The organism is Streptomyces specialis (assembly GCF_001493375.1).
Taxonomy (GTDB): domain Bacteria; phylum Actinomycetota; class Actinomycetes; order Streptomycetales; family Streptomycetaceae; genus Streptomyces; species Streptomyces specialis.
Genome location: NZ_LN929897.1, coordinates 166,524 through 222,739, shown reverse-complemented (window position 1 = coordinate 222,739; position 56,216 = coordinate 166,524). Strand labels below are relative to the sequence as shown.

Annotated in this window: 50 protein-coding genes and 3 pseudogenes (1 of these 53 only partly in view); 17 read left to right on the top strand and 36 right to left on the bottom strand. The window is 72.2% G+C overall.

Features of this window, described 5'->3' with window-relative positions:
• From mgtE to BN2279_RS23630, 15 genes are all read right to left on the bottom strand, one after another.
• Positions 1 to 1,218: the 5' portion of a magnesium transporter gene (gene mgtE, locus BN2279_RS23700; protein ID WP_059013058.1), read on the bottom strand. The gene continues 108 nt to the left of window position 1, outside the view; only the first 1,218 of its 1,326 coding nucleotides appear in the window; its start codon is at positions 1,216 to 1,218; its stop codon lies beyond the left edge, outside the window.
• 289 nt (positions 1,219 to 1,507) lie between these two features.
• Entirely contained in the window at positions 1,508 to 2,785 is a 1,278-nt protein-coding gene (locus BN2279_RS23695; protein ID WP_059013056.1) for a thymidine phosphorylase, read from the bottom strand.
• Positions 2,786 to 2,801: 16 nt separating this feature from the next.
• A complete protein-coding gene (locus BN2279_RS23690; protein WP_059013054.1) occupies positions 2,802 to 3,185 on the bottom strand; it encodes a cytidine deaminase in 384 nt (127 codons plus the stop codon).
• Positions 3,182 to 4,471, bottom strand: a complete 1,290-nt coding sequence (locus tag BN2279_RS23685) for an ABC transporter permease (protein WP_059013052.1) — start codon at positions 4,469 to 4,471, stop codon at positions 3,182 to 3,184. The genes BN2279_RS23690 and BN2279_RS23685 overlap by 4 nt, the downstream gene beginning before the upstream one ends.
• On the bottom strand, positions 4,468 to 5,586 hold the full coding sequence (locus BN2279_RS23680) for an ABC transporter permease (protein WP_059013050.1): 1,119 nt from the start codon (positions 5,584 to 5,586) through the stop codon (positions 4,468 to 4,470). The genes BN2279_RS23685 and BN2279_RS23680 overlap by 4 nt, the downstream gene beginning before the upstream one ends.
• On the bottom strand, positions 5,586 to 7,175 hold the full coding sequence (locus BN2279_RS23675) for an ABC transporter ATP-binding protein (protein WP_079032450.1): 1,590 nt from the start codon (positions 7,173 to 7,175) through the stop codon (positions 5,586 to 5,588). Before BN2279_RS23675 ends, BN2279_RS23680 begins: the two co-directional genes overlap by 1 nt.
• Positions 7,176 to 7,434: 259 nt before the next feature.
• A complete protein-coding gene (locus BN2279_RS23670) occupies positions 7,435 to 8,487 on the bottom strand; it encodes a BMP family lipoprotein (RefSeq protein ID WP_059013047.1) in 1,053 nt (350 codons plus the stop codon).
• 197 nt (positions 8,488 to 8,684) lie between these two features.
• The gene (locus BN2279_RS23665) at positions 8,685 to 9,890 is read right to left on the bottom strand and encodes an amidohydrolase (protein ID WP_059013044.1); all 1,206 of its coding nucleotides are present in this window, start codon (positions 9,888 to 9,890) and stop codon (positions 8,685 to 8,687) included.
• Positions 9,891 to 10,032: 142 nt separating this feature from the next.
• Entirely contained in the window at positions 10,033 to 11,082 is a 1,050-nt protein-coding gene (locus tag BN2279_RS23660) for a hypothetical protein (RefSeq protein ID WP_059013043.1), read from the bottom strand.
• A gap of 81 nt (positions 11,083 to 11,163) precedes the next feature.
• Positions 11,164 to 12,099 carry an N-acetylneuraminate synthase family protein gene (locus tag BN2279_RS23655; RefSeq protein WP_059013041.1) on the bottom strand — a complete coding sequence of 312 codons (936 nt, stop codon included), beginning with the start codon at positions 12,097 to 12,099 and terminating at the stop codon, positions 11,164 to 11,166.
• Positions 12,096 to 13,301: an N-acylneuraminate cytidylyltransferase gene (locus BN2279_RS23650; RefSeq protein WP_059013624.1), complete on the bottom strand. Its 1,206-nt coding sequence runs from the start codon at positions 13,299 to 13,301 to the stop codon at positions 12,096 to 12,098. The genes BN2279_RS23655 and BN2279_RS23650 overlap by 4 nt, the downstream gene beginning before the upstream one ends.
• 85 nt (positions 13,302 to 13,386) lie before the next feature.
• Complete coding sequence (locus BN2279_RS23645) at positions 13,387 to 14,745, bottom strand: DUF6716 putative glycosyltransferase (RefSeq protein ID WP_059013039.1); 1,359 nt, start codon at positions 14,743 to 14,745, stop codon at positions 13,387 to 13,389.
• 224 nt (positions 14,746 to 14,969) lie between these two features.
• Entirely contained in the window at positions 14,970 to 16,553 is a 1,584-nt protein-coding gene (locus tag BN2279_RS23640) for an acyl-CoA mutase large subunit family protein (protein ID WP_059013036.1), read from the bottom strand.
• 283 nt (positions 16,554 to 16,836) lie between these two features.
• The gene (locus tag BN2279_RS23635; protein ID WP_079032449.1) at positions 16,837 to 17,406 is read right to left on the bottom strand and encodes an RNA polymerase sigma factor; all 570 of its coding nucleotides are present in this window, start codon (positions 17,404 to 17,406) and stop codon (positions 16,837 to 16,839) included.
• Positions 17,407 to 17,678: 272 nt separating this feature from the next.
• Complete coding sequence (locus tag BN2279_RS23630) at positions 17,679 to 19,331, bottom strand: family 20 glycosylhydrolase (RefSeq protein ID WP_059013034.1); 1,653 nt, start codon at positions 19,329 to 19,331, stop codon at positions 17,679 to 17,681.
• Between the two features lie 244 nt (positions 19,332 to 19,575).
• Here BN2279_RS23630 and sdhC point away from each other — a divergent pair, with 244 nt between their 5' ends.
• From sdhC to BN2279_RS23605, 5 genes are all read left to right on the top strand, one after another.
• A complete protein-coding gene (gene sdhC, locus BN2279_RS23625; protein WP_079032538.1) occupies positions 19,576 to 19,956 on the top strand; it encodes a succinate dehydrogenase, cytochrome b556 subunit in 381 nt (126 codons plus the stop codon).
• Between the two features lie 6 nt (positions 19,957 to 19,962).
• Positions 19,963 to 20,430 (top strand): succinate dehydrogenase hydrophobic membrane anchor subunit, encoded by a 468-nt coding sequence (locus BN2279_RS23620; protein WP_059013030.1) that lies wholly within the window; start codon positions 19,963 to 19,965, stop codon positions 20,428 to 20,430.
• Positions 20,431 to 20,454: 24 nt separating this feature from the next.
• On the top strand, positions 20,455 to 22,209 hold the full coding sequence (gene sdhA, locus BN2279_RS23615) for a succinate dehydrogenase flavoprotein subunit (RefSeq protein ID WP_059013028.1): 1,755 nt from the start codon (positions 20,455 to 20,457) through the stop codon (positions 22,207 to 22,209).
• Positions 22,209 to 22,991 (top strand): succinate dehydrogenase iron-sulfur subunit, encoded by a 783-nt coding sequence (locus BN2279_RS23610; protein WP_059013025.1) that lies wholly within the window; start codon positions 22,209 to 22,211, stop codon positions 22,989 to 22,991. Before sdhA ends, BN2279_RS23610 begins: the two co-directional genes overlap by 1 nt.
• 86 nt (positions 22,992 to 23,077) lie before the next feature.
• Positions 23,078 to 24,445, top strand: coding sequence for an FAD-binding oxidoreductase (locus BN2279_RS23605; RefSeq protein WP_059013023.1), 1,368 nt, complete (start codon positions 23,078 to 23,080; stop codon positions 24,443 to 24,445).
• A gap of 46 nt (positions 24,446 to 24,491) precedes the next feature.
• On the opposite strand, the gene BN2279_RS23600 is transcribed toward BN2279_RS23605, so the two are convergent.
• From BN2279_RS23600 to BN2279_RS23585, 4 genes are all read right to left on the bottom strand, one after another.
• Positions 24,492 to 25,316 (bottom strand): hypothetical protein, encoded by an 825-nt coding sequence (locus tag BN2279_RS23600; RefSeq protein ID WP_059013021.1) that lies wholly within the window; start codon positions 25,314 to 25,316, stop codon positions 24,492 to 24,494.
• 22 nt (positions 25,317 to 25,338) lie between these two features.
• Positions 25,339 to 26,952 carry an ABC transporter substrate-binding protein gene (locus BN2279_RS23595; protein WP_059013019.1) on the bottom strand — a complete coding sequence of 538 codons (1,614 nt, stop codon included), beginning with the start codon at positions 26,950 to 26,952 and terminating at the stop codon, positions 25,339 to 25,341.
• A 133-nt stretch (positions 26,953 to 27,085) separates the two neighbouring features.
• Positions 27,086 to 27,385: a carboxypeptidase-like regulatory domain-containing protein gene (locus BN2279_RS23590; protein WP_059013018.1), complete on the bottom strand. Its 300-nt coding sequence runs from the start codon at positions 27,383 to 27,385 to the stop codon at positions 27,086 to 27,088.
• 158 nt (positions 27,386 to 27,543) lie between these two features.
• On the bottom strand, positions 27,544 to 28,833 hold the full coding sequence (locus BN2279_RS23585; protein WP_059013016.1) for a metallophosphoesterase: 1,290 nt from the start codon (positions 28,831 to 28,833) through the stop codon (positions 27,544 to 27,546).
• Between the two features lie 166 nt (positions 28,834 to 28,999).
• Between BN2279_RS23585 and BN2279_RS23580 the strand changes: the two genes are divergently transcribed.
• Positions 29,000 to 30,244, top strand: coding sequence for a D-alanyl-D-alanine carboxypeptidase family protein (locus BN2279_RS23580; protein ID WP_079032448.1), 1,245 nt, complete (start codon positions 29,000 to 29,002; stop codon positions 30,242 to 30,244).
• A 64-nt stretch (positions 30,245 to 30,308) separates the two neighbouring features.
• Here the strand turns inward: BN2279_RS23580 and BN2279_RS30830 are convergent.
• The 3 genes and pseudogenes from BN2279_RS30830 to trpS form a co-directional block, all read right to left on the bottom strand.
• Positions 30,309 to 31,067, bottom strand: a pseudogene (locus BN2279_RS30830) (YihY/virulence factor BrkB family protein); the annotation flags it as partial.
• A 96-nt stretch (positions 31,068 to 31,163) separates the two neighbouring features.
• On the bottom strand, positions 31,164 to 31,739 hold the full coding sequence (locus BN2279_RS23570) for a 2'-5' RNA ligase family protein (protein WP_059013622.1): 576 nt from the start codon (positions 31,737 to 31,739) through the stop codon (positions 31,164 to 31,166).
• 44 nt (positions 31,740 to 31,783) lie between these two features.
• Positions 31,784 to 32,800: a tryptophan--tRNA ligase gene (gene trpS, locus BN2279_RS23565; protein ID WP_059013014.1), complete on the bottom strand. Its 1,017-nt coding sequence runs from the start codon at positions 32,798 to 32,800 to the stop codon at positions 31,784 to 31,786.
• 127 nt (positions 32,801 to 32,927) lie between these two features.
• Here trpS and BN2279_RS23560 point away from each other — a divergent pair, with 127 nt between their 5' ends.
• The 3 genes from BN2279_RS23560 (at position 32,928) to BN2279_RS23550 (ending at position 36,358) form a co-directional block, all read left to right on the top strand.
• Positions 32,928 to 34,148 (top strand): NADP-dependent isocitrate dehydrogenase, encoded by a 1,221-nt coding sequence (locus BN2279_RS23560; RefSeq protein ID WP_059013012.1) that lies wholly within the window; start codon positions 32,928 to 32,930, stop codon positions 34,146 to 34,148.
• Between the two features lie 177 nt (positions 34,149 to 34,325).
• Complete coding sequence (locus tag BN2279_RS23555; RefSeq protein WP_059013009.1) at positions 34,326 to 35,318, top strand: malate dehydrogenase; 993 nt, start codon at positions 34,326 to 34,328, stop codon at positions 35,316 to 35,318.
• Positions 35,319 to 35,446: 128 nt separating this feature from the next.
• Complete coding sequence (locus tag BN2279_RS23550; RefSeq protein WP_059013007.1) at positions 35,447 to 36,358, top strand: glycine betaine ABC transporter substrate-binding protein; 912 nt, start codon at positions 35,447 to 35,449, stop codon at positions 36,356 to 36,358.
• Between the two features lie 39 nt (positions 36,359 to 36,397).
• Here the strand turns inward: BN2279_RS23550 and BN2279_RS23545 are convergent, their stop codons facing one another.
• Positions 36,398 to 36,871, bottom strand: a complete 474-nt coding sequence (locus BN2279_RS23545; protein ID WP_059013005.1) for a DUF3017 domain-containing protein — start codon at positions 36,869 to 36,871, stop codon at positions 36,398 to 36,400.
• A complete protein-coding gene (locus BN2279_RS23540; protein ID WP_059013004.1) occupies positions 36,868 to 37,725 on the bottom strand; it encodes a bifunctional methylenetetrahydrofolate dehydrogenase/methenyltetrahydrofolate cyclohydrolase in 858 nt (285 codons plus the stop codon). Before BN2279_RS23540 ends, BN2279_RS23545 begins: the two co-directional genes overlap by 4 nt.
• Positions 37,726 to 38,058: 333 nt before the next feature.
• Between BN2279_RS23540 and BN2279_RS28120 the strand changes: the two genes are divergently transcribed.
• A complete protein-coding gene (locus tag BN2279_RS28120) occupies positions 38,059 to 38,727 on the top strand; it encodes a DUF4234 domain-containing protein (protein WP_199827785.1) in 669 nt (222 codons plus the stop codon).
• 100 nt (positions 38,728 to 38,827) lie between these two features.
• A complete protein-coding gene (locus tag BN2279_RS23530; RefSeq protein WP_199827784.1) occupies positions 38,828 to 39,142 on the top strand; it encodes a hypothetical protein in 315 nt (104 codons plus the stop codon).
• Here BN2279_RS23530 and purH read toward each other — a convergent pair.
• Both purH and purN read right to left on the bottom strand, forming a co-directional pair.
• Positions 39,114 to 40,715: a bifunctional phosphoribosylaminoimidazolecarboxamide formyltransferase/IMP cyclohydrolase gene (gene purH / locus BN2279_RS23525; RefSeq protein WP_059013002.1), complete on the bottom strand. Its 1,602-nt coding sequence runs from the start codon at positions 40,713 to 40,715 to the stop codon at positions 39,114 to 39,116. The genes BN2279_RS23530 and purH overlap by 29 nt on opposite strands.
• Positions 40,712 to 41,350 carry a phosphoribosylglycinamide formyltransferase gene (gene purN, locus BN2279_RS23520; protein ID WP_407702314.1) on the bottom strand — a complete coding sequence of 213 codons (639 nt, stop codon included), beginning with the start codon at positions 41,348 to 41,350 and terminating at the stop codon, positions 40,712 to 40,714. The genes purH and purN overlap by 4 nt, the downstream gene beginning before the upstream one ends.
• A gap of 139 nt (positions 41,351 to 41,489) precedes the next feature.
• Between purN and BN2279_RS23515 the strand changes: the two genes are divergently transcribed.
• Together BN2279_RS23515 and BN2279_RS23510 are read left to right on the top strand one after the other, a co-directional pair.
• Positions 41,490 to 42,086: a hypothetical protein gene (locus tag BN2279_RS23515; protein ID WP_059012999.1), complete on the top strand. Its 597-nt coding sequence runs from the start codon at positions 41,490 to 41,492 to the stop codon at positions 42,084 to 42,086.
• Between the two features lie 164 nt (positions 42,087 to 42,250).
• Entirely contained in the window at positions 42,251 to 42,484 is a 234-nt protein-coding gene (locus BN2279_RS23510) for a hypothetical protein (protein ID WP_059012996.1), read from the top strand.
• Positions 42,485 to 42,496: 12 nt separating this feature from the next.
• Here the strand turns inward: BN2279_RS23510 and BN2279_RS23505 are convergent, their stop codons facing one another.
• From BN2279_RS23505 to BN2279_RS31620, 5 genes are all read right to left on the bottom strand, one after another.
• Positions 42,497 to 43,900: a cell division protein PerM gene (locus BN2279_RS23505; protein WP_059012994.1), complete on the bottom strand. Its 1,404-nt coding sequence runs from the start codon at positions 43,898 to 43,900 to the stop codon at positions 42,497 to 42,499.
• Between the two features lie 146 nt (positions 43,901 to 44,046).
• Positions 44,047 to 44,937: a succinate--CoA ligase subunit alpha gene (gene sucD / locus BN2279_RS23500; protein ID WP_059012993.1), complete on the bottom strand. Its 891-nt coding sequence runs from the start codon at positions 44,935 to 44,937 to the stop codon at positions 44,047 to 44,049.
• Positions 44,938 to 44,964: 27 nt separating this feature from the next.
• Positions 44,965 to 46,140, bottom strand: coding sequence for an ADP-forming succinate--CoA ligase subunit beta (gene sucC, locus BN2279_RS23495; RefSeq protein ID WP_059012991.1), 1,176 nt, complete (start codon positions 46,138 to 46,140; stop codon positions 44,965 to 44,967).
• Positions 46,141 to 46,394: 254 nt separating this feature from the next.
• Positions 46,395 to 46,796, bottom strand: coding sequence for a coenzyme B12-dependent isobutyryl CoA mutase small subunit (locus BN2279_RS23490; protein ID WP_059012988.1), 402 nt, complete (start codon positions 46,794 to 46,796; stop codon positions 46,395 to 46,397).
• A gap of 509 nt (positions 46,797 to 47,305) precedes the next feature.
• Entirely contained in the window at positions 47,306 to 47,989 is a 684-nt protein-coding gene (locus BN2279_RS31620; protein ID WP_059012987.1) for a hypothetical protein, read from the bottom strand.
• 39 nt (positions 47,990 to 48,028) lie between these two features.
• Between BN2279_RS31620 and BN2279_RS31615 the strand changes: the two genes are divergently transcribed.
• The gene (locus tag BN2279_RS31615) at positions 48,029 to 48,355 is read left to right on the top strand and encodes a M23 family metallopeptidase (RefSeq protein ID WP_059012985.1); all 327 of its coding nucleotides are present in this window, start codon (positions 48,029 to 48,031) and stop codon (positions 48,353 to 48,355) included.
• 87 nt (positions 48,356 to 48,442) lie between these two features.
• On the opposite strand, the gene BN2279_RS23475 is transcribed toward BN2279_RS31615, so the two are convergent.
• Positions 48,443 to 49,114 (bottom strand): hypothetical protein, encoded by a 672-nt coding sequence (locus BN2279_RS23475; RefSeq protein WP_059012983.1) that lies wholly within the window; start codon positions 49,112 to 49,114, stop codon positions 48,443 to 48,445.
• A gap of 158 nt (positions 49,115 to 49,272) precedes the next feature.
• On the bottom strand, positions 49,273 to 51,648 hold the full coding sequence (gene pcrA / locus BN2279_RS23470; protein ID WP_059012982.1) for a DNA helicase PcrA: 2,376 nt from the start codon (positions 51,646 to 51,648) through the stop codon (positions 49,273 to 49,275).
• 377 nt (positions 51,649 to 52,025) lie between these two features.
• On the opposite strand from pcrA, the gene BN2279_RS23465 reads away from it, so the two are divergent.
• Positions 52,026 to 53,207, top strand: coding sequence for a C40 family peptidase (locus tag BN2279_RS23465; protein WP_059012981.1), 1,182 nt, complete (start codon positions 52,026 to 52,028; stop codon positions 53,205 to 53,207).
• Between the two features lie 16 nt (positions 53,208 to 53,223).
• Here BN2279_RS23465 and BN2279_RS23460 read toward each other — a convergent pair whose 3' ends face one another.
• Positions 53,224 to 53,574, bottom strand: coding sequence for a hypothetical protein (locus BN2279_RS23460; protein WP_059012980.1), 351 nt, complete (start codon positions 53,572 to 53,574; stop codon positions 53,224 to 53,226).
• A gap of 72 nt (positions 53,575 to 53,646) precedes the next feature.
• On the opposite strand from BN2279_RS23460, the gene BN2279_RS23455 reads away from it, so the two are divergent.
• Both BN2279_RS23455 and BN2279_RS23450 read left to right on the top strand, forming a co-directional pair.
• On the top strand, positions 53,647 to 54,438 hold the full coding sequence (locus BN2279_RS23455; RefSeq protein WP_079032445.1) for a DsbA family protein: 792 nt from the start codon (positions 53,647 to 53,649) through the stop codon (positions 54,436 to 54,438).
• Positions 54,439 to 54,787: 349 nt separating this feature from the next.
• Positions 54,788 to 55,147: pseudogene (locus BN2279_RS23450) on the top strand (C40 family peptidase); the annotation flags it as partial.
• Here BN2279_RS23450 and BN2279_RS23445 read toward each other — a convergent pair.
• Together BN2279_RS23445 and BN2279_RS23440 are read right to left on the bottom strand one after the other, a co-directional pair.
• On the bottom strand, positions 55,073 to 55,411 hold the full coding sequence (locus tag BN2279_RS23445) for a hypothetical protein (RefSeq protein WP_059012979.1): 339 nt from the start codon (positions 55,409 to 55,411) through the stop codon (positions 55,073 to 55,075). The pseudogene BN2279_RS23450 and the gene BN2279_RS23445 overlap by 75 nt on opposite strands.
• Positions 55,408 to 56,216, bottom strand: a pseudogene (locus BN2279_RS23440) (LiaF domain-containing protein); the annotation flags it as partial. The pseudogene BN2279_RS23440 and the gene BN2279_RS23445, both read right to left, overlap by 4 nt.

The window sequence follows — 56,216 nt, the reverse complement described above, 5'->3', positions numbered from 1 at the left end:
CTTCTTCGCGAGCAGCGGCATCGTGCCGCCCACCGTCGAGGCCCAGGCGCAGATCACGATCAGGGTCAGGCCGACCACGGCCGCCACGTCGAGACCGACGAAGAACGCGCCGACGACGAAGCCGACGCCCGCCAGCATGCAGCCGAGCAGCAGACCGGTCCGGCACTCGCGCCAGATGACCCGGATCAGGTCGGAGGTCCGCACCTCGCCGACCGCCAGGGCCCGGACCGCCGCCGTGGCGGCCTGGGCGCCCGCGTTGCCGCCGGTGCCGATCAACAGGGGGACGAAGAGGGCCAGATCGGTGACCGCGTTCAGCTCGCCCTCGTACATCTGGGTGACGGACACGGTCAGCGTCGCGGCCACCAGCAGCAGCATCAGCCACATCATGCGGGTGCGGGACAACTGGAAGACGCTGGCCGACATGTAGTGCCGCTCCAGCGGCTCGGCGCCGGCCTGGCGGGCGACGTCCTCGGTGTCCGCCGCCTCGATGACCTCGAACGCGTCGTCGCTGGTCAGCAGTCCGACGAGCCGGTCCTCGCTGTCCACGACCGGCAGGTCGAGCACGTTCGTCTCGCGCATCAGCCGCGCCGCGTCCTCGGCGCGGGCGGTGGCCCTGGCCTTGGGCGGCTCGGTCACCACCAGGTCGGAGACCATGGCGTCCGGCTCGCTCAGCACCAGCTCGCGCAGTTCCACGATGCCGGTCAGCCGGCGCCCTCGGTCCACCACCGGAAGGGTGTAGATGGTCTCGGCGTGGGCGCCCCGGCGGCGGACCACCTCCAGCGCCTGACCCACGGTCAGGTCCTGCTGGAGCGCGACCGTCTCGGGGGTCATGAACCGGCCGACGGACCCCTCGGGGTATCCCAGCAGGGCGGCGGTCATCTGCCGCTCGTGCGCGCTCAGCCCGGCCAGCACCCGCTTGGCGACCTTGGCCGGGGCCTCCTTCAGCATCCGGGCCCGGTCGTCGGGGTCCATGTTCTCGACCAGGTCGCGGAACGCCTGGTCGCGCAGGCCCTCCAGGATCTGCTGCTGGTCGACGGGCTCCAGCTCCTCGAAGACCTCCAGCGCGCGGTCCTTGTCCAGCAGCCGGAAGGTGATGACGGACTCGACGGCGTCCATCCGGGCGATCTCGTCCGCGATGGCGTACGGTGGCTGCGTCTCCAGCCACTCCAGTGCCCCCGCGAGGTCGTGCTCTTCCAGCAGGGCGGGCAGGTGGGTCATGACGGAGGAACCCCCAGGAGACGGAAGGCGATCACGGGCATCCGGTGTGCGCGCACACGCCTGCCGCCCCAGGCCGCTCGACTACCTGGGCGGGATGACGCGGCGCGGGGGATGACTGGGAGGTTCACTGCGCATCGCAGTCTCACCTCCTGCCGTGTCGGTCCGCCGAAACCGTTCTTCAGGGTACAAGGCATCAGCAACGATCATGGCAAAAATTCCGACATTACGGACAGTCGGCTATGGGTTTGGCATGAACGTTGCGAGACCGTGAAAGGACCGGTCGGAAACGCTACGCGATACGACCCAGCACGATCGGAGTCGTTCGCGCTGTTGCCTCCTCCTCGATCCGGATCGCGTCCCCCGCCAGCTCGGCGAGGGCCGCGTCGAACCGCTCCGGGGTGTCCGTGTGCAGCGTCAGCAGCGGCGCCCCGGCCGTCACCCGGTCCCCCGGCTTGGCGTGCAGCTCCACACCCGCGCCCGCCTGCACCGGGTCCTCCTTGCGGGTACGGCCCGCCCCCAGGCGCCAGGCCGCCACGCCCACCGCGTACGCGTCCAGCCCGGTGAGGACCCCGGAGGCCGGCGCGGTCAGGACATGCGTCTCCCGCGCGGTCGGCAGCGGGGCGTCCGGGTCGCCGCCCTGGGCGGTGATCATGCGGCGCCAGCGGTCCATCGCCGACCCGTCCGCCAGTGCCCGCGCCGGGTCGGCGTCGGTCAGCCCGGCGGCGTCCAGCATCTCCCGGGCCAGCGCCAGCGTCAGCTCCACCACGTCCGCCGGCCCGCCGCCCGCCAGCACCTCGACCGACTCCCGCACCTCCAGCGCGTTGCCCGCCGTCAGACCCAGCGGCGTGCTCATGTCCGTCAGCAGGGCGACCGTCCGCACGCCGTGGTCGGTGCCGATCTCGACCATCGTCTCGGCGAGTTCGCGGGCGTCCTCGACCGTCTTCATGAACGCGCCCGAGCCCGCCTTCACGTCCAGCACCAGCGCGCCCGTGCCCTCCGCGATCTTCTTGGACATGATCGAGGAGGCGATGAGCGGGATCGACTCGACGGTCCCGGTCACGTCGCGCAGCGCGTACAGCTTCCGGTCCGCCGGGGCCAGCCCGGCACCCGCCGCGCACACCACGGCCCCGGCCTCGCGCAGCACGTCCAGCATCTCGTCGTTGTCCAGCGAGGCCCGCCAGCCGGGGATGGACTCCAGCTTGTCGAGCGTGCCGCCCGAGTGGCCGAGGCCCCGGCCCGACAACTGCGGAACGGCCGCGCCGCAGGCCGCCACCAGCGGGGCCAGCGGCAGCGTGATCTTGTCCCCGACACCGCCCGTCGAGTGCTTGTCGGTCGTCGGCAGCGGCAGGCGGGAGAAGTCCATCCGCTCGCCGGAGGCGATCATCGCCGCCGTCCAGCGGGCGATCTCCGGACGGGTCATGCCGTTGAGCAGGATGGCCATGGCCAGCGCCGCCATCTGCTCGTCGGCGACCTCGCCGGCGGTGTACGCGGCGATGATCCAGTCGATCTGCTCGGGGGTCAGGGCCCCGCCGTCGCGCTTGGCGCGGATGATGGTGATGGCGTCCATGGGGTACGGCTCTCCACTAGTCGAGGTGCCAGGCGTCGGGGAGCAGGTCGGACAGCGGCCGGATCCCGTCCGCCGTGTCCACCAGCAGCGTCGGGCCGCCGTGCTCCATCAGCAGTTGACGGCAGCGCCCGCACGGCGTGATCACGCCGCCCCGGCCGTCGCAGCAGGTGAAGTGGGTCAGCCGGCCGCCGCCCGAGGCGTGCAGGGCGGAGACCAGGCCGCACTCGGCGCACAGGCCCAGGCCGTAGGAGGCGTTCTCCACGTTGCAGCCGGTCACCGTCCGCCCGTCGTCCACCAGCGCGGCGGCGCCCACCGGGTAGGACGAGTAGGGGGCGTAGGCCCGGGACATCGCGTCCCGGGCCGCCGCGCGCAGGGCGTCCCAGTCGGGCGTCGCCGTCATGTGGCCTGCCCCCTGCGGTAGGGCCGGCCGTCCGCCTTCGGCATGCGCAGCCGCTGGGCGAAGAGGGTGAGGACCAGCAGCGTCGTCAGATACGGGCTGGCGGTGACCAGCTCCAGCGGCAGCGTGTCGGTCGTCGCGTACCAGAGCCACAGCAGACCGGCGGTCGCGGCCACGACCAGCGCCTGGACCCGCTTGCCCCGGTAGAACTGCCAGACCGCCAGGGCCAGCAGGCCCACGGCGAACAGCAGCAGCGTCGCGTGGACGACGGGCCGGTCACGGGTCTGGAGCACGTCCATGAAGCCGAACAGGCCGGCGCCCGCCGCGACGCCGCCCGGTCGCCAGTTGCCGAAGATCATGGTGGCCAGGCCCAGATAGCCGCGCCCACCGGTCTGGCCGTCCTGGTACATGCGGATCAGCACCGCCAGATACGCGCCGCCGAGCCCGGCCAGCGCGCCGGAGACGGCGAGCGCGGCGTACTTGTACAGGTAGACGTTCACCCCGAGGGACTCGGCGGCCTGCGGGTTCTCGCCGCAGGAGCGCAGCCGCAGCCCGAACGACGTCCTCCACAGCACCAGATACGTGCCGGTGAACAGCACCACCGCGAGCAGCGTCAGCCAGGAGACCTCGTGGACGGCCGCGCCCAGGATGCCCGCGAGGTCCGAGATCAGGAACCACTGCTTGTCCGCCAGGTCCCCCAGCCCGTCGGCGATCCCGGGCACGGTGAACGGCTCCATCCGCTCCATCGGCGGCGACTGCTTGTCGTTGCCGCCCAGGGCGGCGGCCTCGCTGCCCTCGGCCGCGAACCACAGCTTCGCCAGATACTGCACGACGCCCAGGGCGAGGATGTTGATGGCGACACCGGAGATGATGTGGTCGACGCCGAACGTGACCGTGGCCACGGCGTGCAGCAGACCGCCGAGCGCGCCGCCGACGACGCCCGCGAGGACGGCGGCCCACGGCCCGTGCTGCCAGCCCATCCAGCCGGCGCCGAACAGGCCGAGCATCATCATGCCCTCCAGACCGATGTTGACCACGCCGGCCCGCTCCGCCCACAGCCCGCCCAGACCGGCCAAACCGATCGGGACGGCGAACCCCAGGGCCGCGCCCCACTGGGCGGTGGAGGTCAGGCTCGACTGGTCGGTGACCGCCCGCACGACGGAGAGCAGCAGCAGGGCGCCGGCCACGATCAGCAGCACCACGGGGTAGCTCGGCCCGCGGCGGCCCGTCCCGGCCCGGCCGCCGCCCGGCGGGACCTGATCGGTGGCGGTGGACAGGGTGGTGGTCACGCGGGCACCTCCGCCGCTTCGTTCTTCCGGGACTGGGCGGCGAGCTGCTCGCCCACCTGGCGCTGCTGGCGCCTGATGCCCCAGCGGCGGACGATCTCGTAGGCGACGACGACGGAGAGCACGATGACGCCCTGCATCACGCCGACGATCTCCTGGTCGTAGCCCTCGAATTCGAGCTGGGTGCCGGTCCGCTCCAGGAAGCCCCACAGCAGGGCGGCCAGGCCCATGCCCACGGGGTGGTTGCGGCCCAGCAGCGCGATGGCGATGCCGGTGAACCCGATGCCCTCGGGGAAGTCGTTGCCGTAGTTGCCGGACTCGTTCAGCAGGGTCGGCATGCCGACCAGCCCGGCGACCGCGCCGGACAGCAGCATCGCGGTGACGACCGTGCGCCTGACGCTGACGCCGCTCGCCTCGGCGGCGGGCTCCGAACGCCCCACGGCCCGCAGGTCGAACCCGAACCGGGTGCGGCCCAGCACGAACCAGTACAGGACGCCGATCGCCACGGCGACCAGGATCGTGCCGTGGACCGGATCGGGGTTGGTCGGGAACTCGAAGAAGAAGCTGGATTCGGGGATGTCGGCGGTGTGGATGATGTTCTCGTCCCGCTCCGCCAGCCGGCCCTCCTGGAGGAAGTACGCGATCAGCGAGCCGCCGATGAAGTTCAGCATGATCGTGGTGATGACCTCGCTGACCCCGCGCGTCGCCTTCAGATAGCCGGCGATGCCCGCCCAGATCGCGCCGCAGGCCATCGCGACCAGCAGGATGACCGGGATCCGCACGATGCCCGGCACGCTCAGCGCGCCGCCCACCACGGCCGCGAAGAACGCGGCGACGCGGTACTGGCCGTCGACACCGATGTTGAACAGGTTCATCCGGAAGCCGATGGCGACGGCGACCGCCGACAGGTAGTACGGGATCGACTTGTTGATGATCCAGACCTGGCTGTCGCTCTTGCTGCCGTAGTCGAGCATCACCCCGAACGCGCGGAACGGGTTGTCCCCGGTGATGCCCATGACGGCGGAGGTGATGGCCAGCGCCGTCACGATCGACAGCAGTGGCGCGGCCAGGCCCAGGACCAGCTTCTCCCGGTCCAGCCGCATCGGCACGGCCCTCATCACTCGGCCTCCCCTTCTCGCGTCCCGGCGGCCCCCGGCGCGGAGGCGCCGGTCATGGCCGTCCCCAGCTCCTCGGGGGTGATGGTCGCCGGGTCGGCGTCCGCGACGAACCGGCCCCGGTACATCACCTTCAGGGTGTCCGACAGGCCGATCAGCTCGTCCAGGTCCGCCGAGATCAGCAGCACGGCCAGCCCCTCACGGCGGGCCTCCTTGATGTGGTCCCAGATCTGCGCCTGGGCGCCGACGTCGACGCCGCGCGTCGGGTGGGCGGCGATCAACACCTTCGGGCGGTGGCTCATCTCCCGGCCGACGATCAGCTTCTGCTGGTTGCCGCCGGACAGCGATCCGGCGGTGACGTCGATACCGGGGGTGCGCACGTCGTACTCGGTCACGATCCGCCGCGTGTCCGCCCGCGCCTCCCGCGCCGTCAGCAGCGGGCCGCGGCTGTTGGGCGGCTCGGTGACATGGCCCAGCATCCGGTTCTCCCACAGCGGCGCCTCCAGGAGCAGGCCGTGCCGGTGCCGGTCCTCCGGGACGTACCCGATGCCGCGCTCGCGGCGCGCGCGGGTGGAGGCGCGCGAGATGTCGTCGCCGTCCATGGTGATCACGCCGGAGTCGGGGTGGCGGATGCCCATGATGGCCTCGACCAGCTCGGCCTGGCCGTTGCCCTCCACGCCCGCGATGCCCAGCACCTCACCCTTGTGGATGGTGAGGTCGACGCCGGACAGGATCGCCCGCGACACCCCGTCCGCGTCCCGGCCCGACAGGTGCAGGCCGGTGACGGTCAGCACCGGCTCCCGGGTGACGGTCGACTCGCGGGTCTCGGGCGTGGGCAGTTCGCTGCCCACCATCAGCTCGGCGAGCTGCCGCGGGGTGGTCCCCGAGGGGGCGACCGTGCCGACGGTGGTGCCGCGCCGGATGACGGTGATGTCGTCGGCGACGGAGAGCACCTCGCCCAGCTTGTGCGAGATGAACAGGACGGTCAGGCCCTCGGCGGTCAGCTCCCGCAGGTTGCCGAAGAGCGCGTCGACCTCCTGCGGCACGAGAACGGCCGTCGGCTCGTCCAGGATCAGCGTCCGGGCACCCCGGTAGAGGACCTTCAGGATCTCCACGCGCTGCCGGTCCGCGACGCCGATCTCCTCGACCAGCACGTCGGGCCGGACGCCCAGCCCGTACGCGTCGGACAGCTCCACGATCCGGCGGCGGGCGCGGGCGCCGATGCCGTGGAGCTTCTCGGCGCCGAGGACCACGTTCTCCAGGACGGTCAGGTTGTCCGCGAGCATGAAGTGCTGGTGCACCATGCCGATGCCGCGCGCGATGGCGTCGGCCGGGCCGCGGAACGAGACCTGCTCGCCGTCGATGGTGATCGTGCCCTCGTCCGGCCGCTGCATGCCGTACAGGATCTTCATCAGGGTCGACTTGCCCGCGCCGTTCTCGCCGACGAGGGCGTGCACCGTGCCACGGGCGACCGTGATGTCGATGTCGTGGTTGGCGACGACGCCGGGGAACCGTTTGGTGATGCCGCGCAGGGCGACGGCGGGGACGCCGGGGTCCTCGCCGAGGCGCGCTCGGCTGCTGGGAGCTGGGATGACGCACTCTCCTTGAAGCCTGCGGAGTGTAGCCGGGCGTGGCGCGTGATCAGCCGAACGCTACCGCGCCGGGCGCCGGCCGGGTGGGCCCACCGGATCTTCTACTCGCGTAGAAACACCTGCCGGGCCGGGTGCCGCGCAGGCGGTGGACGCCGGCCGGAGCGACATGTCCCGGTGCGGCCGACCGCCCGCCCGCCGGCGCCCACCAGGGCGCCGGCGGTACGGGGTACCGCGGGTGGTCCGTCGGGGACCGGGCGGACTAGGGGGTGTCGGCGACGGTGATCTCGCCGTCCACGATCCGCCGGGTGGCCTCGTCGATCTCGGCCTGGATGTCGTCGATGAACCCGCCGGAGGTGGACAGCGAGACGCCGTCCTCGGCGAGCGTGTACTCGTGGACGCCGGACGGCGCCTCACCGCCGACGACCGACTCGATCAGGTCGTACACCGCCACGTCCACGCCCTTGACCACCGAGGTCAGGATCGAGTCCTGGAACTCGGCCAGCCCCGGCTGCGCGTACTGGTCGGAGTCCACGCCGATCGCCCAGGCGCCCTCGACGCCGGCGACCTCCTCGATCGAGCCCTGGCCGGAGGAGCCGGCCGCGGTGTAGATCACGTCCACGCCGCGCTCCAGCATGCCGTCGGCCTGCTCGGCCGCGCGGGCCGGGTCGCTGAAGCCCCGGTCGTCGTCGCGGTAGAGGTAGTTGACCTCGACCTCGATGTCCGGGTCGGTGTCCTCGACGCCCTGGACGAAGCCCGCCTCGAACTTCTGGATCAGCGGGTTCTGCACGCCGCCGATGAAGCCGACCTGGCCGGACTCGCTCTTCAGGGCCGCGGCGACCCCGGCGAGGTAGGAGCCCTCGTGCTCGGCGAAGACCATGCCATAGACGTTGTCGCCCTCGGGGGCCGAGTCCACGACGCCGAAGGTGGTGTCCGGGAAGTCCTGGGCGACCTCGGCGACCGCGTTGCCGTAGAGGAAGCCGACGCCGATCACCGGGTCGTAGCCCTCCTGGGCCAGGGAGGTCAGGCGTTGGACGCGGTCGGCGTCCGTCTCGCCGTTGCGGGCCGTCTGGTACTCGACGTGGACGCCGAGCTCCTCCTCGGCCCGGTCGCCGCCACGGGCGGCGGACTCGTTGAACGAGTGGTCGTTCCGACCGCCGACGTCGAAGGCGATGCCGACGCCGTGCGACGCGCCGCCGGTCTCGTTGCTGTCGTTCCCGTTCGATTCGGTGGAGCTCTCACCACAGGCGCTGGCGGTGAGCGCGAGGACCGCCGAGACGGCGACCGTTGCTGCAATCCTCGATACGCGGCGCAAGAGGGCTTTCCCTTCGGTCGAACGCGCCTCTTACGGCGCTGTTGCGCAGATCGTAACGCGCGTAGACCAGGAGCGAACCCCACAGTTCGTCCTGTTATCAGATCGGTGTTAACGCAACCTGTACGCAACATCAGCACCGCCCCCACACCTGTTCCCCCACCGGAACCGCGCCCCGGGGCGGCCTCACGGCGGCGGGGTCACCGGTCGAGGAGCGCCGCCTGGGTCAGCAGCTCCACGCCGACCCCGATCGCCCGCTCGTCCACGTCGAAGTCACCCTGATGGATGTCGCGCGGAGCCGCCGAGGGGTCGCCGGGCGGGCGGACGCCGAGCCGGGCCATCGCGCCCGGCACCTGCTGGAGGTACCACGAGAAGTCCTCGCCGCCGAGGCTCTGCTCGGTGCCGGTCACCGCGTCCGCGCCGAACCGGGAGGTCATCGCCTCGGCCAGCAGCGCGGTGGAGGCCGCGTCGTTGACCACGGGCGGCACGCCCCGCACGTACTGGATCTCGGGCTTGGCCCGGTACATCGTCGCCACCTCGTCCACGGCGGCGAGCACCAGATCGGGCGCGGCGTGCCAGGCGTCCAGGTCGAGGCAGCGCATCGTGCCGGACAGCTCCGCCACCTGGGGAATGACATTGGGCGCGTGCCCTGTGGTGAGCCGGCCCCAGGTGATGGCCATGCCCGCCCGGGTGTCCACACGGCGGGCGATCAGCGCCGGGACCTCGGTGGCCACCCTGGCCGCCGCCGTGACCAGGTCGGTCGTCAGGTGCGGGCGGGCGGTGTGGCCGCCGGGCCCCGCGAGTCTGACCTCGATGCGGTCGCAGGCGGAGGTGATGGCGCCGGTGCGCACGCCGATGCGGCCGGCCTCCAGCCGGGGGTCGCAGTGCAGGGCGAGGATGCGGGCCACGCCCTCCAGCACGCCGGACTCGATGGCGTCGGGCGCTCCGCCGGGCAGCACCTCCTCGGCGGGCTGGAAGATCAGCCGGACCGGGCGGAGCAGCAGACCGCTCGCGGCCAGCCGGGCCAGCAGCAGGCCCGCGCCGAGGACGACGGTGGCGTGCACGTCGTGGCCGCAGGCGTGGGCCCGGCCGGGAACGGTCGAGCGGTACGGCACGGTCTTGGTGTCCGGGATGGGGAGCGCGTCGATGTCGGCGCGCAGCGCGAGGATCGGGCCGTCCGCGCCCGGCGACCGTATGTCGCACATCAGGCCGGTGCCGCTGTCCAGGACGCGCGGCGCGAGACCGGCGCGCTCCAGGCGCTCCTTGATGACGGCGGTGGTGCGGACTTCCTGGTTGCCCAGCTCGGGATGCATGTGCAGATCCCGGCGGAACGCGACGAGCTCGGCCCGCAGCGCGTCGTCGAACGACGGGAACGCGGTGGGCTCCGGGGACAGCAGATCACTCACGTGATCGAGCGTAGCCCCGAACAGGGGTCAACAGGACGCTCGTCGTGGAAAGTTCACACTCCGAGACGTGGCCGCGCCCGCATGGGACCGACTGTGACTGGGTATGACTGCTTGATTCAGCCGCGCGTGTGGAATAGGTCACTCAGGGCGCGGCGGGCGGCGGCGCCGGGCTGTGCGCGGCACGCGCCGTGCTGGTGACGGTGGCGAGGAAGCCGCTGGCGCGCTCGGTCACCCGTTCCGTGAAGAGGGACTCGGCGACATCGCAGACCACGACCTCCACCCCGGTGTCCGCGAGCACGCGCGGCAGCGTGTGCACCACCGTGGAGGGGAAGCTGACGATCTTCGACCCGATCGGCCCGCGCCGCGCCACCAGCTCCAGCGGCAGATCGGGCCGGACTATCTCCACGCGCGCCGCGCGGCTCAGCCGCCGCAGCTTCTCGCCGCTCTCCTTGCGGTGCGCGAAGTACCGGGTTATGCCGTGCTCCTCGACGAGCGCGGCGACCGCGGCCGTATAGCCCTCCTCGTGCAGCACGCCGGTCTCCACCAGCGAGGTGCCGACCAGGTCGGCGCCGCCGGTGAGCCGGGGCGCGCCGAAGCGGGACCGGGTCCAGGAGAACGTGTTGGCCGTGACCTCGACGCCCGGCATGGCCTGCACGGGCATCGCGGTGAACACCTCGACGGACCGGTCGGCCGCCGGGGTGAGGCGCCGCACCGCGCGCCGGGCGACCGGCGTGAACAGCACGGCGCGCGGCCCCCTGGCCCGGGGGCGGTGCCAGCGCACCAGCCGCTCGCCGCGCGAGAGCTGCGCGGTGAACTCCATGGTCGCCGTCCCGTCGTCCACGACCACGATGTCCGGGCTGCCGACCATGGAGAGCAGGAGCTGGAGATAGTGGGAGAACGGGTCCCCGATGACCAGCCGCCCGGCCCTGCGCAGCGGCCCGGCCAGGGCGGCCAGGGCCCGCGACGGCGTCAGCGCGCCACCGCGGGCCTCGCGCCACAGCACGCGGCACCCGGAGTCCCGGGCGAGCTGCGCCATGCGGCGCAACTGCCCCCTGCTGGTGGGCTCCTGGGGCGGAAGGATGACGACGGTGAAGCCGCCCGGCCCGGTGGCGTGGGCCCACTCCAGCGTGTTCAGCAACTGGACCGGGCTCTCGGCGAACGCCAGTGTCCGCTCGCACGCGTCGTCGGTCATGCGGTCTCCCGTCTGTCCTTCCCTGCGAGCCCCAGGGAGCCCCGATGGGCTCCCTCGGGCCGGACTCGTCGTCCCGGCGGCTCAGACCGAGGCGGTCGCGGCCTCGGTGCTGTCCTCGCGGCCGGCGACCACGCCCTTGACGCGGCGCAGCTTCTTCATCGGGCCCAGCTCGCTGTCGTAGACGCGCTTGACGCCGTCACCGAGGGACTCCTCGATGATGCGGATGTCGCGCACCAGCCGGGTCAGGCCCTGCGGCTCGACGGAGGCGGCCTGGTCGGAGCCCCACATCGCGCGGTCGAGGGTGATGTGCCGCTCGACGAAGGTGGCGCCGAGGGCGACGGCGGCCAGCGTGGTCTGCAGGCCGGTCTCGTGGCCCGAGTAGCCGATGGGCACGTTCGGGTACTCGGCCTGGAGGGTGTGGATCACCCGCAGGTTCAGCTCCTCGGCCTTGGCCGGGTAGGTGCTGGTGGCGTGGCAGAGCAGGATGTTCTCGCTGCCGAGGACCTCCACCGCGTGCCGGATCTGCTGGGGCGTCGACATCCCGGTGGACAGGATGATCGTGCGGCCCGTGGCGCGCAGGGCGCGCAGCAGCTCGTCGTCGGTGAGCGATGCCGAGGCGACCTTGTGGGCCGGCAGGTCGAACCGCTCCAGGAACGCGACGGCCTCGGTGTCCCAGGGCGAGGCGAACCAGTGGATGCCGCGCTTCTTGCAGTACTCGTCGATGGCCCGGTACTCGTCCTCGCCGAACTCGACGCGGTGCCGGTAGTCGATGTAGGTCATCCGGCCCCACGGGGTGTCCCGCTCGATGTCCCACTGGTCGCGCGGAGTGCAGATCTCCGGCGTCCGCTTCTGGAACTTCACGGCGTCGCAGCCGGCTTCCACCGCGGCGTCGATCAGCGCGAGCGCGTTCTCCAGATCGCCGTTGTGGTTGATGCCGATCTCACCGGTGATGTACACCGGGCGGCCCGGTCCCACGACACGGTCGCCGAAGTCACGAAGGCGGTTGCCTGGGGTCATGATGTGGTCAGTTCCTTTCCGAGGATCCACGAGGCGATCTCGCGGATCGCGCCTGCGCCACCGGGCGCGGAGGTGACCGCGCGAGCGGCGCCGCGCACGACGTCATGGGCGCTGGCGACGGCGACCGGCCAGCCGACGAGGTCGAAGCACGGCAGGTCGTTGACGTCATTGCCCGCGTAGAGCACGCGCTCCGGCGCGATTCCCTGCTCCTCGCACCACTGCTTGAGGGCGAGGTCCTTCCGGTCGATGCCGTGGAGCACGGGGATGCGCAGCTTGCGCGCCCGTGCGGCGACGACCGGGTTCTCCTCCGTGGACAGGATCAGCAGGGGCAGACCGGCACGCCGCAGTGCGGCGATGCCGAGCCCGTCGCCGCGGTGCACGGCTACGAGCTCCCGTCCGTCGGAGTCGACGAGCACCCTGTCGTCCGTCTGGGTGCCGTCGAAGTCGAGCACGACCGCGTCGATGTCGGCGCGGGTCGGGAGGTAGTCGGGAAAGGGTCCGCTGGGAACGGACTCCTTGCCGCCGTCGAAGAGCGGCGCCAGGGCCCGGGCGCGGGCGAGATCGTGCGGATCGTCGATCTCCAGCACGCGCGCGGGGTCGGTGCGCACCAGCTCGGTCCGGCCGAAGAAGCGGTGCTTCTCCTCGCGGAACCCGTCGGCGCGCATCGCGTAGGCGGCGCCCGTCTCCAGCAGGTCCTGCGGCCGGTCCTGGCGGCGGGGCCGGTACGCCTTGTCGTGGTTGACGCCGTGGGCGCCGGCGTCGGGGGCGTCGCGCCACAGGAAGCCGTGGAACGGGGCGACCGTGAGGGCGGTGTCGGCGCCGTCGAGGACGGCGGCGGCGACCCCGTCGATCTCCTCGCGGGTCAGGAACGGGCTGGTGCACTGGACCAGCAGGACCACGTCGACCGTCACGCCGTGCCGCCGCTCGTAGACCTCCATGGCGTGCAGCACCGCCGCCTCGCTGGTGGCGGTGTCCCCGGCGATGTCGGAGGGCCGCTCCACGACCTCGGCACCGGCGGCGTGCCCGGCCGCCGCTATCCCCGGGTCGTCGGTGGAGACGATCACGGAGGTGAGCAGCCGCGCGGCGCGGCAGGCGCGGACGGCGCGCGTGACCAGGGGGGCGTCCCCGACCGGCGCGAGGTTCTTCCCGGGCACCCCCTTGGAGCCCCCGCGCGCGGGGATCACAGCCAGCACAGTGCTCATGAACATGCCTTCGATCGGAGGTGCTCGTCGTTCGGAATCTCGGGGGTGGCGGTCGTGAGGTCCGGGATCTCGGGAGCCGGCGCGCTCACAACTGCCCCCAGCGCCGGATGAGCGGCGCGACCCGCTGCACACCGGCCCGGTAGGCGCCGCGCGCCGTGCGGCGCAGCAGCCGGCGGGAGGCGGCGCGCATGCCCGCCTGCGGAACGGGCGCCTGGGGCCCGGCGACGGGCTCGCCCTTGAGGTCGAGGCCGTGGCGGGCCAGCACGCCGGGCAGATACCCGGGGGCGGTGCGGGCCGCGTAGTAGGGCGCGAGGGGCGGCAGCCCCTTCTCGCGCCGCACGCCGAGCAGCGCGTCGAGCCGGTCGCGCGCCCCGGCGAAGGCCCGGTCGTGCGAGGTGGCCACGCCCTGGTCGGCCAGCCACTCCGGGTCGGGCTCGGGCAGGTGGCCCGCGTCCAGCTCGTCCCAGGAGGCGAAGCAGCCGGAGCCGATGAAGTAGTGGTTGCCGAGGGATTCGCGCACGCCGAGGTCGGTCAGGACGGCGGTGGGGATGGAGCGGTGCAGCGACTCCAGCGCGGCGGTGGAGCTCACCGTGACCAGCAGGTCGGTCCCGTCCAGGACCTCCCCCATGTTCCCGTAGGCGAGGCGGAAGTTGGCCGGCAGCTCATCCTTCGCCCGCTCGGCCAGCCGCTGGTAGGGCAGCTCCTCGATGTGCGTGGTGTGCTCGCTGGGCTTGCTGCGCAGCTTGAGCACGACCTCCCGCTCGGGGTGCCTGCGGGCGTGCTCCACGGCGCGCTCCAGCAGGTACACCCGGTCCTTGCGGCTGTCGGGCACCGAGGGCTGGACGGCGAAGACCACGCGGTACGGCCGCTCGCCACGTGCGGCGGGGCCGGGGTCGTAGGCGCGTCCGTCGAGGAACGGCAAGGCGCACTCGGTGACGGATGAGCTGTCGGCGCGGACGCCGTCGTAGACCGCGCGGAAGCGCCGCGCGTCGAAGGGGCTGTTCGCCAGGACCATGTCCGCGCCGTGCCGCAGCAGCAGCCCGTCGGGCAGCTTCTCGTACACGACCCCGACATATCCGGTCACGACGACCGGCCGCCGGTCGGCGGTGCGCCAGGCGCGGGCGAGCCCGTGCAGCATGGCCTGGATGGTGCCGCCCACACAGGCGAGGATCAGGACGTCGATCGGCTCCTTGCCGCCGTCGCCGTGGGCGCGCTCACCGAGGTCGGCGAGGAAATCCGCCGCGCTGACCTCGCGCAGGACGTCCGCCTCGGCCCCGATCCCCGCCAACTGCCGCTCGGTGGGCGTGGCGCGCCCCCACAGCAGGTAGCCATGGACGGTCGACTCCGGGGCGATCCGGCGCGCCGTCAGCGCGCCCCACTTCCACCGGGTATCGGAATCCGCCAGCACGGCCACACGGAGTGGGGTGGGGGATGAAACGGGCACGGCTTCCAGGCTAGGGAGCGGTGTCGAGTGCTGGGCCAACTCAGTCACAACAACCAGTTAACAGCATGACAAGTAAAGACGAACTCAGCTCCGGGGTGCCCGCGGGGCCGGTCCGGCACGGATCGGGCCGGTGGCGGCGCCCCACCGGCGAAGAGTCGTTCGCGGAGAAATCCCCCGGTGGACACCCTGTGTTCATCTACCGGGGGAGGCTGGAGCCAACGGGCTCAGAAGGTTTCGGACGGCACGTACGCGCCCCACACCCCCCGGAGCGTGTTACAAACCTCACCGACCGTGGCGCGCAGGCGCAGCGCCTCCTTCATGGGGTACAGCACGTTCTCCTCGTCGCCGGACGCCGCGGCGGCCAGCGCGGCCAGCGCCGCGTCCACCGCCGCCTGGTCCCGCTCGGCCCGCAACCGCGCCAGCCGCTCGGCCTGCTGCGCCTCGATGGCCGGGTCCACCCGCAGCGGCTCGTACGGCTCCTCCTCGTCGAGCTGGTAGCGGTTGACGCCGACGACGACGCGCTCGCCGGCCTCCGTCTCCTGCGCCACACGGTAGGCGCTGCGCTCGATCTCGGACTTCTGGAAGCCCTGCTCGATCGCGTTGACGGCCCCGCCCCGGTCCTCGACCTGACGCATCAGGTCCACGATCGCCGTCTCCAGGTCGTCGGTCATCGACTCGATGACGTACGACCCGGCGAACGGGTCCACGGTGGCCGTGACATCCGTCTCGTACGCCAGGACCTGCTGGGTGCGCAGCGCCAGCCGGGCCGACTTGTCGGTCGGCAGAGCGATGGCCTCGTCGTAGGAGTTGGTGTGCAGCGACTGGGTGCCGCCGAGCACCGCGCCCAGGGCCTGGACGGCGACGCGCACCAGGTTCACCTCGGGCTGCTGCGCGGTGAGCTGCACGCCCGCGGTCTGGGTGTGGAAGCGCAGCATCAGCGACTTGGGGTTCTTCGCGCCGAACTCCTCGCGCATCACCCGCGCCCAGATGCGGCGGGCCGCGCGGAACTTGGCGATCTCCTCCAGCAGGGTCGTCCGGGCGACGAAGAAGAACGACAGCCTCGGCGCGAAGTCGTCCACGTCCATCCCGGAGGCCACGGCGGTGCGCACGTACTCGATGCCGTCGGCCAGGGTGAACGCGATCTCCTGCGCGGGCGTCGCCCCCGCCTCGGCCATGTGGTAGCCGGAGATGGAGATGGTGTTCCACTTCGGCAGCTCGGCCTTGCAGTACTTGAAGATGTCCGCGATCAGCCGCAGCGACGGCTTGGGCGGGAAGATGTACGTCCCCCGGGCGATGTACTCCTTCAGCACGTCGTTCTGGATGGTCCCGGTGAGCTGGGCCGGGCCGACGCCCTGCTCCTCGGCGACGAGCTGGTAGAGCAGCAGGAGCAGCGCGGCGGGCGCGTTGATCGTCATCGACGTGGACACCTTGTCCAGCGGGATGCCGTCGAACAGCACCCGCATGTCGTCCACGGAGTCGATCGCCACGCCGACCTTGCCGACCTCGCCGTGCGAGATCGGCGCGTCGGAGTCGTGCCCCATCTGCGTGGGCAGGTCGAACGCCACGGACAGGCCCATCGTCCCGTTGGCGATGAGCTGCTTGTACCGCGCGTTGGACTCCACCGCCGTGCCGAAGCCCGCGTACTGCCGCATCGTCCACGGGCGTCCCGTGTACATCGACGGATACACGCCCCGGGTGTACGGATAGTCGCCGGGCTCGCCCAGCTTCTCCCGGGGGTCCCAGCCCTTGAGCGCTTCGGGACCGTACACCGGTTCGATGGGCTTTCCGGATTCGGACTCTCGCGTCATGGTCAGCCTCCCGCATCATCGCGCCCCTGCCGCAACGGACTGTAGCGACCGGCAACCTCCCCGTGGGAGGGGGCACGGCTGGGAGAAGCGTCACAACCCGGCGCGCGGGAAGGGACGGTGGAGATGCGCGGGCGGGACTAGGGGGAAAGCCGCCCCGCCCGCGCCTGGGGCTCCCTGAGGTACGGGGGGGACCTCGGGAATGCCCCGCGGCCGATGACCAGTCGGCCTGCTTCTTACTGCGCCGTAGTCCCGATTTCCGTTACAGGTTCCGGCGTGGTGCCGGTCACAGCCGGCCCTCGCCCCACAGCTCGACCAGCTCGGCGAGCCGGCGCAGCCCCCGGTGGTTCGCGGTGCGCACCGCGCCGGGCCGGCAGCCCAGGACCGTGGCCGCGCGCTTGGCGTCCAGACCGAGCATCGTGCGCAGCACCACGGCCTCCGCCTGCTCCTGCGGCAGCTTCGCGACCAGCGCGAACGCCTCCGAGGTGGACAGGGAGGCTATGGCCTCCTCCGCGGTGTCGGCCGAGGAGGCGACGTCGGTCAGCCCGGCTTCCTCGGTGCCGCACTCCTGGGGCCGCCGGCCGCGCGCCCGCAGGTGGTCCAGCGCGCGGTTCCGCGCGATCCGTGCCGTCCAGCCGCGGAAACGGTCGGCGTCGCCGCTGAACCTCCCCAGATCACGCGATATGTGCAGCCACGCCTCCGCCGTCACGTCCTCGGCGTCGGGCTCGGCGACGATGGTGCGCACATAGCCCAGCAGTCGCGGATGAACGGCCCTGAACACCGCCCGGAACGCGGTCTCGTCCCCACCCTGAGCCGCGTGCACCGCCGCGGTCAGGTCGATGTCTGCCCCCTGCACTCCCGGCCCCCCTTTGCGGCTGGCGCCGCGTACTCCCCAAGTACTTCCCAAGGCTGGTGACTGTGAGTCTGTGGAGTCTGAACGCTACGCGTTCCGCATGGCTGAGTCCATGGCGCATTCGGACGTATCCGCTCGGTAACAGAAACCAGTTCGAGAGCGCTGTAGGGGGTGCGGACGGAAGCCGGATCAGGCTCCCGTCCGGTGGCGGCCGGGGTCTCTCCTGTGGGGGGTGGCGGCCCCGGCCGTCCCGGTTCCGCGTCCGGCCGGCCAGGTCAGGAGGCCCGGCCGGTCCGCTGGTCCGCGCCGGACGCCACCTCGTCGGCGAGCGCCGTGAACTCCTGCCAGTCCCGCGCCGGGTCGGCGGGGTCCCAGAGCTTTTGCGCCACCGCGCGCAGCGGCATCCGGATGCCCTCGGCCACCTCTGCGGTGGTCTGGGCGTCGGCCAGGTCGCACCAGACGGCCAGCCGCCCGCCCGGTATGCGGGAGGCGCCGGCGTACTCGTCCGGCACCGGCTCCGAACCGCGCAGCACGTCGGGGGTCCACTCCTGGTAGATCCGCTCGCCGGTCGGGTAGGTGAAGCCGTTGGGCTCGCCCAGCACGTAGTACAGGTACTCGGAGTTGAGGTTGACGACCTGGTACCCGGCCTCCAGGTACTCCACGGGCTCGCGGGCGCCGTACTCGCGGCCCGTCCAGTAGGCGACCTGCCGGTCCTGGTCCGGGGCGACGGTCCCGCCGCGGTGCATGCCGTCGTTCCACACCTGCGGGACGCGGCCCAGCTCCCGTACGGTCTCGGCGCGGTCGTTGAGCCAGCCGGTGGCCAGGTCGCGGACCGTGGCGCCGGGTCCGTGCCTCTCGCGCGCCGCCTCGGCCAGCCCCGGGTAGGTGGCCTCCGGGTCGGAGGCGAGCAGCGCCACGTACTCGTCGCCGCCCAGGTGCCACAGGCGGCTGGGGAACAGGTCGTCGTACTCGCGCAGCAGGTCGTCGATCAGCTCGCCCGCCGCCGGGTCGGCGATGTCGATGGCGCCGGGGGCGACGCTGCCGTCGGCGCGCGTCAGCCGCAGCCCGGGGTGGGCGTCGAGCACGGCGCCCAGGTGGCCGGGCGAGTCGATCTCGGGGATGACCTCGATGTGCAGCGACGCGGCGAGGTCCACGATGCCGCGCACCTCGTCCTTGGTCAGGTGCGTCTCCGAGACGATCTCGGGATGGGTGTCGCTCTCCACGCGGAACGCCTGGTCGTCGCTGAGGTGGAGCTGGAGCTGGTTGAGCTTGAGGTCGGCCATCTCGCGCAGCCGGTCCTCTATCCACGCGGCGGGGAAGTGCTTGCGCGCGATGTCCAGCGACAGGCCGCGCTGCGGCCGGTCGGGACGGTCCTCGACGGTGCCCTGCGGGAGGCCGCCGCGCCCGTTGACGGCCTGGACGAGGGTCCGGGTGCCGTAGAAGACGCCCGCGTCGGTCGCGGCGGTGATGGTGACCCGCTGGTCGTCGGTCACCAGCGTGTAGCCCTCGTCCCCGGTGTCCGCGTCCGGGTCCAGGACGAGCGCCACGTCCCCGGCGCGGGCGCCGTCCGGGGCGCGGTCCGCGTCCAGCTCGTCGGCCAGCCGGTCGGCCTCGTCGGCCAGCGGCCCGCCGGGGTCGGCGACCACCCGGGTGGAGTCGGCCGGCGCCCAGCCGGGACCCGGCTCGGCGTCGAAGGAGCGGACGGAGGGGATGGTGGCCGGGTCCCCGGCGGGACCGGTCGGCAGGGGCGAGGGGACCGGGGTCGGGCTGGGGCCGGCCCCGGGCGTGGGCGACGCCGACGCGTGCCCGGCGGCGCCGGAGCCGCCGGTCCCGGCGCCGTCCACGACCCAGCGGACGGCCACGGCCACCGCGGCCAGGACGAGCACGGCCACGACCAGCGCGGGTATTCGCAGCGGCGCACGTCGCATACCTCGACGGTAACCGCTGGCCGTGACGCGGCAAGCCGGGCGGAAGCCCGGGCAGGAAGCCCGGGCAAATGGATGACGCGCGTGCCTGATTGGTCACAGGACCGGCCCCCGCGCTGAAGTACCCGGAGCCCGTCGATACCATGTGCGCGGCCGGTGGACCGTACCCGGCCGGGCCTGACCGACATCCGTCAGAAGCGAGGAGCTGCCGGCCGGCCCTCCTGAAACGCTTGTGAAGGGTTCTTCCGTGCCGGCAGGAACGTTGTACCGCGGCCGGGAAGGCATGTGGTCATGGGTGGCGCACCGCGTCACCGGTGTCACCGTTTTCTTCTTCCTGTTCGTCCATGTGCTGGACACCGCGCTGGTCCGTGTCTCGCCCGAGGCCTACGACGACACCATCGCGGTGTACAAGACACCGATCGTCGCCGTGATGGAGTACGGGCTGGTCGCCGCCGTCCTTTTCCACGCCCTCAACGGGCTGCGGGTGATCGCCGTCGACTTCTGGGCCAGGGGCGCCCGTTACCAGCGCCAGATGCTGTGGACCGTGGTGGGCCTGTGGGCCCTGACCATGGCCGGGGCGGCGTACCCGGTTCTGGGGCACGCCTTCCGTGAGCTGTTCGGGAGCTGAGGAACGATGAACAAGGCCATCGAGACCACCGACCCCGCCGACGCGACCTACGGGCCCGACCACCCGGCGCCGGTCATCGAACCGCCCCGCGCCCGCACCGGCAGGTCCCCGCGCACCAGCCGCACGAACTACGAGCTGTACGGCTGGGTGTTCATGCGGATGTCCGGCATCCTGCTCGTGGTGCTCGTCATCACCCACCTGCTGATCCAGCTCGTGCTGGACGGCGGCGTCAGCAAGGTGAGCTTCGCGTTCGTCGCGGGCCGCTGGGCGTCGCCGTTCTGGCAGGCGTGGGACCTGATCATGCTGTGGCTCGCGATGCTGCACGGCGGCAACGGACTGCGGACGATCATCAACGACTACGCGGAGCGCGACACGACGCGTTTCTGGCTGAAGATGCTCCTGTACACGGCCACGGTCTTCACCGTGCTGCTGGGCACCCTGGTGATCTTCACCTTCGACCCGAACATCAGCTAGCGCAGCGGGGCAGACGAGAAGCCAATGCAGATCCACAAGTACGACACCGTCATCGTCGGCGCCGGCGGCGCGGGGATGCGCGCGGCCATCGAGGCGACCAAGCGCAGCCGCACCGCCGTGCTGACCAAGCTGTACCCGACCCGCTCCCACACGGGCGCCGCCCAGGGCGGCATGGCCGCGGCCCTCGCCAACGTCGAGGACGACAACTGGGAGTGGCACACCTTCGACACCGTCAAGGGCGGCGACTACCTGGTGGACCAGGACGCCGCCGAGATCCTGGCGAAGGAGGCCATCGACTCCGTCCTCGACCTGGAGAAGATGGGCCTGCCCTTCAACCGCACCCCCGAGGGCCGGATCGACCAGCGGCGCTTCGGCGGGCACAGCCGCAACCACGGCGAGGCGCCCGTGCGCCGCTCCTGCTACGCGGCCGACCGCACCGGGCACATGATCCTCCAGACGCTGTACCAGAACTGCGTCAAGGAGGGCGTGGAGTTCTACAACGAGTTCTACGTCCTGGACCTGCTGCTGAGCGAGGTGGACGGCGTCAAGCGCACCGCGGGCGTCGTGGCGTACGAGCTGGCCACCGGTGAGCTGCACGTCTTCCGGGCGAAGGCCGTGGTCTTCGCGTCCGGCGGCAACGGCAAGTTCTACAAGGTGACCTCCAACGCCCACACCCTGACCGGCGACGGCCAGGCGGCGGCGTTCCGGCGCGGGCTGCCGCTGGAGGACATGGAGTTCTTCCAGTTCCACCCGACCGGCATCTGGAAGATGGGCATCCTGCTCACCGAGGGCGCGCGCGGCGAGGGCGGCATCCTGCGGAACAAGGACGGCGAGCGCTTCATGGAGAAGTACGCGCCCGTCATGAAGGACCTCGCCTCCCGCGACGTCGTCTCCCGCTCGATCTACACCGAGATCCGCGAGGGGCGCGGCTGCGGCCCCGACGGCGATCACGTGTACCTGGACCTCACCCACCTGCCGCCGGAGCAGCTCGACGCGAAGCTGCCGGACATCACCGAGTTCGCCCGCACGTACCTGGGCATCGAGCCGTACACCGACCCGATCCCGATCCAGCCGACCGCGCACTACGCGATGGGCGGCATCCCCACCAACGTGCGGGGCGAGGTGCTGGCCGACAACACGACCGTGGTGCCCGGCCTGTACGCGGCCGGCGAGGTCGCCTGCGTCTCCGTGCACGGCGCGAACCGCCTGGGCACCAACTCGCTGCTGGACATCAACGTCTTCGGCCGCCGGGCCGGCATCGCCGCCGCCGAGTACGCGGCCACCGCCGACTTCGTCGAGCTCCCGCCGGAGCCGGAGCGGTTCGTGTCCACCGAGGTGGAGCGGATGCGGAACTCCACGGGCGAGGAGCGGGTCCCGGTGCTCCGCAAGGCCCTCCAGGAGACGATGGACAAGAACGCCATGGTCTTCCGCACCGAGCAGACGCTCAAGGAGGCGCTGGAGGACATCGCCGAGCTGCGCGCCCGCTACCGCAACGTGTCGGTCCAGGACAAGGGCAGGCGGTTCAACACCGACCTGCTGGAGGCCCTGGAGCTGGGCAACCTGCTGGAGCTGGCCGAGGTGCTCGTCGTGTCCGCCCTGGCCCGCAACGAGTCGCGCGGCGGTCACTACCGCGAGGACTACCCGAACCGCGACGACGTCAACTTCATGCGGCACACGATGGCTTACCGCGAGGTGGACGCCGACGGCAACCAGTCGATCCGCCTGGACTACAAGCCGGTCGTCCAGACCCGCTACCAGCCGATGGAGCGTAAGTACTGATGGCTACCCCGACTCTGGAGAAGACCTCCGGCACGGCCCCCTCGGCGGACGAGCACCTGGTCACCGTCACCTTCCGGATCCGCCGGTTCAACCCGGAGGAGGCGGCCGAGGCGTTCTGGCAGGACTTCGAGATCCGTATCGACCCGAAGGAGCGCGTCCTCGACGCGCTGCACCAGATCAAGTGGGAGCTGGACGGCACCCTGACGTTCCGCCGTTCCTGCGCCCACGGCATCTGCGGCTCGGACGCGATGCGGATCAACGGCAAGAACCGGCTGGCGTGCAAGACGCTGATCAAGGACATCGTCGGCCTGAAGAACGGCGTGGGCACCAAGCCGATCTCGGTCGAGCCGATAAAGGGTCTGACCGTCCTGAAGGACCTGGTCGTGGACATGGACCCGTTCTTCCAGGCGTACCGGGACGTGATGCCGTTCCTGATCACCAAGGGCAACGAGCCGACCCGTGAGCGGCTTCAGTCCGCGGCGGACCGGGAGCGTTTCGACGACACCACCAAGTGCATCCTGTGCGCGGCGTGCACCTCGTCGTGCCCGGTGTTCTGGAGCGACGGGCAGTACTTCGGCCCGGCGGCGATCGTCAACGCCCACCGCTTCATCTTCGACTCCCGTGACGAGGGCGCCGAGCAGCGGCTGGAGATCCTCAACGACCGCGACGGCGTGTGGCGCTGCCGCACGGTGTTCAACTGCACGGACGCCTGCCCGCGCGGCATCGAGGTCACCAAGGCGATCCAGGAAGTCAAGCAGGCCCTGATCACCCGTCGTTTCTGACGGCTCGGCCCGGCGCCCCGGACGCGGTCCGGGGCGCCGGGCCGCCCGCCGTGGGTTTTCCGGCGGCGAGGTGGGAAGCTGCCGGTATGAGCACTCTTGTCGCGCGGCTGCGCGAGGGGCTGCCGGCCGGGGCGGTCCTGACCGATCCCGGGGTGACCGCCTCCTACGCGCACGACATGGCCGGTTTCTGCCCGGCCGGGACCCCCGCCGCCGTGGTGCTGCCGCGCACCGTGGAGCAGGTGCGGCACGTGATGCGTGTCGCGACCGCGCTGCGGGTGCCGGTGGTGCCGCAGGGCGCGCGGACCGGGTTGTCGGGGGCGGCGAACGCGGTGGACGGCTGCGTCGTCCTGTCGCTGGTCCGGATGGACCGCATCCTCGACATCGACCCGGTGAACCGGGTCGCGGTGGTCGAGCCGGGTGTCGTCAACGCCGACCTGTCCCGGGCGGTGGCCGCGCGGGGGCTGGCCTATCCCCCGGACCCGTCGAGCTGGGAGCAGTGCACGATCGGTGGGAACATCGGCACCGGCTCCGGCGGCCTGTGCTGCGTCAAGTACGGGGTGACCGCCGAGTACGTGCTCGGTCTGGACGTGGTGCTGGCCGACGGGCGGCTGCTGTCGACCGGGCGCCGCACCGCCAAGGGCGTCGCCGGGTACGACCTGACCCGGCTCTTCGTGGGCTCCGAGGGCACGCTCGGCGTCGTCGTCCGGGCGGTGCTGGCGCTGCGGCCCGCGCCGCCGCCGAGTCTGGCGCTGGGCGCCGAGTTTCCCTCGACGAGGGCCGCCGGGGACGCCGTGTGCCGGATCATGGCCGCCGGGCACACGCCGGCGCTGCTGGAGCTGATGGACGCGACCACGGTGAAGGCCGTCAACCGGATGACCCGGATGGGGCTGCCGGAGTCGACGCGGGCGCTGCTGCTGGCCGCGTTCGACACCCCGGACCCGGCCGCCGACCTGGCCGCCGTGGCGGCGCTCTGCCGGGACGCGGGCGCCACCGAGGTGGTCCCGGCCGGCGACGCCGCCGAGTCGGAGCTGCTGCTCGCGGCCCGGCGGGCGGCGCTGCCCGCGCTGGAGGGGGTGAAGGGCACCACGATGATCGACGACGTGTGCGTGCCCCGCGACCGGCTGGCCGATCTGCTGGAGGGCGTCGCGGCCATCGCCGAGCGGCACGGCCTCGTCATCGGCGTGTGCGCGCCCGCCGGGGACGGCAACACGCACCCCACCGTCTGCTTCGACGCGGCCGACGCGGACGAGGCGCGGCGCGCCCGGGAGTCGTTCGACGAGATCATGGCGCTCGGTCTGGAGCTGGGCGGCACCATCACCGGCGAGCACGGCGTGGGGCTGCTGAAGCGGGAGTGGCTCGCCCGGGAGCTGGGCCCGGTGGGCCTGGAGCTCCAGCGCTCGCTGCGCCGGGTCTTCGACCCGCTGGGCATCCTCAACCCGGGCAAGGTGTTCTGAGGGCTCCCCGCGCCGGTCCCGAGGTCTCAGGGGGCTCGCGGTGGTCTCAGTCCACGGACCCCGTGCACAGCTCGTCCAGCAGCCGCCGCCTGAAGTCCTCGGGCTCCCGGTCGAGTTCGGGCAGCAGCACCGCCCGCCAGTCGTCCGCGAGCCGGTCCAGGGCCTCGCCGACGGCCCGGTGCAGCATCCGCCGCGTCACCAGCAGCGGCACGGCCGCCACCGGGCGGGCCAGTCCCCGGCCGCGCAGCATGATCTCCACGTCGAGCCGCCACGTGCCGTCCGCCGGGTCCCTGCGCGGCACGGCCCGCACACCGGCCCGCAGTATCGGGTGCCGGATGTCGACGGTCAGCGCGGGCCCGCCCGGGGCGTGCGGGCCGCTCTCCACCGCTTCCCACCAGCGGGCCAGGTCCAGATCGCCGTGCACGGTGAACCAGCGCAGCCGCCTGCGCCGCCCGTCCGGCCGGGTCAGCGCCGCGTCCACCGTCACCGCGACGTGCTCCGGCCGTTCCGCGCTGCGCAGCCGGACGGCGGAGGAGACGTGCGCGCCGGAGTTAGGCCCGCCCTCGGGCACCGCCTGCGGGGGTTCCGTGACGTCGAAGCGGACGCCGGTCTCCTCCCGCCGGTCCCAGGCCAGCAGCTCGGCCCCGGTGAGGTGGGAGCCGGAGGGCGTGAACCCGTACCGGGCGCCCGGCCGCAGATGCTCACCGGCGGTGAGCCGCGCCTCGACGACGGGCCTGCCGTCCTCGGCGACCAGCGTGCCGTCCGGTTCCGCCCGCATGCTCTCCGCGATGTCGTGGACCACGCCGACGGCGCTGTCGACGCGGCGGCGGCTGACGGGTGCGAGAACGATCGTGTGCCGTAGTCGTGCCATATCCCGCATCCTGCCGTACCGGTCAGATGCGGCGCAGCTCCCACAGGCGCCACACGCCGCTGGAGGACGACAGATGCTGGATGCCGGTGATCTCCGGCCGGCTGATGGTGATCTGTTTGGCCTGCCAGATCGGGACGATCGGCGCCTCGTCGGCGGCGATCTCGTGGATGGTCCTGAAGTCGGCGGCGGCCCGGCCCCGGTCGGACTCGGTCTGGGTCTCGGCGATCAGGTCGTCGATGGTGTCGTTGTGGTAGCCGGTGTTGAGGCCGTCGCCGACGCCGAGGAGGGAGGCGGTGAAGGTGGCCGGGTCCGGGAAGTCCGGGGTCCAGCCCACGAGATAGGCGTCGTAGGGATGGGAGCCGTACACGGTGGGCACGAACTCGTCCCAGTCGTAGTACTGGATATCGACCTCGAACAGGCCGTCGGCCTCCAACTGCCGCTGGATCAGGTCGGCTTCCTCGTTCGCGGCGGCGCCGCGCGAGTAGGCGAGGTCGAACGGGACCGGCACGTCGAGGCCCGCGTCCTCCAGCTCGGCGCGGAGTTCGTCGGCGGAGAGATCGCGGTACCGGTCGTAGTACGGGGTGCCGTGTCCGGTGTAGCCCACCGGGATGAGGGAGTACAGCGGCTCGACGGTGTCCTGCTGCACATGGCGGCTGATCGCCTCGCGGTCCAGCAGGGAGGCGGCGACCTGGCGGGCGGTGTCCTCCGCCATGGGCGCGCCCTCGCGGGTGTTGAAGGCCATGACGCGGATGGAGCCGTCGGTGGTCTCCGAGAAGCGGAAGTCGGGGTCGCTGGTGTTGATCTCCGCCATGGCCTGCGGCGGCATCTTGCCGGCGTTGACGTCGAGTTCACCGGCGTCCCACGCCTCGGCCAGCAGCCGCTCGGCCGGGCTGCCGTCCCGGCCCTGCTCGAAGTACCGGATGGTGACCGGGAATTCGGGGACCTCGGCGGCGCCGCGGTAGTCCGGGTTGGGCTCCAGCTCGGCGAGGGCGCCCTCCTCGTAGCGGGTGAGCAGGTAGGGGCCCGAGCCGACGACCTGTCCGTCGGTGCGCGGTTCCAGCTCCGGGTAGCTGTCCTTGTCGACGATGGCCCCGGCGCTGCCGGCGACGACGAACGGGAAGGTCGCGTCGGGCCGGCCGAGTTCGAACACGATGTCCTGCCCTTCGGTCCGCACCTCCACCAGGCTCTCCAGGAGCGACGCGGGGCCCGTGGAGACGAACTTGTCGCCCTCGGGGACGCTGTCGTCCGCGGCCTCCCGCTCGGCGCGCTCGGCCATCGCGAGGATGCGTTCGTAGGAGAACTCGACGTCTTCCGGGGTCACCGGGTCGCCGTCGCTGAACGTGAGGTCGTCGCGGAGCCGGCAGCGGAAGACCGTCAGGTCGTTGTCGGTGAACCCGCAGCTCTCGGCGGCGTCGGGCACGGGCTCCTCGCGGCCGGGCACGAAGGTCAGCAGCGACTGGTAGAGGTTGCTCATCAGGGCCCAGCCGCCCGCGTCGTAGGCGCCGCCGGGATCGATCAGCGTCGGCGCCTCGGTGCTGCCCACCACGATGGGCTCCTTGCCGCCCTCGTCCGGACGCAGGAGCATCCATCCGCCGATCGCCCCCACCACCAGCACGACGGCCAGTCCGATCCCCATGACCGCTCTGGCCCGGATTCGTCGCACTCCCCGTGCCCCCTCTCCCGAGCTGCTCGCCGCGCCCAGCCAACCACAGGGGTTCACCCCCCGCGTGACGCAGGGGGCAACGGACCGGCCACAACTCGCGGGGTGATCACTCCACTACGGCGCCCGGCACGTCCATGCGGAACTCCACCTCGACGGGACGGCCGTCGAGACTGATCAGGATGCTCTGGCTGCCGAGCTGCGGGGAGAACGCGACCAGCAGGTACTCCCCGTGGCCGGGCGCGGTGACGGTGAAGCCGCCGTCGTCCGCGCTGCGCGTCTTCACCAGATTCCGGCCGCCCTCGGCGCCGCTGAGCGTCACCACGGCGCGTGGCAGCGCGACTCCCAGGGAGTCGCGCACCTGGCCCCGGATGACGAAGGCCGCCTCCGCCCCGGACTCGTCCGTCATGCCCCTCACTCCTCCGTCGCCGTGGTCGCGTTGCCGTCACGCTGTCAGTTTGTTCTCCGGTCGTTATCCAGGACACCAGCTTGGCCCGAATAGTTGACTCGGAAGAGAGTCCGGGACAAAAACCGGACAGGGGTCCGTTCACCGCCCCTTCATGTCGATCATGCCTGGGCCGACGCCAGCTCGATGATCGTGACGTCCGGGTCCGCGCCTACCCGGACCGGCGGCCCCCAGGCCCCGGCGCCGCGCGAGACGTAGAGCTGGGTGTCGCCGTAGCGTTCGAGGCCGGCCAGCGTCGGGTTGGACAGGGCGGCGAGGTAGGTGAACGGCCACATCTGGCCGCCGTGCGTGTGGCCGGAAAGCTGGAGATCCACCCCGTGGTCGACGGCGTCGTGGATCTGCACGGGCTGGTGGGCCATGAGGACGGTCGCCCGCGTCCGGTCGCGGTCGCCGAGGGCGGCCTCGAAGTCGGGCCCGCCGAAGGCGCTGCCCTCGCCGTCCACGTCGTTGACCCCGGCGAGGTCGAAGTACGGCAGCTCGTCCCGGGCGTTGGCCAGGGGGATCAGGCCCAGCTCCCGGACGTGGTCCACCCAGGCGGCGGTGTCGAGGTAGTACTCGTGGTTGCCGGTCACGAAGTAGGCCCCGTCCCTGGCCCGCAGCCCGGCCAGCGGCGCGACGGCGGACCGCAGGTCGTCCACCTCGGCGTCCACGAGGTCGCCCACGACGGTGATCAGGTCGGGCTGGGCGCGGTTGATGTGGTCCACGACGTTCTGGCAGTGGGCGCGGCCCATGATGGGCCCGAGGTGGATGTCGCTGACGACGGCGATGCGGTAGCCGTGCGCGGCGCGCGGCAGTTTGGCCAGGGTGACGCCGACCCGCTTCGTGGTCAGCCGCCGCGCGGCGTACGCGCCGTACCCGACGACCCCGGTCGCGAGGACCCCGGTGCCCACGGCTATGCCCCGCGAGACGACCAGCCTGCGGCTGAGCGCCGCCGCCTCGGGCGCGGCGGGCTCCGGCGCGGCCGAGGCGTCCGGGGCCTCGTCCGGGGTGCCGTCCGGGGTATCGCCTCCGGCGCTGGTCCCCGGGGCGCCGGCCGCGACCGGCACGGGCGCGGGCGTCGTCGCGGCGGCCTCCTGGGTCCGGGCGGCGCGGCGGCGCAGCAGCGCCCAGCGGAGCAGCTCCGCCGGGACCAGGAACAGCATCAGGTAGAGCAGCATGGCCAGCCAGTAGTAGCCGGGCCACGAGACGACCTGGAGGGCGCCGAACGGTACGCCCAGTTCGCGGCCGGTGAGCGCCAGCAGCGACAGCACGGGCAGCAGCACCGCCGCCACCGTGGCCACCTTGCGGTACCAGCCGCCGGGCGCGGAGACGTCGCGCACCAGGCGCCGCCACAGGTACCAGTGCGTTCCCCCGAGGAGCAGCGTGAAGACGACGGCCGCGCCGATGAGCATGAAGATCCCCTCTGTGCTGTCAGTCGTCCCCCACCGCAAGTATCCGGGACGCCCGTCGCCCGTTTGCCCGGGGGCACTCACCGGTTCGGGCCGCTCCGCTGGCCGCCGCTCCGGGAAGCAACGGTAAGTTCACCGTGTGCCGTTCAATCGCTCGTCCTCTTTTCGGATGTCCGTTCGCGCCCTCGCCGTCGCGGTGGTCGCCGCCACTCCCGCACTGCTCACCTCCGCCCAGGCGGCCGACGAGGGCCCGCCGAAGCGGATGTCGACCGTCGGCGGCGAACTGCTCGGCAGATCCGGGACCCAGGTCCACGACGGCCCCGGGGTGCCGGAGCTGCCGGACGACCTGACGGCGAAGTCGTGGATCGTCGCCGACGCCGAGACCGGCGAGGTCCTCGCCGCCCGCAACGCGCACTGGCCGCTGCCGCCCGCCAGCACCCTCAAGATGCTGTTCGCGGACACCCTGCTCCCCGCGTTCGAGAGCGACGAGGTCTACCGGGCGCGCCCGGAGGACTTCGAGGAGATGGGAGAGGGCAGCAGCGCGGTCGGCATCGCGGACGGCCGCACGTACACCGTCGAGGACCTGTGGCGCGGCGTCTTCCTGGTCTCCGGCAACGACGCCGTGTACGCGCTCAGCGCCATGAACGGCGGCACCGAGCGCACGGTCGCCGCGATGAACGAGCGCGCCGAGGAGTTGCAGGCGGGCGACACCCACGTGGTGAACCCGGACGGCTACGACGCGCGCGGCCAGACCTCCTCGGCCTACGACCTGACCCTGATCGCCAGGTCCGGCATGCAGAACCCCGACTTCCGCGCGTACGCCGCCACCGTCCGCGCCGAGTTCCCGGGCGACGGGGAGGGCGAGGACCGCGAGTCGTACGAGATCCAGAACACCAACCGGCTCCTGGTCGGCGCCCCCGGTCTCGACACCTACGACGGCATCGCCGGCGTCAAGAACGGCTACACCTCGAACGCCGGCCACACCTTCACCGGCGTCGCCGAACGCGACGACCGGGTCCTGCTGGTGACCGTCATGAGCCCCGACGAGGACGACAACCTCGCCGTCTACCGGGAGGCCGCCGACCTGCTGGACTGGGGGTTCGAGGCGGCCGGGACGGTGGAGCCGGTCGGCGAGCTGGTGCCGCCGCTGAGCGAACTGCCCGACGGGCCCGTGACCACCGAGGACGACGGCGGCAAGAACACCGGCGAGGACGTCACCTTCGACGGCGCGGCGGGCTCCGCGGACGGCGGCGGCCCGGCCAGCGGCTTCCTGGTGCTCGGCGTCACGGCCGGGAGCGCGGCACTGCTGGGGGCCGGCGCGTATCTGTTCCACCGGCGGCATCCTCTTCCGGTTCCGGTGGCGCTTCGGCTTCCCCTTCCAGCGCGTCGACGCAGGGACGCTCCTCCGGACTGACGGCGGTGGCGGTCCAGGCGCAGCACCACAGCAGCAGCTTGGCCATCAGGTTGATCCAGACGAGCAGGGCGATGGGCACCCCGAAGGCGCCGTACACGTTCCGGCCGGCGACACCGGTCAGATAGCCGCCGAGCAGCAGCTTCAGCAGTTCGAAGCCGCCCGCGCCGATCAGGCACGCCGCGACCACGGCGTGCTTCGGCGGCCGGACGCCCGGCATCCACACCAGCATGTACGCCAGCAGGAAGAACGTGACGGTCACCGCCAGCAGGTAGGCCACGATCTGGGCGAAGACCCCGGCCCCGACCCAGTCGCCGGCCCAGTGCAGGGCGTTCATGCCGAGCGCGGAGGCGGCCAGCGACACGGCGGTCACCCCGCCGAGCCCGGCCAGCACGCCCACGTCCCTGATCCGCCGCTGGACGAAGTTCTCCTCCGGCTCTGGCAGGTCCCACACGGTCCGCAGACAGCCGCGCAGCGCGTCCACCCAGTTGGCGCCGGTGGAGACCACCAGCAGCGCCGAGACGAGCCCGATGGTCCCCGCGTGGTCGAAGAACGCCGCCAGGTCGAGCTGGTCGGAGATGCCGGGCACCTGGTCGGAGAACCACTGCTCCACGTCGTCCAGGCGCCGCTCGTCCAGCAGCGCCGCGCCGATGGCCGCCGCGAGCCCGAGGGCGGGGAAGAGCGTGACGAAGCTGGTGAACGTGATCGCCGCGGCCAGCCGCGTCCACTGCCGCGCGTCGAGATGCTGGTACACCTGCCACACACGGCTGCGGAAGAACCACGCCACCGCGGGCCCCAGTCCCGGCGTCCGGGTCAGTTTCTGCATCACGTCGACCACGCTGGGCGGTGTGCCCCGTATCGCGCGGTTGACACGCGTCCGGGGGTGGCTATCCTGTGCCGCCCGAACGCGCGCCGCCCGGGATCACGCCGCCTCCGGCGCCCACTGCCGGGGCCGGGGCGCGCGCTGCCGCGGGGAGGGCGCGAACCGGAACTCCCGGCGCGGCTCCCAGACCCCGCCTGGCCCCTGCTCGTAGAGCGAGAAACCGCCGACGGTCCACGCCGCCTCGTAGTCCGCCAGCTCGGCCTGCGCGAGATCCATCGCGCTCTCCGGGACGCCGTGGGCGACGGTGACGTGCGGGTGGTAGGGGTACTGGAGCTCGCGGGCCAGCGGGCCGCCGCGTTCCCTGACGCGCTCCTGGAGCCGGCCGCAGACCGGGCCGCCCTCCACGACGCGCAGATAGACCACGGGCGACAGCGGCCGGAAGGTGCCCGTGCCCGACAGCCGCATCCGGAACGGCCGCGCCGCCGCCGCGACCCGGGCGAGGTGCTCGTCGATGGCCGCGCGGCACGCGGCGTCCACCTCGGTGGGCGGCAGCAGGGTCACATGGGTGAAGATGCCGGCCGCGGCGGCGTCCCCGAAGCCCAGACGGCAGCGCTGAAGCAGGCTTCCGTGCGGCTCCGGGACCGCGATCGACACGCCGAGCGTGACGGTCCCCACGTGCTCCATCTCCCTGTCGACTCTCCCTGTCGTCGTCCCTGGAGTCAGTGTGCACCCGCGGGCAGGAAACCGACCTTGTCGTACGCGTCGGCCAGCGACCCGGCGGCGACGGCACGGGCCTTCTCGGCCCCCCGGGCCAGCAGCCGGTCCAGCTCGGCCGGGTCCTCCAGGTACCCCAGCACGCGGGCGCGGAACGGCGTCACCCACTCGGCGAAGACCTCGCCCAGCTCGGTCTTCAGCGCGCCGTAGAGCCGGCCGGCGAACTTCTCCTCCAGCTCCGCGACGGTCATGCCGGTCAGGTTCGCGTAGATGGTGAGCAGGTTGCTCACGCCCGGCTTGTCCGCCGGGTCGAAGCGGATCTCGGTGCCGGTGTCGGTGACCGCGCCGCGGAACTTCTTGGCCGACGTCTTCGGCTCGTCCATCAGCCAGACGATGCCCTTGGGCGAGGAGGCCGACTTGCTCATCTTGACCGCCGGGTCCTGGAGGTCGTAGATCTTCGCGCCCTCCTTCAGGATGTACGGCGCCGGCACGGTGAACGTCCGCCCGTAGCGCCCGTTGAACCGCTCGGCGAGGTCGCGGGTCAGCTCGACGTGCTGCCGCTGGTCCTCCCCGACCGGCACCAGATCGGCCTGGTACAGCAGGATGTCGGCGGCCTGGAGCACGGGGTAGGTGAAGAGCCCGACCGTGGTGCCCTCGGCGCCCTGCTTGGCGGACTTGTCCTTGAACTGCGTCATCCGGGACGCCTCGCCGAAGCCCGTGAGGCAGTTCAGCACCCAGGCGAGCTGCGCGTGCTCGGCCACCTGGCTCTGCACGAACAGCGTGCAGCGCGCGGGGTCCAGACCGGCGGCCAGGAGCTGGGCGGCGGCCAGCCGGCTCGACTCGCGCAGCGCGCGCGGGTCCTGCTGAACGGTGATGGCGTGCAGGTCGACGACGGAGAAGAACGCGTCGTGCGTCTCCTGGAGCTCCACCCACTGGCGCACGGCGCCCAGATAGTTGCCGAGGTGGAACGAGCCAGCCGTGGGCTGGATCCCGGAGAGGACACGAAGACGTTCAGCAGCCATACGCCCATTGTCTCAGGTGCCCGGTGGGGCTCCGCCGCCCCGGGAGGCTACCCTGGGTCCCGGGTATCTTGATGGCGAGATATCGAGATGCCCGGACCCAGCCGCTGGAGAGGGACAGACCGCACTCATGGCCAAGATCAAGGTAGCCAACCCCGTCGTGGAGCTCGACGGGGACGAGATGACGCGCATCATCTGGCAGTTCATCAAGGACAAGCTGATCCTTCCGTACCTCGATGTCGACCTGAAGTACTACGACCTCGGGATCGAGCACCGCGACGCGACGGACGACCAGGTCACGGTCGACGCGGCGAACGCGATCAAGCAGTACGGCGTCGGCGTCAAGTGCGCCACCATCACGCCGGACGAGGCCCGGGTCGAGGAGTTCGGCCTGAAGAAGATGTACCGCTCCCCGAACGGGACGATCCGGAACATCCTCGGCGGCGTGATCTTCCGCGAGCCGATCATCATGAGCAACGTGCCGCGGCTGGTCCCGGGCTGGACCCAGCCGATCGTCGTCGGCCGTCACGCGTTCGGCGACCAGTACCGCGCGACGGACCTGCGCATCCCGGGCGAGGGCACGCTGACGCTGTCCTACACCCCGAAGGACGGCTCGGAGCCGATCGAGCTGGAGGTCTACGACTTCCCCGGCTCCGGCGTCGCGCTGGCCATGTACAACCTGGACGACTCGATCCGCGACTTCGCCCGCGCCTCGTTCCGCTACGGCCTCCAGCGGAACTACCCGGTCTACATGTCGACCAAGAACACGATCCTCAAGGCGTACGACGGCCGCTTCAAGGACCTGTTCCAGGAGATCTTCGACAGCGAGTTCAAGGCGGAGTTCGACGCCAAGGGCCTGACCTACGAGCACCGCCTGATCGACGACATGGTCGCCGCCGCCCTGAAGTGGGAGGGCGGCTACGTGTGGGCCTGCAAGAACTACGACGGCGACGTGCAGTCCGACATCGTCGCGCAGGGCTTCGGCTCGCTGGGCCTGATGACCTCCGTGCTGATGACCCCCGACGGCCGCACCGTCGAGGCGGAGGCCGCGCACGGCACCGTCACCCGCCACTACCGCCAGCACCAGCAGGGCAAGGCGACCTCGACCAACCCGATCGCGTCGATCTTCGCCTGGACCCGTGGCCTCGCCCACCGCGGCAAGCTCGACAACACGCCCGAGGTCACCGCCTTCGCCGAGAAGCTGGAGCAGGTCTGCGTCGAGACCGTCGAGGGCGGCCAGATGACAAAGGACCTCGCGCTGCTCATCGGCAAGGACCAGCCCTGGCTGACCACCGAGGAGTTCCTCGCGGCCCTCGACGAGAACCTGAAGAAGAAGATCGCGTCCTCCTGAACGTCCCGACCGCACGTCCCGACCGCACGTCCCGATGCCGTGGTCCCCGCCCCGCCCCGAGCCGGGCGGGGCTCCCGGGACGGCGTCGGACCACCTGCCCCACCGGGTCTCCTGGCGTGGAGAAGACCTCGGACACGTGAGGCGACCCGGCCGCCATCTTCCGAATCCGGAGACACCATGTCCCGCACCCCCGTCACCGTCACCGTCACCGGAGCCGCCGGCCAGATCGGCTACGCGCTCCTCTTCCGCATCGCGTCCGGACACCTGCTCGGCCCCGACACGCCGGTGAAGCTCCGGCTGCTGGAGATCACCCCCGCCCTGCCGGCCGCCGAGGGCACCGCGATGGAGCTGGACGACTGCGCCTTCCCGCTGCTGTCCGGCATCGACATCACCGACGACCCGAACGTCGCCTTCGACGGCACCAACGTGGCGCTGCTCGTCGGCGCCCGCCCGCGCACCAAGGGCATGGAGCGCGGTGACCTGCTGGAGGCCAACGGCGGCATCTTCAAGCCTCAGGGCCGCGCCATCAACGACCACGCCGCCGACGACGTCAAGGTGCTCGTCGTGGGCAACCCGGCCAACACCAACGCGCTGATCGCGCGGGCCGCCGCCCCCGACGTGCCGGCCGAGCGCTTCACCGCCATGACCCGCCTGGACCACAACCGGGCGCTGTCGCAGCTCTCCAAGAAGACGGGCGTCCCGGTCAGCGGCATCAAGCGGCTCACCATCTGGGGCAACCACTCGGCGACCCAGTACCCGGACATCTTCCACGCCGAGGTCGCGGGGAAGAACGCCGCTGAGGCCGTGGGCGGCGACGAGAAGTGGCTCGCCGAGGAGTTCATCCCGACCGTCGCCAAGCGCGGCGCCGCCATCATCGAGGCCCGCGGCGCGTCCTCGGCCGCCTCGGCCGCGAACGCCGCCATCGACCACGTGCACACGTGGGTCAACGGCACCGCGGAGGGCGACTGGACCTCGATGGCCATTCCGTCCGACGGCTCCTACGGCGTTCCCGAGGGCCTGATCTCCTCGTTCCCGGTCACCACCTCCGGCGGCACCTACGAGATCGTCCAGGGCCTGGAGATCAACGAGTTCTCCCGTCCCCGGATCGACGCCTCGGTCCAGGAGCTGGCCGAGGAGCGCGACGCGGTCCGTGGACTCGGCCTGATCTGAGTTCCGGTACGGGACGATTCGCGGACGTAATATCGTCGGACCTGTGGCCCCCACACGCCGTTGTCGGGGCCACACGCGTCCCCGGATCCCGCCCGGCGCAAGCCGTAAGCCGTGAGGAAAGCCAGGTCATGCCCAAACGTCACCCTCTCCTCGCCGGAGCGGGCGCCCTGTGTCTGGTCGCGACGAGCGCGTGCAGCGTCGCCGAGAGGGTGACGAGCGGCGCGGAGGCCGAACCGGTCCGCATCGCGATGCCGGACTGGCCGGGCGGACAGGCCAACGCGGCCGTCGCCGCCCACGTGCTCAGGACCGAGCTGGGCGTGGACGCGGTGACCTGGCCGGTGGACCAGGCCACCGCCTGGGACGCGATCGGCTCCGGAAGCGTGCAGGCGATCCTGGAGGACTGGGGCGCGCTGCCGGAGGAGACCGAGCTGCACGTCGAGCGGCGCCGGGACGTGGTGGACGCCGGCGGGCTCGGCATCACCGGCCACGTCGGCTGGTTCGTGCCCGCGGGCTTCGCCGAGGCACACCCGCGGGCCCTCCGGTGGGACCAGCTCAACGACTTCGCCGACCTGCTCGGCGGCCGGATCCTCCAGGGCGACCCGCAGTACGCCACCCGCGACGAGACGATCATCGAGGAACTCGGGCTCGACCTGCGGACCGTGGCGGCGGGCAGCGAGGACGCGCTGGTCGAGGAGATATACGAGGCGGGCACCGGCGGCGCCCCCCTGCTGACCTACTTCTGGCAGCCACACTGGCTGGCCACCGAGGTGGAGCTGACGGAGGTCCCGCTCCCGGGCTACTACCCGCGCATCGACCTGCGGAAGTACCTCAACGCCGACTTCGCGGCGGACGGCGGCCCGGCCGCCGCGTTCCTGCGGAACTTCTCCTGGACCGCCGACGACCAGAACACGGTCGCCGAGCTGATAGCCAACGAGGGCCTCTCCCCGGACGCCGCCGCCGCGCAATGGGTCGCCGACCACCCGGACACCGTCGCCACCTGGCTCCCGGACACGGACACGGACGCGGAGACCGACGGCTGACACCGGCCCCGGCCTGCTTCCCGGAACCGGAACAGAACCCTAGCCCTGGCCCGCCGAGAAGCGGAGGACGTCGTTGAGGAGGGGGACCTCCAGCCACGGGTCGGGCTCGGCCATCAGCGTCAGCAGGACGATCAGGCCGCCCAGCACCCCGTAGGTCAGCACGTCCGTGAACCGCGAGCGGACCGCCAGCATGCCCACGGCGGGCAGCCAGCCGCGCAGCAGCGCGCCCAGCAGCAGGGCGGTGCCCACCGTCAGCAGGCCGACGCGGAAGTCCGCCAGCGTGATCAGCAGCCCCGCGACGGTGGCGCCCAGCACGGCGAGCAGGGGCCACTGCCGTATCGGCGCGGGCGCGTCGCCGCCCGCGCTGCGCCGGCCGCCCTCCGGCCTGGCCGTCCCCCGCGTGGGGTACTGCCTGCGCCTGCGCCACGTCGTGCCGTTCGCCCCCATGGGCCGCCGTTCCCCTTCCCGGTCGTGCTGTTCCCGGTCCGCCGCGTCCGGTCCCGATCCGGTCACCCGGTGACCGCGCGCTCGGCGGCCTCCACCACGTTCTGCAGGAGCATCGCCCGGGTCATCGGCCCGACGCCGCCGGGGTTCGGGGAGAGCCAGCCCGCGACCTCGGCCACGCCCGGGTGCACGTCGCCCACGATCTTGCCGTGCTCGTCGCGGCTGACGCCGACGTCGAGAACGGCCGCGCCCGGCTTCACGTCCTCCGGCTTCACCAGATGCGGCACACCGGCCGCCGCGACGACGATGTCGGCCCGGCGCAGGTGCGCGGACAGCTCGCGGGTGCCGGTGTGGACCTGGGTCACCGTCGCGTTCTCGGAGCGGCGGGTCAGCATCAGCGGGATGGAACGGCCCACGGTGACCCCGCGCCCGACCACGACCACGTGCGCGCCGGCCAGCTCCACGCCGTGGTGGCGCAGGAGGTGGATGATGCCGTTCGGGGTGCAGGGCAGCGGCGCGGCCTCGCCCAGCACGAGCCGGCCGAGGTTGGTCGGGTGGAGGCCGTCGGCGTCCTTGGCCGGGTCGATCAGCTCCAGCACACGGTTGACGTCGATGCCGCGCGGCAGCGGGAGCTGGCCCAGGTAGCCGGTGCAGGCCGGGTCCGCGTTCAGCTCGTGGACGACCGCCTCGATCTCCTCCTGCGTCGCGGTCGCCGGCAACTCCCGCTGGATGGAGGCGATCCCGACAGCCGCGCAGTCGCGGTGCTTGCCGGCCACGTACTTCTGGCTGCCGACGTCCTCCCCGACGAGCAGCGTGCCGAGACCGGGGACCACGCCGCGCTCCGCGAGGGCGGCGACCCGGACGGACAGATCGGACTTGATCGCGGCGGCGGTTGCCTTGCCGTCGAGAATCTGGGCGCTCATGTCCCCATCCTCGCGGATGGGGGGCCCAGGTCACCAATCAGCCCCCGGTGTCCCCCCGTCCCGCGCTGCCCCGTGCCGTATCGGGACCAGCGGCATGTTTCATCTTCGCCACAGTCCACCCGCCCGGGTGGACAGCGGGCCCGGCGAAAGGATCAAATGACGCGCTGGGCCGACCCGGGGGGAAGTACGCGCGGTACGGCGTCGTCACGCACACGTCCCCAGCCCCGGCTTCCCAGGCCCTTGTCAGCCCGGCCGCACACCATGGCCGTGGCCGCCCGTTCTCCGGACGGGATCCCCGGACGAGAGCACACGATTCACGAGGAGCCCACAGACGTGAGCAACTATCCGCCGCCCCCCGGGCCGCCGCCGCACGGCGGACAGCCGGGCCCGTACCCGCCGCAGGGCGCACCCGGTCAGGGACCGCACAAGGGCGGCCAGCCCGGCCCGTACCCCGGCGGTCAGCCGGGCGGTCAGCCGGGGCCCTACCCCGGCGGCCAGTCCGGCCCCTACCCGCCCCAGGGCGCGCCGCAGGGCCCGCCGCAGCCGGGCCCGTACCCGGTGGCGCCCGGTCCGGTACCGCCCGGCATGCCCATGTCGCCGGCCGGCTTCGGTCTGGCGATGAAGACGCGCAACCCGCTCGGCGTCTGGGGCCTGACCCTCATCACCCTCGGCATCTACGGCCTGGTGTGGTGGTACAAGGTGCAGAAGCAGCTCGCGCTGTTCGACCAGCGGATCCAGGTCAACCCCGCGGTGAGCGTGCTGGCGTTCCTCCCCGGCGGGTACCTGATCGTCCCGCCGTTCGTGTCGGTCTACAACACGGCCACCCGGATCCAGACCGCCCAGCGCGCGGCGGGCCTGCCGCAGTCGTGCAGCGGCGGCCTCGGCATCCTGCTGTACATCCTGCTCGGGACGCACACGATCTACTACCAGTCCGAGCTGAACAAGATCAACACGCACTACCAGAACCCGCCGGAGGGCACCCAGCTCCCGCTGGTCGCCTGACCGCCACTTCGCCGCGACGTCCGCGCGCACGGGCCCAAGCCCGGCGCGCGGACGTCGCGTTGAGGGGCGATCACGCACCGTCCGTGGTCGAATATCCGGTATGAGCGAGAAGTACTCGGTCTTCACCGCGCCACGCGGCGGTGTGATGACCAAGGAAGTCGGCGTGATCACCGGCGAACTGGAGCTGCACACCCGCGCCGGGCAGGACGGTTCGCTGAGCCTCCGCGTCCGTTACGCGGGGGCCGACGAGTGGTACACGCCGGAGGGCGGGCCGTACACGCTGCACGACCCGCGCGACCACGAGGTGGTGCACGAGGTCGTGATCGACCTCCTGCACCGGCCGCCGCTGACGCCGGCCTCCCCGCCGGCCCCCGGGAGTTCCGGGGTCAGTGGTAGAAGTGCCGGGTCCCGGTGAGGTAGAGCGCGATCCCGGCCGCGCGGGCGGCCTCGACCACCAGCTCGTCACGGACCGAACCGCCCGGCTGCACCACGGCCTTGACGCCCGCCTCGACGAGGACCTCCAGGCCGTCGGGGAACGGGAAGAAGGCGTCCGAGGCGGCGAAGGCCCCCGCCGCCCGCTCCGCGCCCGCCCGCTGGACCGCGAGCCTGGCCGAGTCCACGCGGTTCACCTGGCCCATCCCGACGCCGACCGTGGCGCCGTCCTTGACCAGCAGGATCGCGTTCGACTTCACGGCCCGGCAGGCGCGCCAGGCGAACGCCAGGTCGGCCAGCCCGTCCGCGTCCAGCGCCTCGCCGGTCACCAGCCGCCACGCGGCCGGGTCGTCCCCGGGGGCCTGGAGCCGGTCGGTGACCTGGACCAGCGTCCCGCCGTCGACCGGCCGGTACTCGGTGACCGCCTCGGGGCGGTCGGGGCAGCGCAGCACCCGGATGTTCTTCTTGCGGGCCAGCACGTCCACGGCGCCGTCCTCGTACTCCGGGGCGACGATCACCTCGGTGAAGATGTCCGCGACCTGCTCGGCCATGGCCACCGACACCGGCCGGTTGACGGCGATGACCCCGCCGAACGCGGAGAGCGGGTCGCAGGCGTGCGCCTTGCGGTGCGCCTCGGCGACGTCCGCGCCGACCGCGATGCCGCACGGGTTGGTGTGCTTGATGATCGCGACGCACGGCGCCTCGTGATCGTAGGCGGCCCGGCGGGCGGCCTCGGTGTCCACGTAGTTGTTGTAGGACATCTCCTTGCCGTGCATCTGCTCGGCGGCAGCCAGGCCGGTGCCGCTGCCGTCGGTGTACAGCGCGGCGGCCTGGTGCGGGTTCTCGCCGTAGCGCAGCACCCGTTCGAGGCCGAAGGTCAGCCGGGCCTGCTCGACGAACAGCTCGCCCTCGGCCTTCTCGCCCTCGTCCGCCGCGTCCACTGCGTCGAGCTGCGCGAACCAGCCGGCCACCGCCGCGTCGTAGGCGGCCGTGTGCTGGAACGCGCGGGCGGCCAGCCGGCGCCGCTCGGTCAGCGTGAACCCGCCGTCCGCGACGGCCGCCAGCACGTCCGCGTAACGCTCCGGGTCGGTGACGACCGCGACGGAGGGGTGGTTCTTCGCCGCCGCGCGGACCATCGACGGGCCGCCGATGTCGATCTGCTCCACGCACTCGTCGGGCGAGGCGCCGGACTCGACGGTGAGCTGGAACGGGTAGAGGTTCACCACGACCAGGTCGAACGGTTCGACGCCGAGGTCGTCGAGCTGCGCGCGGTGCTCCGGCTTGCGCAGGTCGGCGAGGATGCCCGCGTGCACGCGCGGGTGCAGGGTCTTGACCCGGCCGTCGAGGCACTCGGGGAAGCCGGTCAGCTCCTCGACCGGGGTGACGGGCACCCCGGCGGCGGCGATCCTGCCGGCCGTCGAGCCGGTGGACACGATCCCCACCCCCGCCGCGTGCAGGCCCCGGGCCAGCTCCTCCAGTCCGGTCTTGTCGTAGACGCTGACCAGAGCGCGGCGGATGGGCCGCTGCGCCTCGCGGGCGGTCTCTTCGGCGGTCACGGGATATACACCTTTCGTCCCTCGATGCTGTACCCGTCGCGGGCCAGCCGGCCCACGACGTCGACCAGGAGCCGGCGCTCCACGTCCTTGATGCGCTCGTGCAGCGCGGCCTCGTCGTCCTCGTCGCGGATCTCCACGACCCCCTGCGCGATGATCGGCCCGGTGTCCACGCCGTCGTCCACGAAGTGGACCGTGCAGCCGGTCACCTTGGCGCCGTAGGCCAGGGCGTCGCGCACGCCGTGCGCCCCCGGGAAGCTGGGCAGCAGCGCCGGGTGGGTGTTGACGAACCGGCCGCCGAACCTGGCCAGGAACGCGCTCCCGACGATCTTCATGAAGCCGGCCGAGACCACCAGATCCGGCCGGTGGGCGGCGACCGCGCCGGTCAGCGCCTCGTCCCACTCGCGCCGCGACCCGTAGTCCCCGACCCGGCGGACGAACGTCGGCAGCCCGGCCCGCTCGGCCCGGCGCAGTCCCTCGATGCCGTCCCGGTCGGCGCCCACCGCCACCACCTCGGCGCCGTACGCGGGGCCGCGTTCGGCCGTGGCGTCCAGCAGCGCCTGGAGATTGGTCCCCGATCCCGAGACGAGGACGACGACGCGTGCCGGAGACGAAGGCTCAGGTGGAGCGGCCACGATGGGGTCTTCCTGGAGGGGACGGTCTGCCGCAACGATACCGGCATGCCTCGCTCCCCCCGTCCCGTGGGGCCACCCGGGACAGGTACGGTCGAGGGCACCGGATCCATCCGGCAGCCACGAGGGAGATTCGACGACCACGATGACGGACCGACGCCGTGCCCCCGGTCAGCAGGACCGGCCAGGCGAGGAGGACAACCCCTTCGCGCCGCCCCCCGAGGGCGAGCCCGACCGGCCGTGGCGACCGCGACACCCGGAGGGGTCCGACCAGGACGATCAGCGGCAGCGCTGGGGCAGCCAGTGGAGCAGGCGCCAGCCGAAGCGTGACGGCGGCGCCTTCGGCGAGCCCAAGAGCGACCCCGGCGCCGGCGGCCCCGGCACCGGCCCCGAGCAGGGCGGCAAGCCCGGCCCGCGGGGGCGCTGGGACCCGGCCGACCCGGCGCAGCGGCACGCGAGGTACGCGGTGCTGGCGGGCATGTGGGGTGTCTTCGGCGGGCTGCTCGGCTGGGAGTGGCTCGGTCTGCTGCTGGGCACGCTGGCGCTGTACTGGGGTGTGAGCGCCCTGCGCGGCGGTCCGAAGCCGGACGCCGAGCCGAGGAACCGCCGGCTGGAGGCGCTGGAGGGCAAGCCCCCCTGGCTCTTATACCCATCTTACGCCCCTGGCTCTTGCCTGGCTCGAGAGTACGCTCGGAGCTCACAAACGAAAAAAGCAAAACAGACGCACGCAAACACACAATGAGAGACTAGAACACAAGACAGCAAGCAGTATAGTGTGCTTGACTGTTGTTTTTTTTTTTTAAAGCAAAAGACGCAAAACGATTTTTCTGCCGTCCTCGGGGCCCCGGAGATGGTTAAAAGAGACAGTTGTCCCTTTACCCGCCGCGATGCCCTGTTGTTGGCAGCATGGCCGCGTGCGACACCCACTCCGATGGCTTCTCGAAGGGCTGCTGGCCGCCGGTCTCGGGCATCGTGCTGGCGGTGGCCGCGCTGGTGATCGTGGCGACGACGTACACGGTCCAGTTCGTCTACAAGGACTACTTCGACTGCGTGGACGACGCCCTGACCGCCCCCTCCCGCGAGGCGTGCGAGACCCTCCTCCCCGAGGAGCTGCGCCGCATCCTGGGCGAACAGGACTGACCGTCCCCGGGGCTATTGCTCCGGTGGGTGGTCCGGGACCGGCGGGATCTCGGGGACGAGGGCGCCGGAGGTCTTCCTCAGCTCCGCCCAGCGGCTCCTGCGGGCGGCCGTCGTGTGCCAGGCGTCCGTCGTCCCGGTGGCACGGCGGCGGCGCGGGGGCCGGGGCAGCAGTCCGCGCAGCCGGGTCGCGGCGCGGGTCGCGCGCACGGCGGCCCACTGCCGCAGCCGGCGCGGTCCGGTCAGCCGGCGGGCCCGCAGGGCGAGGGCCAGCGGGGTGCCGAGCACGGCCGTCCAGGCGATGGCGGCCGGGGCCACCAGCAGGCCGTCGGGGCCGAACTCCGCCAGCGCGCCGGTGCCCAGCGGGCCGCCCGCGCACGCGGCCAGCAGGCCGAGCGCCGCGCCGGTGCCGCAGGCGGCGAGCAGCACGGTGAGCGCGGTCCCCAGCCGGCCCGACGCGGTGACCCGTTCGCCGCGTACGGGCACGGCGGCGCGGGCGGCACACCACGCCGTCGCCACCACTCCGGCGGCCGGGACGAGGGCCGCCGCCCACAGGGCCGGGCCCGCGGGGTCCCGCACGGGCAGCGCGGCGAGGAGCGGGAACGGCGGCAGGTCGGGGCCCCCGTTCACCCCCAGCGGCGCGACCACGCCGCCGGCGCCGACCGCGAACCCCGGGCCGAGTCCGTAGGCGGCGCCCCACACGGCCGCGTTGGGCGCCAGGGCCAGGACCAGCAGCAGCAGCGCCAGCCGGCCGGACCACTCGCCGCTCAACTGCCCGAAGCCGTCCTGCGCGGCCCGCGCGTCGAGCACGAGACCGCCGGCCACCAGCAGCGCCCCCGCGGCGCAGTACGCGGCGGTGCCGGCCGCCGCGACGCGGACGGCGGTCGTCAGCCGGCGGCGGTCGAGCGCGGCGGGCGGCCGGAAGCGCGACAGGAACGCGGGCGGTCCCACGGCCGCCCAGGCGCCGCCCAGCGTGACCGCGAGCGCGAACACCGGCAGGTGCGCGGCGGCGCTCAGCGGGCGTGCGTCGATCGGGGCGGGCAGGGTGTGGACGACGGCGACCGCCCCGGCCAGCAGGTAACCGCCGCTGATCCACAGGGCCGCGCGCGTCGCCCCGGCGGGCTCGGTGCCCCAGTCCACGGCGCGGACGGCGCGCAGCAGCAGCCAGCCGGGCAGCGCGCACAGCAGCAGCGGGGTCACCCCGACGGGGGCCGGGGTGCCGCCGAGGGTGTCCGCGCGCAGCAGTTCCGTGCCGTGGGCCAGGAGCCAGAGGTCGGCGGCGACGCGGAGCGCCCCCTCGGCGCCGCTGTCGGGGTAGGGCGAGAGGGTCCACAGCAGGAGGACGAGCGCGGCGAGTGCGCCGAGCCCGAGACCGGCGGCCAGCAGCCCTTCGAGAAGCCATCGGAGTGGGTGTCGCACGCGGCCATGCTGCCAACAACAGGGCATCGCGGCGGGGAAAAGGGCCTGGCTCTTTTACACATCTCCGGGCCCCCGAGACAGGGAGGAAAACCGGATGGCGGCCTCTGGTTGGAAAAAAAAAAAAAAAATAGGCCGGGAACCCGGGCTCAGGCGCTCGCGGCCAGCAGCTCGCGGGCCAGCAGGGCGGTCTCCGAGGGGGTCTTGCCGACCTTCACCCCGGCGGCCTCCAGGGCCTCCTTCTTCGCCTGCGCGGTACCGGCGGAGCCGGAGACGATGGCGCCGGCGTGGCCCATCGTCTTGCCCTCGGGCGCGGTGAAGCCCGCCACGTAGCCGACGACCGGCTTGGTGACGTTGGCCTTGATGAAGTCGGCCGCCCGCTCCTCGGCGTCGCCGCCGATCTCGCCGATCATCACGATCAGGTCGGTGTCGGGGTCGGCCTCGAACGCCGCCAGCGCGTCGATGTGCGTGGTCCCGATGATCGGGTCGCCACCGATGCCGACGCAGGAGCTGAAGCCGAGGTCGCGCAGCTCGTACATCATCTGGTACGTCAGCGTGCCGGACTTGGAGACCAGGCCGATGCGGCCCGGCTTGGTGATGTCGGCCGGGATGATGCCCGCGTTGGACTGGCCCGGGGTGATCAGGCCGGGGCAGTTGGGGCCGATGATGCGGGTCTTGTTGCCCTTCTTCCCGGCGTACGCCCAGAAGTTGGCGGTGTCGTGGACCGCGATGCCCTCGGTGATCACGACGGCGAGCGGGATCTCGGCGTCGATCGCCTCGATGACGGCGTCCTTGGTGAACTTCTCCGGGACGAAGATCACGGTGACGTCGGCGCCGGTGGCCTCGATGGCCTCCTTCACGCCGCCGAAGACCGGTACCTCGGTGCCGTCGAAGTCGACCTTCTGGCCCGCCTTGCGCGGGTTCACGCCGCCGACGATGTTGGTGCCGGCCGCCAGCATGCGCTTGGTGTGCTTCTGGCCTTCGGAACCGGTCATCCCCTGGACGATGACCTTGCTTTCCTTGGTGAGGAAGATAGCCATGGTGGTGTCGATTTCCTTTACTCGGCCTTACTTGGCAGCCAGCTCGGCGGCCCGGTCGGCCGCACCGTCCATCGTGTCCACCTGCTCGACGAGCGGGTGGGCGGCGTCGGTCAGGATCTTCCGGCCCAGCTCCGCGTTGTTGCCGTCCAGCCGGACGACCAGCGGCTTGGTGACGTTCTCGCCCTTGGACTTCAGCAGTTCCAGGGCCTGCACGATGCCGTTGGCGACGGCGTCGCACGCGGTGATGCCACCGAAGACGTTCACGAAGACCGACTTGACCTCGGGGTCGCCCAGGATGATCTCCAGGCCGTTGGCCATCACCTCGGCGGAGGCGCCGCCGCCGATGTCCAGGAAGTTGGCGGGCTTCACACCGCTGTGCTTCTCGCCCGCGTAGGCGACGACGTCCAGGGTGCTCATCACCAGGCCGGCGCCGTTGCCGATGATGCCGACCGAGCCGCCTTCCAGCTTCACGTAGTTCAGGCCGCGCTCCTTGGCGGCGGCCTCCAGCGGGTTGGCCGCGGCCTTGTCCTCCAGGGCGGCGTGGTCCGGCTGGCGGAACTCGGCGTTGGCGTCCAGCGACACCTTGCCGTCCAGGGCGACGATGCGGCCGTCGCCGGTCTTGACCAGCGGGTTGACCTCGACCAGCAGCGCGTCCTCGGCGATGAAGACGGTCCACAGCTTCTGGAGGACGTCGACCACCTGGTCGGCGATTTCGGCGGGGAAGCGGGCGGCCGTGACGATCTCACGGGCCTTCTCCTCGGTGACGCCGTCGATCGCGTCCACCGGGACCTTGGCCAGCGCCTCGGGGTTGCTGACCGCGACCTCCTCGATCTCCACGCCGCCCTCGACGGACGCCATGGCCAGGAACGTCCGGTTGGTGCGGTCGAGGAGGAAGGAGACGTAGTACTCCTCGGCGATGTCGGCGGTCTGCGCCAGCATCACCTTGTGGACCGTGTGGCCCTTGATGTCCATGCCGAGGATGGCGCCGGCCTTGGCCACGGCGTCCTCGGGGTCGGAGGCGAGCTTCACACCGCCGGCCTTGCCCCGCCCACCGGTCTTCACCTGCGCCTTGACGACCGCGCGACCACCGAGTCGCTCGGTCACCTCACGCGCCGCCTCGGGGGTGTCGATGACTTCACCGGCCAGCACCGGTACGCCATGCTTGGCGAAAAGATCCCTCGCCTGGTACTCGAACAGGTCCACGCGCGTCCGTCCCTCATCAGTGGTATCGCGGATCGTTTACAGCGGTGGGCGTGCCGCGAGGCCGCGCGCACGCGGCAAGTCCGGGGATGAGCGTAACGGGGGGCCGGGACGGGTCATGAATCGTGGGTCACACCTGAGTGGTGAGTCCTGTCACAGTCCACGCCCCGGCGGACCGGGACGAAACCGGGCAGCCGTCCGGGCGCGGCCACGGGGCCGGGCCCGGCCGGTCCCCGCCGCGTCCGGCCCGGACCGGGCTACGCGCGGACGTGCTCCCGGATCCAGGTCACGACCTCGCCGGTCGGGGCGCCGGGCGTGAAGATCTCCGCCACCCCCGCCGCCTTCAGCGGGGCGATGTCCGCCTCCGGGATGATCCCGCCGCCGAAGACCGTGATGTCGCTCGCGTCGCGCTCCTTCAGCAGCTCGATGACGCGCGCGAACAGCGTGTTGTGCGCACCGGAGAGGATGGACATGCCGATGGCGTCCGCGTCCTCCTGGATCGCGGTGTCCACGATCTGCTCCGGAGTCTGGTGCAGCCCGGTGTAGATGACCTCCATGCCGGCGTCGCGCAGCGCGCGGGCGATGACCTTGGCCCCGCGGTCGTGACCGTCGAGGCCGGGCTTGGCCACCACGACGCGAATCGGACCCGAAACACCCATCTGAATCCTCCCAAGGACGTGGGTCATCAGGATCTCTCACACCACGGGCCTCGCGGCAGCCTCAGAGGGGGAAATCACACCCGCGAGCAGTGCCATCCGATCGAACAAGCGTCGAACGAGTTGTGCCGCGATCATGCGCGCGCCCGCCGAAAGGCGGTCTAATGCCCGGTTCCTGCCGCTCGAAACCCACGAACAGGCCGCGGAAGATTGTGGCCGGAGCGAACCGGCAGGTACAGTCGCCGCACTACAGCCGCCGGGCCCCCACCCCTGCTCCTGTTGTCGAGCCGAAAGGCGTATTCGGTGAGCGATCGTCTGTTGTCGGAGGTCTCCGACCACTCGGATCACTCCGGCATCGGCTCTTACGCCGCCCCCGACCCGCTCGACCTCTCGTACGGCCACCACGACCAGGCCACCACCCACTACTGGGGGACGATGGACCAGCAGTGGACGGGTCACGAGCAGCGGCCCCCGGCCGCCGGGTGGTACGGCGAGCAGGCCCCGCAGGCGCCCTACGGAACCGGCGGCTGGGACGCGGGACACCAGGCCGCGGCGGATCCGCACCAGACCCACGCATACGGCGGGTATGACGGGACCGGGTACGCGTACCAGGAGCCCGACCCGTCGTATCCCGCGCCGGAGCAGGGGTACGGGACCGCGTTCGTCCCGGAGCAGCGGTACGACCCGGAGCCGGAGTACCGGGCGGAACCCGAGCCGGAGCCCGAGCCGGAACCGGAACCCGGGCCCGGATATCCGTCCGGGGCCGAGGACAGCCCGCCCGCCGTCGCGCACGTGCCGCGCGACCGCCGCCGGTCGCGGCGACGGCCCTCGCGGACGCGGGCCCGCCGGTCCGCGTTCCTCAGCGTCGCCGCCCCCTCCCTGGCCGTCCTCGGCGTGACCGCCGTCGCGACCGCCGCCACCGTCTCCGGTGGCCCCAACCCCGTCTCGTCCAGCAGCCCGCCCCCGTCGCGGCCCCCGATCCCGCCGGAACCGAACCGGTCGCCGCGAACGACGAGTTCGACACCCAGCTCGCCAGCCTCTCGGCCGCCGCCGACGACTACGCCGACCGCGCCAGCCGCACCCAGGGCCGGATCGACCTCCAGGCGCAGCAGGAGGCCGAGGAGCAGGCCGCGGCGGAGGCGGCGGCCCGCCGGGAGGCCGAGCGGCAGAAGTTCTTCCTCCCCGTCGAACAGCACGGGATCAGCGCCTACTTCGGGCAGTCGGGCATCAACTGGATGTCCACGCACACCGGCATCGACTTCCCCGTCAGCTACGGCACCCCGGTCCGGGCGGCCACGGACGGCACGATCACCACCCAGTGGCACCCCAGTTACGGCAACATGGTGATCCTGACCGCCCCGGACGGCACCGAGACCTGGTACGCGCACCTCGACAGCACCGCCTACACCTCCGGCTCGGTCCAGGCCGGCACGGTCATCGCCTACTCGGGCAACTCCGGTACCTCCACCGGCCCGCACCTGCACTTCGAGGTCCGTCCCGCCGGCGGCTCCCCCGTCGACCCCCTGGAATGGCTGCGCGCCCAGGGGCTTGAGCCCCTCTGACGGACGGCCCGCGTCCCGCGACCACGAAGGCCCGGCCTCCTCTGGAGTGGCCGGGCCTTCCGCTGTTCCGCTGGGACGCGGATCCGGTCAGTGCTTCCGCCTCCCCTGGGCGACCAGGCACACCACGAGGGCGCCGACCGGGGCGAGGGCGAGGAGGAAGTAGTCGACCGCCTCGTTGCCGTACTCCCAGAAGTCCCAGACGCTTTCGAACTCCTGGAACAGGACCTCGATCCCGCTGAGTTCCTCGACCTGCGTCCCGGTGTAGGGATCCGTATACCCGGTGAAGTAGTTCTCGCTCGCCCACAGCGACGTGCCGTACAGCTCGCCGAAGATCGCCGCCGCCAGGCCCAGCGCGGCGGCCAGCACGTAGACGCCCCAATTCCCCTTGGCGAGGAACGCCGGGCCGATCGCCACGACCGCGCCGATGACGAGCGAGACATAGGTGAGCTGCAGGAACTCACCCTCCTCGTCGTCGAACATCGCGTTGTAGAGATAGCCGTAGAGGATGCCCATGATGATCGCGGCGGCGAAGGCGGCGAGGATCGCCAGCCCCGCGTTGTTCTGGCTCCGGAGGCCGGGCGGGGGCGCGGGGTAGCCGTAGGGCTGGGGCTGGCCCGGCGGGTAGCCGTAACCCTGCTGGGGCGGGTAGCCGTACGGCTGCTGGGGCTGGCCGTACGGGTTCGGCTGACCGTAGCCGCCCGGCTGCTGCGGCTGCTGCCCGTATCCGCCGTCCGGCTGCTGGGGCCAGGGCTGGCTCATGGTGTGTTCCCCCTGGGAATCTCGGATCGTCCGTACTCCGGGGACAGATGCGGCGAGCATGGAGTACGCACCGTGCCAAGCAGCTAATCGCCCCCCGAGCCCGCACCACAAGCCTTTTCCCCCGGCTGTGACACAGCGGGGACACTACAGGGCGGTGGTCAGAGCTTTTCCACCGGGGCGTAGCGCAGCAGCAGCCGCTTGGGCTTCTCACCACCGAAGTCGATCGTGGCCTCCGCCCGGTCGCCGCTGCCCTGGACGGACACGACGGTGCCCATGCCGAAGCTGTCGTGCGTGACCCGGTCGCCCGGCGCGAGCGCGACGACCGGCCGGTCGGTCAGCCGCCCGGTGGCGAACCCGCCCGCGCCCCGCCGACCGCGCGAGCCGACCGCGACCGACGACGCGACCGAGGGCGCGGGCGCGGCGGCGGTGGCGCCGGTGCGGCGCCACTCCACGTACGGCTCGGGGATCTCGTCGAGGAACCGCGACGGCGGGTTGTGCTGCGGCTGGCCCCAGGCGCTGCGCAGCGCGGACCGCGTCACGTACAGCCGCTGCCGGGCGCGGGTGATGCCGACGTACGCGAGCCGCCGCTCCTCCTCCAGCTCCTTGGTCTTGCCGAGGCTGCGCATGTGCGGGAAGACGCCGTCCTCCATGCCGGTGAGGAAGACGACGGGGAACTCCAGGCCCTTCGCGGTGTGCAGCGTCATCAGCGTGATCACGCCGCCGCCGTCCGCGTCGTCGGGGATCTCGTCGGAGTCCGCGACGAGCGCGACCTGCTCCAGGAAGTCGGCGAGGGTACCGGGGTTGTCGGGGCCGCCGCGCTCCTGCTCGAACTCCAGGGCCACGGCCGCCAGCTCCTGGAGGTTCTCCACCCTGGTCTCGTCCTGCGGATCGGTGGACGCCTGCAACTCGGCGAGGTAGCCGGTCTGTTCGAGGACGGCCTCCAGCACGGTGGCCGGTCCGGCACCCGACTCGACGACCGTGCGCAGCTCCTCCAGCAGGACGTTGAACCGCTTGACCGCGTTGGCCGACCGGGCGGCCATCCCGTACGCCTCGTCCACGCGGCGCAGCGCCTGCGCGAACGAGATCCGCTCGCGCAGCGCGAGCGCCTCGATCATGGCCTCGGCCCGGTCCCCGATGCCGCGCTTGGGGACGTTGAGGATGCGGCGCAGGGGCACGGTGTCCTCGGGGTTGGCGAGGACCCGCAGATAGGCCAGGACGTCGCGGACCTCGCGGCGCTCGTAGAAGCGGACACCGCCGACGACCTTGTAGGGCAGGCCGACGCGGATGAAGACCTCTTCGAAGACACGGGACTGGGCGTTGGTGCGGTAGAAGACGGCGACGTCCCCGGCGCGGGCGTCGCCCGCGTCGGAGAGCCGGTCGATCTCGTCGGCGACGAACTGCGCCTCGTCGTGCTCGGTGTCCGCGACATAGCCGGTGATGCGGGCGCCGGCGCCCTCGTTGGTCCACAGGTTCTTCGGGCGGCGGTCCTCGTTGCGCGCGATGACGGCGTTGGCGGCGGAGAGGATCGTCTGCGTGGAGCGGTAGTTCTGCTCCAGCAGCAGGGTCGTCGCGTCCGGGTAGTCCTGCTCGAACTGGAGGATGTTGCGGATGGTCGCGCCGCGGAAGGCGTAGATCGACTGGTCGGCGTCGCCGACGACGCACAGCTCGGCCGGGTCGGCGTCCCGCCCGTCGGCGCCCACCAGATGCTTGATCAGCGTGTACTGGGCGATGTTGGTGTCCTGGTACTCGTCGACCAGGACGTGCCGGAACCGGCGCCGGTAGTGCTCGGCCACGTCGGGGAACGCGTCGAGCAGGTGCACGGTGGTCATGATGATGTCGTCGAAGTCCAGCGCGTTGGCCTCGCGCAGCCGCGACTGGTACAGCGTGTACGCCTCGGCGAGGGTCTTCTCGAACCCGTCGCTCGCCATCCCCGCGAAGTCCTCGGGGTCGATCAGCTCGTTCTTCAGGTTCGAGATCTTGGCGCTGAACGACTTGGGCGGGAACCGCTTGGGGTCCAGGTCCAGGTCGCGGCAGACCAGGGCCATCAGCCGCTTCGCGTCGGCGGCGTCGTAGATCGAGAAGCTGGAGGTGAAGCCGAGCAGCTTGCTCTCGCGGCGCAGGATCCGCACGCAGGCGCTGTGGAACGTCATCACCCACATCGCCTTGGCGCGCGGGCCGACCAGCTCCTCGACGCGCTCCTTCATCTCACCGGCGGCCTTGTTGGTGAAGGTGATGGCGAGGATCTGCCCGGGGTGGGCGGAGCGGGCGGCCAGCAGGTACGCGATGCGGTGGGTGAGGACCCGGGTCTTGCCCGAGCCGGCGCCCGCCACGATCAGGAGCGGCGCCCCGCTGTGGGTGACGGCGGCGCGCTGCGCCTCGTTCAGGCCGGCGAGCAGGGCGTTCGGGTCGGTGACGGTCCGGTGGGCGCCGTTGCGGTGGTAGGCGTCCTCGTCCGCGCGCTTCGGCTCCTGCCCCTTATATACATCCGACGCCGCCGACGCAGAGGTGAGTGCGGCCGCCGGTCGATCCCCCATCTACACACAGCTCTATACCCCCACCCGTCCCTCCACTCCAGTCCGGCTCCGGGGGTGGCTCGGTACCGCCCGGGGCGGGCAGGGGGGCGAGGTTCGCCAGCGCGTTGTCATCGAAGAGGCCGCTCATCGCTGTCCGAGTCTAGGCCGCCCGGCGGGCCGGCGGGCGCGGACGCCGGAACGCCTCCGGCCGGACCGCGGCGGTGTGAGCGGCGCCACAGAAAACGCTCAGGAGCGCGCCAATCCCGCCGTCCGGTCACGAAATGGTTTCGGTCAGATCGCGCACCGGCCTTCCCAAACAGCTCCGCGAATGGTTAGCGTGCAGCGCCGGAGCTTCGTTACCGGCACGTAAAGCCCAACGGACGAAGGAGGGACCGGCCTTGGGGTCTCACCGCAAGCCGCGCGCCGGCTTTCTCACCGCGTTCGCCGCCCGCCGGGGCGCCGTCGGCGTCGGCGTGCTGGCGCTGGCCTCGGTGTCACTGTTCAGCTCGACCGCGCGGGCGGACGACGACGACGCACCGTCCGTCGAGGAGCAGCGGGACCGCGCCGACGAGGCGCACGAGCGCGCGGTGGAGGTCAGGGACCGCGTCGACGAGCTGTACCGCGAGGCCGGCACCGCCACCCAGCACTACAACGAGGCCCAGGAGGCGACCGACCGGCAGCAGGAGGTCGCCGACGAGCTGATGGACGAGGCCGCGGCGGCGTCCGAGCAGGTCAACGAGGCCCGCCGGCTGCTGGGCACGTACGCCACCGCCCAGTACCGGCTGGGCGGCGGGCTCTCCGACACCGCCGCGCTGATCCTCGCGCCGGACGTCAGGAGCTTCTTCAGCACCAAGAACACGCTCGACCGGCTGACGGAGGCGCAGCGGCAGGCCGTCGAGGACTACTCCGAGCGGCAGGAGGAGGCGGACGCCCAGCGCGCGGAGGCGTCCGAGGCGCTGGCCGAACTGGAGGCCCGCGAGACGGAGCTGGCCGAGCAGGAGGCCGTCGTCCAGGGGAAGCTCACCGAGGCGCGGGAGTTGCTGGAGCAGCTCACCGACGAGGAGGAGGCCGAACTCGCGGAGCTGGAGCGGCTGGAGCGCGAGGAGGCCGAGCGGCTCGCCGAGGAGGCGCGCCGGGCGCAGGAGGAGCGCGAGGCGGCCCAGGGCCAGGCCCAGGACGCGACCTCGGGCGGTGGCGGCGGCCAGAGCGTGGACGTCGGCGGCGAGGTCTCCGGCGCGGCGCAGGAGGCGATCGCCTTCGCGGAGGCGCAGCTCGGCAAGCCGTACGTCTGGGGCGCCACCGGGCCGAACGCCTTCGACTGTTCAGGGCTGACGCAGGCCGCGTGGCGGGCCGCCGGGCTGTCCATCCCGCGGGTCACGTGGGACCAGGTGAACTTCGGCACCCCGGTCTCCCGGGACGCCCTCCTCCCGGGAGACCTGGTGTTCTTCTACGCCGACATCAGCCACGTCGGTCTCTACATCGGGGACGGTCTGATGATCCACGCGCCGAAGCCGGGCGACGTGGTCAAGGTGGAGTCGATCGACTACATGCCCTTCCACAGCGCGGTCCGCCCCGGCTGACGGCCGACCGCCGCCGTCACCACAGGACCGCCACCAGGATGTTGGCCACGGTCAGCGCGCCGACCGCCCCGAACAGCGCGTTGGAGACCCGCTCCTCGTCGCGCTTGACGTAGATCAGCGCCAGGATGACGACGACCACGCCGAGTTTGACGGCGAGCTTCACATTGTTGAGGTCCTGGTCGTCCGCCTGGTTCAGGGCGACCAGCACGACGCCCGTCAGCAGCGCCACCGCGGCGCCGGCGCGCATCGCGGGTCTCATCCGCGCTCTGCCGGCCATGGCGGCGGGCAACTGGAGCGCCATGTCGGCGAGCAGGACGAGGAAGCCGATGAAGTGTAAAACGACGAAGACCGTGATCAGCGTGTCCATGGCGCGGAGTGTACAACCGGCCCGTTACGCCCTCCCCCGACTCAGGTGAAGCTCCGGCCCTAGGCTGGCGGCATGCCCGTATCGCGTACCCGGAAGACCGGGAAGTCCGGGAAGAAGACCGGGAAGAAGTCCAGGAGCGGCGCCGGGGGCCGGTCCGGCGGGGGGCAGCCCGCCGGGCGGCGGGCCGCCGCCGCGCTGCTGGCCGTGGCGCTGGTGTGCGTCCTGGCCATCGGCGCGCTGGCGGCGCTCTCCTCCTCCGGCGACGACCCGGCGGCCGGGGACGGGGAGCAGGCCGTCGAACCGCTGCCCTCCGACCACCCGGCGCTGGCGCTGGCCCGCCGCGAGGCCGGTGACCCGCTGGCGATCGGGGACGCCGACGCCCCGGTGGTGATGATCGAGTACGCGGACTTCCAGGACGCCTTCACCGGCATCCACGCCCGCGACACCCACGACCTGCTCGTCGCGGAGTACGTGGAGTCCGGTGTCCTGCGGATCGAGTTCCGCAACTTCCCGGTCAACGGCCCGGAGTCCGACGCCGCCGCGCGGGCCGCCTGGGCGGCCGGGCAGCAGGGGAAGTTCTGGGAGTTCTACGAGGCGGCGCTCGGCGAGGAGTTCAACCAGGACAGCGGCCGGTTCTCCGCCGAGGGGCTGCGCGCGCTCGCCGCCGAGGCGGGCGTCCCCGATCTGGACCGGTTCGCCGAGGACACCGAGTCGGAGGAGGCGGGCGAGGCCGTGGGCCGGGACGCGGAGGAGGCGCTCGACCTCGGGGTGACCACCACGCCGTCGTTCCTGGTCAACGGCCAGCCCCTCCAGGGCGCCCGTCCCGTCGAGGACTTCCGGGAGCTGATCGAGCAACTCGACTGATCACGAGCCGTCAGCGATCGTCACCGAAAGTACGCCAAGCGGTCATCTTCATCCCTCCTGCGGACGATTGCCACCAATGCCGGTCGGGCGGCCGTGTCCGGGGGCGGCGCCGGTTTAGCCTGCGGGGCCATGGCTCAGCATCGTAGGCAACGTCTGTGGCGCAGGCCCGGCCACCGGAAGAAACCCCAGCCGTCCCCGCCCCCGCCGGCCGCGCCCGGCGCCTTCCGCACCGCCGCGACCCTCACCCTCGCCGGCGCCGCGTCCGCCGCCAGATTGTTGTTTCCAGCATGAGGTGGCATACGAGTTTTCTGCATGAATCGTGGCCTCGGAGGTGTGTATAAAGAAACAGGCCGCGCCCTCCAAACGCGCCGCCGCCGCCGTCGCGTTCGCCTACGCCCAGCTCGGCAAGCCGTACCGCTGGGGCGCGACCGGCCCCGACGCGTTCGACTGCTCCGGCCTCACCCAGGCCGCCTGGCGGGCCGCCGGGGTCGCGCTGCCCCGCACCAGCTACAGCCAGGTCGGCGCGGGGACCCGGATCCCGGCCGACCGGCTGGCCCCGGGCGACCTGGTGTTCTACTACTCCGGCCTCACCCACGTCGGCCTCTACGTGGGGAACGGCCAGATCATCCACGCCTCACGGCCCCGCGCTCCCGTCCGCCTGGCCCCCGTCGACTCCATGCCCATCGCCGCCGCCACCCGCCCCGCGTGACCCGCCCGGGCCGTGCGCGGCCCGGGCCGCACGGGACCGGTCGCGGGCGCGCCGGGCCGTGAACGCGACGACCGCCCCCACGGCCGCGAGCAGCAACGCGCCCGGCAGCAGCGCGGCGAGCACGGGCAGCGGCACGTCGCCGCGCCCGCTCGCCCGCAGCAGGTGCGCGGCGGCGACGGCCATCAGCGCCAGCCCGAGGACGAGCCGGGCGGGTTCGAAACGGCGGCGGCACACCGGCGCGTTCTCCCGGTTCGCGCCGGTCACGACCGCTCCACCAGCACGTGGCCGATGCCCATCTCCACGCGCAGCTCCACCGTGCCGCCGCGTTCGATGCCCGGCTCCGGCAGGTAGGTGCCCGTCCGCTCCTGCCCCAGCCCGCCCCACGAGTCGTCCGGCCGGCCCACGGCGGCGGGCGACAGCGCCTCGTACTCGAACACGCCCGCGCCGATCTCCGTACGCACCGTCACCTCCACGTCGTGCGACACGATCACCCTGACCTGCCCGGCCCCGGCCTCCACGGCCGTGCGCACGGTCCGCCCGGTGGGCAGTTCCAGCGCCGACAGGTCGAGCACCGCGTCCCCCGTTCCGATCTCGTACGTCTCCCGTACCTCCGCCGCGCCGGCCGGACGCCACTCGCGGCTGGACCAGTCGGTGGTGATGGTGTCGGGCAGCGCCGCGGCGCCCACCAGCAGACATCCGGTCAGCACCGCCATGACGACCGTGCCGGCGCCGAGCCGGCCCGCGAAGGCGCTGACGACCAGCCCGGCGCCGTGCACGGCCAGCGCGGCGGACAGGCCCACGACCAGCGCGGTGCCCAGCGGCTCGTCCCACGCCAGGGCGGTCCCGGCCGCGCCCGCCAGCGTCGCCAGCAGCAGCACCAGTCCGCCGAGCCTGAGTTCGCGCGGACCCTCCGGCACGGCCGGGCCGGCCGCCTCGCGCGGCGGCCCCCCGCCCCCCGCCCCCGGGTCCCGCTCCGCGGGGCGCGGCGCCGGGCGGACGTCGCCGGGCCGGGCGTCGGCCGGGCCCCACAGATAGCCGCCGGCCGCCGGGCCCTGCCACCACGAGGGGC

Bases quoted from the DNA above. Each gene is read 5' to 3' on its own strand.
- BN2279_RS23695 (WP_059013056.1), bottom strand. From the start codon at position 2,785: ATGGACGCCATCACCATCATCCGCGCCAAGCGCGACGGCGGGGCCCTG.
- BN2279_RS23690 (WP_059013054.1), bottom strand. From the start codon at position 3,185: ATGACGGCGACGCCCGACTGGGACGCCCTGCGCGCGGCGGCCCGGGAC.
- BN2279_RS23455 (WP_079032445.1), top strand. From the start codon at position 53,647: ATGCCCGTATCGCGTACCCGGAAGACCGGGAAGTCCGGGAAGAAGACC.
- BN2279_RS23600 (WP_059013021.1), bottom strand. From the start codon at position 25,316: ATGGCACGACTACGGCACACGATCGTTCTCGCACCCGTCAGCCGCCGC.
- BN2279_RS23555 (WP_059013009.1), top strand. From the start codon at position 34,326: ATGTCCCGCACCCCCGTCACCGTCACCGTCACCGGAGCCGCCGGCCAG.
- BN2279_RS23630 (WP_059013034.1), bottom strand. From the start codon at position 19,331: ATGCGACGTGCGCCGCTGCGAATACCCGCGCTGGTCGTGGCCGTGCTC.
- BN2279_RS23585 (WP_059013016.1), bottom strand. From the start codon at position 28,833: ATGCTCATCGGCGCGGCCGTCGTCTTCACGCTGCTCCTCGGGGGAACG.
- BN2279_RS23680 (WP_059013050.1), bottom strand. From the start codon at position 5,586: ATGAGGGCCGTGCCGATGCGGCTGGACCGGGAGAAGCTGGTCCTGGGC.
- BN2279_RS23595 (WP_059013019.1), bottom strand. From the start codon at position 26,952: ATGGGGATCGGACTGGCCGTCGTGCTGGTGGTGGGGGCGATCGGCGGA.
- BN2279_RS23550 (WP_059013007.1), top strand. From the start codon at position 35,447: ATGCCCAAACGTCACCCTCTCCTCGCCGGAGCGGGCGCCCTGTGTCTG.
- BN2279_RS23510 (WP_059012996.1), top strand. From the start codon at position 42,251: ATGGCCGCGTGCGACACCCACTCCGATGGCTTCTCGAAGGGCTGCTGG.
- BN2279_RS31615 (WP_059012985.1), top strand. From the start codon at position 48,029: ATGTCCACGCACACCGGCATCGACTTCCCCGTCAGCTACGGCACCCCG.
- BN2279_RS23475 (WP_059012983.1), bottom strand. From the start codon at position 49,114: ATGAGCCAGCCCTGGCCCCAGCAGCCGGACGGCGGATACGGGCAGCAG.
- BN2279_RS23590 (WP_059013018.1), bottom strand. From the start codon at position 27,385: ATGACGGACGAGTCCGGGGCGGAGGCGGCCTTCGTCATCCGGGGCCAG.
- BN2279_RS23655 (WP_059013041.1), bottom strand. From the start codon at position 12,099: ATGACCCCAGGCAACCGCCTTCGTGACTTCGGCGACCGTGTCGTGGGA.
- BN2279_RS23560 (WP_059013012.1), top strand. From the start codon at position 32,928: ATGGCCAAGATCAAGGTAGCCAACCCCGTCGTGGAGCTCGACGGGGAC.
- BN2279_RS23530 (WP_199827784.1), top strand. From the start codon at position 38,828: ATGAGCGAGAAGTACTCGGTCTTCACCGCGCCACGCGGCGGTGTGATG.
- trpS (WP_059013014.1), bottom strand. From the start codon at position 32,800: ATGGCTGCTGAACGTCTTCGTGTCCTCTCCGGGATCCAGCCCACGGCT.
- BN2279_RS23540 (WP_059013004.1), bottom strand. From the start codon at position 37,725: ATGAGCGCCCAGATTCTCGACGGCAAGGCAACCGCCGCCGCGATCAAG.
- BN2279_RS23610 (WP_059013025.1), top strand. From the start codon at position 22,209: ATGGCTACCCCGACTCTGGAGAAGACCTCCGGCACGGCCCCCTCGGCG.
- BN2279_RS23620 (WP_059013030.1), top strand. From the start codon at position 19,963: ATGAACAAGGCCATCGAGACCACCGACCCCGCCGACGCGACCTACGGG.
- sdhA (WP_059013028.1), top strand. From the start codon at position 20,455: ATGCAGATCCACAAGTACGACACCGTCATCGTCGGCGCCGGCGGCGCG.
- BN2279_RS23660 (WP_059013043.1), bottom strand. From the start codon at position 11,082: ATGACCGACGACGCGTGCGAGCGGACACTGGCGTTCGCCGAGAGCCCG.
- sucD (WP_059012993.1), bottom strand. From the start codon at position 44,937: ATGGCTATCTTCCTCACCAAGGAAAGCAAGGTCATCGTCCAGGGGATG.
- BN2279_RS23640 (WP_059013036.1), bottom strand. From the start codon at position 16,553: ATGACGCGAGAGTCCGAATCCGGAAAGCCCATCGAACCGGTGTACGGT.
- BN2279_RS23580 (WP_079032448.1), top strand. From the start codon at position 29,000: ATGTCCGTTCGCGCCCTCGCCGTCGCGGTGGTCGCCGCCACTCCCGCA.
- BN2279_RS23460 (WP_059012980.1), bottom strand. From the start codon at position 53,574: ATGGACACGCTGATCACGGTCTTCGTCGTTTTACACTTCATCGGCTTC.
- BN2279_RS23650 (WP_059013624.1), bottom strand. From the start codon at position 13,301: ATGAGCACTGTGCTGGCTGTGATCCCCGCGCGCGGGGGCTCCAAGGGG.
- pcrA (WP_059012982.1), bottom strand. From the start codon at position 51,648: ATGGGGGATCGACCGGCGGCCGCACTCACCTCTGCGTCGGCGGCGTCG.
- BN2279_RS23605 (WP_059013023.1), top strand. From the start codon at position 23,078: ATGAGCACTCTTGTCGCGCGGCTGCGCGAGGGGCTGCCGGCCGGGGCG.
- BN2279_RS23515 (WP_059012999.1), top strand. From the start codon at position 41,490: ATGACGGACCGACGCCGTGCCCCCGGTCAGCAGGACCGGCCAGGCGAG.
- BN2279_RS23490 (WP_059012988.1), bottom strand. From the start codon at position 46,796: ATGGGTGTTTCGGGTCCGATTCGCGTCGTGGTGGCCAAGCCCGGCCTC.